Consider the following 56,658-nt stretch of genomic DNA (forward strand, 5'->3'; position numbering starts at 1 on the left):
ACCAACTCGGCATAGCCGTCCGGGTCCGTGTTCACCGTGACCCGTGCCAGCACCCCGCCGGTGCGGGTGTCGAGCAGCGCGGCGGTGTGGGTGTCTTTGTGCGTGTCGACGCCGATGACGACCTCGACCAGATCTGCCAGCATGGACATGCGTTCTCTCCTCACCGTGGGGACGCAAGGGTCCGGTCCGGTGCGGAGATGGCAGGACTGTGATGAGACACGCCAGCCGCTAACTGGCGGTCAAGCTCCTGATCAGGCCAAACGTCTCCCGCCGGGCCGGCGCCGGCAGCAACAGACGGACAAGTCCGGCCAAAGGCACGAAGCCAGTCAGAACAAGAGTCACGTCCGCTGCCGCCGACCATCAGCCCACCACCTGCGGGACCGACCCCGCCAGCCTCACAGTCAGTACAGCCGGCCGTCTCGCACCCACGGTCGCAGCTTCTCCGGATTGCGGACCGCCCAGATCCGGATGACGCGGCCGTCGACCACGTCGAGCGAGGCCACGGTCATCACGACGCCGGCACGCTGGGCCACCAGGCCCGGCACACCGTTCACCGACCGCACCAGGAGTTCGAGTCCCGGAGCCTTGTCGGCGATGGCGACCAGGTACTGGGCGATGCGCGTGCGGCCCTCGATCGGGCGCAGGGCGGTGCCGACCAAGCCCCCGCCGTCGGCGGTCATCACGGCGGACGGGTCGAGAAGCTCGACGAGGGCCGCGATGTCCCTTGCCTCCCAGGCCTGTTTGACCTGCCGCACCGCGTCGACCCGCCCGGCCGCCGCCGGCAGTGGCGCCCGCGCGAGGCGCACCCGCCGCCGGGCGGAGGCCGCGAGCTGCTTGCAGGCCGCAGGGGTCCGGCCGACGATGTCCGCGATCTCGGCGAACGGGTACCGGAAGACGTCGTGCAGCACGAACGCCACCCGCTCGGCAGGTGTCACCGACTCCAGCACGACAAGCAGGGCCATGGCCACCGATTCGTCCAGGACTATCTGGTCGGCGGGGTCGGCGCCCCGGACCTGGTCCCACTCGGCCTGATCGGGCAGCGGATCGGGCAACCACGCGCCGACATAGCGTTCACGCCGGACCCGCGCCGAGCCGAGCACGTCCAGGCAGATGCGACAGGTCACCGTCGTCAGCCAGGCCCCGGTGTTCACGATCTCGTCCTGCCGGCTTCGTGGCAGCGCGTACCAGCGCGCGTAGGCCTCGTGCACGGCGTCCTCGGACTCGGCAAGTGAACCGAGTAACCGGTAGGCGACATTGATCAGTTGACGCCGCTCGCCAGCTATCTCATCGGTGCTCGTCCCGGCCGCCCCCATCTTCCCGACCGCCTCCTCGCCCTTACCTTTCGCAGTCCCGTCTCGTCGGATCGGTGAGACCTTATCGATCCGGCGCCTTCGGGCGGAAAAGAGGACTGTGGCATGGCAACTCAGGCGACGGCAGCGCACCGCCTCTCATTTCTGCAGATCGCGGTCGTCGTGCAGACCCTGACCATCTTCGCGCAGGCGGTCTCCGCGGGCCTGCTGCTGACCTCGTCCTACGGGGAGACGCTGCACAGTGCCGGAGCCCGGGTGATGTACGGCGCGTCCATGCTGTACCTGCTGGCGGCGGTGCTGGCCTGGAAGCCGGGTGGCGGCTCACCGCGGCCCGTCTGGCAGGCGTCCGGCTTCCTCGCCCTCGCCTCGGCCCAGGTCGTGCTCGGCATCGCGCACGTACCGTCGGTCCATCTTCCCCTGGGCGTCCTGATGTTCGGGCTGAGCATCCTGGCGTTGGTGCGGAGCTGAGTCCCGGCAGAAGCGGGCGCGGAAGCTCACTGGGGCAGTTCGGTGCCCGCCTGCTCGCTCACCATGTACTGCGCGTACCAGCCGGGCCAGTCCGGGTCCGTCGTGCCGGTGCGCTTCTCGTGCTCGCCGTGGGCGGCCTCCGCGCGACGAAGCGCGCTCGCCAGGTCGCTCGCGGAGGCGAACGACGTCTCCTCGGCCTCGACCCGCCCCGGAAGCCGGGTCGTGATCTCCTGCACCAGCCAGGTGTTGCCGTCGGGATCCTTGAAGGTGGCGCGTGAGAAGTAGCTACGGCCTTCGGGATCCGGACCGCTGACCGGGCCCTGCGGGGTCATGTGGACGATCTCGCCAACGTCCACACCGGCGCCGACCAGGGCGCTCCGGGCCGCTTCGAGGTCGGAGACGACCAGGTAGTTCATGGCGGAACCGGGTGCCGCCGGGTTGAGGTCCGGGCCGAACTGGACCGAGCACCCGGAGCCGTGTGGCGTCAACTGGACGATGCCGGGCGGGGTCTGGTCGAGCCGCCACCCGAGGCGGCCGTAGAACTCCTTCGCGCGGTCCACATCCGTGACCGGCAGGATCATGACCTCGAGCTTCATGTCCATGTTCTCGATGCTCGCCGCGCTGTTCCGGGCACCCGGCATCGTGGCCTCCCTGGCTCGGTCACCGCACCTTGCGCACACCTGCGGCGTCATTTCAGTGGGACGTCCCGATCGGTTGCCTGGCCCTCGTGGACCACGCGCCGGGATCCGCACGCCGGGTGTCGCCGCGACAGCCACCGACGAGGCGGGGACTGGTTACAACCTACTGCGTCCGCAGGTGCGGGAGGTCCCGTTCCCCGCATCGCAGCCCGCCGGCCGGAACGCGCCCGATCAGCACGGGCACCGGTCGGAGAGGGCGTAGCGGACCAGCACCACGTCCCCGATCTGGCGGACCTCCGCCACGGCGGCACGACGACCCGGGTGCCAGGGGTACCGGCCGTCGGACACGAACCGCGGCGCCCGGCAGTCGCCGACGAAGAACGGCGCGACGACCAGGTGCAGCTCGTCCACGAGCCCGGCCGCGAGGAACTGCGCGTGCACGCTTCCACCGCCTTCGACCATCAACCGGCGTACGCCCCGGGCGGCCAGGTCGGTGAGCATCGCCGCGAGGTCCAGCGGCTCGCCACCGTCGAGCACGAGGGCCAGCCGACCGATCCGTTCCCGGGTCTTCTCCAGCGCGCCCGAGGCGCAGAAGACGAACCGCTCGGTCTCCCCCGTCGTGAAGAAGCGGGCGGTCGGGTCCAGGTCCCCACTGGCCGTGATGGTCACCTTGACTGGTGTGGCGGGCTGCCCGGCCGCCACCCGTTCGTCCCGTCGTCTCGCCGAGCGGACCAGCAGCCGCGGGTCGTCGCGCCGGACCGTGCCCGCCCCGACGAGGATGGCGTCGCAGCCGGCCCGTACCTCGTCGATCCGGTCGAAGTCGTCCTCGTTGGAGAGCAGCAGTCGCTGGTCGGTGGCGTCGTCGATGTAGCCGTCGATGGAGGCCGCGCAGCTCAGCAGCACGTACGGCCGGACCGGCCCGGCGGTCACCGGACGGCCGGGAGGTCGGGGGTGCGCGCCGCGCGGCTGGCCTTCGCCGCGAGGTAGTCGGCGTTGGCCGGGGAGAGGTACAGCCCGGTCGGCACCCGCTCGGTCACCGTCACGCCCAGCCGGTCGAGTTGGAGGGCCTTCTCCGGGTTGCTGCTCAGCAGCACGATGGCCGGCACCCCGAGGGTGGCGAGCATCTGCGCGGCGGCGCTGTAGTCACGCTCGTCCTCGCCGTGGCCCAGCGCCACATTCGCCTCGTACGTGTCCAGCCCGGCGTCCTGCAACGCGTACGCGTCGAGCTTCGCGTACAGCCCGATCCCCCGGCCCTCCTGACGCAGGTAGAGCAGGAAACCGCCGGCCTCGGCGATCCGCTCGACCGCCTCGCGCAGCTGCGGGCCACAGTCACAGCGCTGGCTGCCGAACACGTCCCCGGTCAGGCACTCGCTGTGCGGGCGCACCAGCGGCGCCGGCCCGCCGGCGGCGTACCGGTCCAGCGCTCCCGCCCAGTCGCCCAGCCCGAACGCCAGGTGCTCCCGACCGTCGACCAGCCCCTTGAAGGTGAAGACGCGGGCGCTGGTGGCGTACCCGTCCGGAAACCGCAGCGGAACGGTGACCTGGGTGCGGATCGTCGCGACAGGGAGTGCTTCCGACATGTGGCTCCTTACGTCCGGCGCGGCCCGCCCGGCCGCGCCTACCGGCACCCTTTCAACACTCAACCACGCTGCGCAGCTTCCCGCCGTCCCAAGAGCGGCGGGATCCGCCGGCCGAGCGCGAGCGGCTTACGCATCCGCCGATGCAGCAGCACCGCGGCGCCCGGCAGGCTCGCAACCAGTACCAGGGCCCCGTACACCGTCGCGGTCGCCACCCCCTGGGCGGCGGTCAGGCCGGCCGCGCCGAAGGCCCAGGCGGCGACTCCCTCCCGGGGGCCGAAGCCGGCGACGTTCAACGGCAACCCCATCGCCAGCAGCGCGAGCAGCGTCAGCGGCAGCAGCCGGGACAGCGGCGCGGTGGCCCCGGCGGTACGCGCCGCGAGCAGGAACGTCCCCAGGTGTCCCGCGACCATGACCGCGGAGGAGAGCAGCACGCCCAGCCGGGTGCGTCGGGCGAGCAGTACCGCCCGAAGATCGCCGGCCACCGCGCCCACCGCCCTCGCCCAGCGGGACCGTCCGGCGCGGGGCACCACCCGGGCCGCCAGCGCCACGACGAGCGCGCCCGCCACCAGCAGCCCGACCACCACCGGCAGGTACGGCCGCACCGGCGACGGGAAGGCGGCGAGCAGCACCACCGCGAGGACCACCTGGACGACCTGACCGGCGGTGCGCTCCCACACCACGGCGCGTACGCCGCGCCCGACGTCCCCCGCGTCCCGTCCGTGCCGCACCGCCCGGTGCACGTCACCGAGCACCCCGCCGGGCAGCGTCGCATTGAGGAACACCGCCCGGTAGCAGTGGGCCACGGCGGTGCGCAGCGGAAGCCGTACGCCCAGCCCGTCGGCGACCAGGGTCCAACGCCACGCGCCGCAGACCGTGGTGACCGCGCCGATCGCGAGAGCCAGCGCCAGCGCCGGGCCGTCGATCAGGGCCAGGCCGTCGAGGAACGGGCCGCTGCCCACCTGCCACACCAGTACGCCGAGCAGCCCGATCCCGCCGAGCGCCCGCACCCACGACCAGAACATCCGCGCCGACCTCCCATCGAAAGATCGTCCTCTCTGACAGGCACGGGCGGCGGGCCCGGACGGTTCAGCCGGCGAGCACGTCCTCGTGCTCGACCACCACGCCGAGCCGGCCGGCGGCAGCCTCGGCGAGCCGGCGTCGGGCGTACCCGGCCGACCGGTCCGCCAGGTCGGGGCGCTGCTCGCAGGCCGCCGCGAGCCAGCCACGGAACCACTCGGCGGTCAGCTCCGCCTGCTCCGCGCCGAGCCGCCATGGGCTGGGCCGGGTCCGGACGGGTACGCCGTGCCGGGTGAACGCCTCGATGGTGGCGGTGACCGCGTCCGGCCCGAGCAGCCGCCGGTCGCCGACCCGGCGGCGCTGGTGCTCGTTGAACGCCTCGGCGATCTCCGCGTCGAGCGGGTCCGGCGGGGTGAGCCGCACCTGGCCGACGACCGAGATCATGAAGAGGGTCGGGCGACCGGCGCAGGCGGCCACCACCTTTTCGATCTCGTCGGCGGTGAGCATGTCGAGCAGCGCGGAGGCGGTGACCAGGTCGGCTCCGGCGAGGTCGGCGGCGGTGAGCCGGGTCAGGTCGGCACACCGGGTCGTCACGGTGACCGGGCTGCCGTCGGCGGCCGTGACCGGGACCGGGACGGCTGCCGTCAGGGCACCCGCGCCGTTGGCGGCCGGGTCGACGGTCGGAGCGGCGGTGGCCGTCCGCACGGCCGGGGCGGCTCCGGCGGCCGCACCGGCGACGGCCAGGGACAGCAGATCCGGGTCGCGGTCGTACAGGGTCCAGTGCTGCGGGCCGGGCAGGCGCGGGGCGAGCCAGCGCAGCATCGAGCCGGTGCCGCTGCCCAGGTCGTGAATCATCAGGGGCCGGGCGGGCATCCGCTCGCGGACCGCGTCGACCAGCTCGGTGGCACGGGCCACCGAGTCGGCGGCCTCCCGCAGCCCGAGCCACGCCGGGAAGGGCAGCAGCACGTCGGTGCTCACCCGGTCACCCCCGTCAACACCGTCGCGAGCTTCGACGCCGTCACCGGCCAGCCGGTGAGCGTGTTCCGCCGGTCCCGTGCCGCGCGGCCGAGCCGGCCCCGCAGATCGGCGTCGCTCAGCCAGCGCCGCAGCGCGGCCGCCAGCGCCGCCGGGTCGTCCGGCGGGACCAGCAGGCCCGGCAGCTCACCGCCGGGCGCCCGGCCCAGCGTGGCGGGCAGACCGCCCACCGCGGTGCCCAGTACCGGGACACCGCGGGCCAGCGCCTCCGTGACCACCATGCCGTACGTCTCCGCGCGGGACGGAAGAACGAGCAGATCCGCGGCGGCGTACGCGGCGTCGAGCCGGGTCCCCGTCCACGGGCCGGCCAGCTCGACCCGGTCGGTGAGCCCGGTGGCGGTCAGCTGCGCCCGCAGGTCGGCGACGAACCCGGGATCCCGGGTCAGCGCGCCCACGCAGACGCACGTCCACGGCAGGTCGTCGACCTGCGCCAGCGCCCGGGCCAGCACGTCGTGCCCCTTCGTGGCGGTGACCGCGGCCACGCAGAGCAGCGCACCACCGCTGCCACTGCCGGTGGCCGGCGTCGCCGGATCCACCCCGGGCTCGGCCACGTGCACCCGGCCGGCGGGCAGGTCGTACCGGTCGAGCAGCCGGTCCCGCGTCCAGCCGCTGGTCGCCACCACCGCCCGCGCAGAGGCGAGGGCCCGCGCCTCGGTCTCGTCGTCCAGCGGCATGTGCACCAGGACGACGAGACGCAGCCGATCGGCGTACGGCGCCAGCACGTCGGGCGTCGCCGAGGCGACCAGGCCGTCGATCAGGACGACCGCGCCGTCCGGCAGCGCCGCGAGCACCCCGGCGAGCACCGCCCGGGCGGACCGGTCCGGCCGGGGCCACTGCCCCGCCACCGCGTGTTCGCGTACCGTCCAGCCCTGCTCGGCCAGGCCCCGGCAGACCCGCCGGTCGTAGTGGTTCCCACCGCTCGGCGAGCCCGGATCGTCGATATCGTTCGGCAGCACGACATGCACCTCACCGCCGCCCCTGGTGCCCCCCTCGGCGGTGACCTGCCAGGTCCTCACACAGCCAGCCTTCCGTTCGCGACTGCGGGGCTCGCAAGCTCACTCCTCGCGCTCACAGAGCCGGCCTTCCGTTCGCGACTGCGGGGCTCGCAAGCTCACTCCTCGCGCTCACAGAGCCCGCTCGTAGCTGGCCCACGCCACGTGCGACTCGTGCAGGGTGACGGTGATGCCGGCCAGGTGGCGCGCGCCCGCACCGAGCTGGCCGGCGTGCACCCGCTCGACGAGCCGGTCGGCGATCGTCCGGGCGAGCACCTCGGTGGTCGTGTTCACCCCGGCGAAGGCGGGCTCGTCGTCCAGGTTCCGGTAGGTGAGCTCGCCGAGGACCGCCTTGAGCTGGTCGGTGGCCAGGCCGATGTCCACCACGATGCCGTCCCCGTCCAGCTCGGCGCGGCGGAACGTCGCATCCACCACGAACGTCGCGCCGTGCAGGCGCTGCGCGGGACCGAAGACCTCCCCGCGGAAGCTGTGGGCGATCATCATGTGATCACGCACGGTCACACTGAACACGGAATCACTCCTCGTCGTAGGTGATCAGATGGCAGAGGGCGGGCAACTCGCCCGAGGTCAGGCGGCCCAGCACGTCCGGTAGCTCCGCGAAACGGGAGGTGCCGGTGATCAGGGCGTCGAACACGGGGTCGGCCAGCAGGTCCAGGGCGAGCGCCAGCCGGTCGGCGTACGAGCGACTCCCCCGCCGGGCCGGCGCGACCATGCCCACCTGACTGCCCCGGACGGTCAACCGTCCGCTGTGAAAGACCCCGCCGAGCGACACCTCGACGGGACGGTCGCCGTACCAGCTCAGCTCCACGACCGTGCCTTCAGTCCGGAGCAGCTCCAGCGAACGTTGCAGCCCGGCCGCGGTGGCGCTGGCATGGACCACGAGATCGCGTCCGCCGCTCGCCCGCTGCGGCGACACGAAGTCCACGCCGAGCGCTTCGGCGACGCCGGCCCGGCCGGGATCGGTGTCGACGAGTTCGACCCGGACGCCGGGGAAGCGGGCGAGCAGGGCCGCCACGCAGCAACCGACCATGCCGGCGCCCACCACGGTGACCCGGTCACCGACCAGCGGCGGGGCATCCCAGAGCGCGTTCACCGCAGTCTCCACCGTGCCGGCCAGCACCGCCCGCCCGGGCGGCACCCCGTCAGGCACCGGGACCACCGCCGAGGCCGGCACCACGTACGCGGTCTGGTGCGGGTACAGGCAGAACACCGTGCGGCCCCGAAGGTCGGCCGGGCCCTCCTCGACGACGCCGACGTTGAGGTAGCCGTACTTCACCGGCGCCGGGAATTCGCCCTCCTGGAACGGGGCACGCATCACGGCGTACTGGTCGGCCGGCACCCGACCGGCGAAGACCAGTGTCTCGGTGCCCCGGCTCACCCCGGAGCAACGCGTACGCACAAACACCTCGTCCGGGCCGGGATCGGGCAGCCGCACCGGGCGGATCTCGCCGTGCCCGGGCGTACCGAGCCAGAATGCGTGGGCCTCACGGGTCATCGGCTGCTCCTCACTGCGCGGCCGGTCGAACCGAACGGCCACCAATTCCGTGTCCCCTGGCAGGGGCGTCGATCATAAACACGGAGGCACGGTGCGAACGGTTCGAACTGGCCCCATGGCCGGCCTGATCGCCCAGATCGTCCTGCTCACCACGCTGGCCGCGACGGTCGGGCTGGGCAGCCTCGGCTGGCTGGCCGGTGCCGGCCACGGGGTCCTGAGCTTTGTCGTGCTCACCCGGGCGATGCGCCGCGCCGGGACCGACCGGCTGGGCCCGGCCGACCGGGTCACGCTCAGCCGGTCGGTGCTGGTCGGCGCGGTGACCGCGCTGGTCGCGGACACGATCGGCCGGCCCGCGCCGGTCGGGCTGCTGGCGACCCTCACCGCGGTGGCGCTGCTGCTGGACGCCGTGGACGGGCGGGTGGCCCGCCGCACCGGTACCGCCAGCGCGCTCGGGGCACGCTTCGACATGGAGGTCGACTCGTTCCTGCTGCTCGTGCTCAGCGTGCACGTCGCCCCGTACGCCGGGCTGTGGGTGCTCGCCGTCGGCGGGATGCGGTACGCGTTCGTCGCCGCCGGCTGGGCGCTGCCGTGGCTGCGGGGGACGCTGCCGCCGCGGCACTGGCGCAAGGTGGTCGCGGCCACCCAGGGCGTCGTGCTGACCGCGGCCGGCGTGCTGCCGGGAAGGCCGGCCACGCTGCTGATCGTGTTGGCGCTGGCCCTGCTCGTCGAGTCGTTCGGCCGGGACGTGATCTGGTTGTGGCGGCACCGCCCGCTGCGTCCCGGCCCGCGCCCGCCGCTGCCCGCGCAGCCTCGCCCGGACGACCCGTCGGCCCGAACGCCGGCGCTGGCCGGGTCCCGCGCCGGCGGGTGGACGCGGTGACGCCGTCGCGGGCGGCCGCGGAACGTACCCCCGCCGGAGTGGACCCGCACGACGGCGCCGGCACCCGGCCGCGATGGCGGCGGCTCGCCTCCGGCGCGCTCACCGCGCTCGCCGGCCTGCTGCTCTTCGCGGTGCTGGTCGCGCCGGACCCCGCCGACCGGGTCACCGCCGGCTCGGTCCTGCGCATTCCGCTGGAAGGGCTGCTCGGCCTCGCCCTGCTGCTCGCCCTGCCGCCGCGCGGGCGGCGGGTGGCCGCGCTGGTGGCCGGCCCGCTGCTGGGCGTGCTGGCCGTGCTGAAGGTCGCCGACCTCGGCTTCTACGCGACGCTGGCCCGGCCGTTCGACCTGGTGCTGGACTGGGCGCTGCTGGACGACGCGTTCGGGTTCGTGCGGGACGCGGCGGGCCGGGCGGGCGCGGTCGGCGCCGCGGTCGGTGTGGCGCTGCTCGCCGCCGCCCTGCTGCTGTCCATGACGTTCGCGGTGCGACGGGTGGCCCGCGCGGTGGTGAGGCACGACCGAGCCGCTACCCGCACGGTCGCCGCGCTGACCGTGGCGTGGGTGGCGTGCGCCGCGTTCGGCGTGCCGGTGGCCGACTCGGGCACGAGCACGGTGGTGGGGGCGCACGCGGCGCAGGTACGGGAGCGGTTGCGCGACCGGGGCGCCTTCGCCGGCGAGATCACCGCCGACCGGTTCCGGGACGTCCCCGGCGACCAGCTGCTCACCGGGCTGCGGGGCAAGGACGTGGTCTTCACGTTCGTGGAGAGCTACGGGCGCAGCGCGATCGAGGATCCGGGGCTCGCGTCGGAGGTCGATCCGGTGCTCGACGCCGGGTACGGCCGGCTGCGGGCGCAGGGGTACGCGGCGCGCAGCGGCTTCCTCACCTCCCCCACCGCGGGCGGCGGCAGCTGGCTGGCGCACGACACGCTGCTGTCCGGTCTCTGGACCGACAACGAGCAACGCCACCGGGCGCTGCTCGCCAGCGACCGGCTCACCCTCAACGGCGCGTTCCGGCGGGCCGGCTGGCGGACGGTCGGGGTGATGCCCGCCACCACCCAGCCCTGGCCGGAGGGGGCGTTCTTCGGCTACGACGGCTACTACGACTCGGCCGCGCTCGGCTACCGCGGCACGAAGTTCGCGTACGCCCCCATGCCCGACCAGTACACGCTGGCGCAGTTCCAGCGCGTCGAGCGCGCCGGGGCGGACCGGCCACCGGTGATGGCGGAGATCCCGCTGATCTCCAGCCACTCGCCCTGGACGGCGGTGCCCCGGCTCATCGGCTGGGACGACGTCGGCGACGGCTCGGTCTTCGCGCAGGCCTCGAACCGCGTGCAGAGCCCACCGGATGCGGCCCGGGCCGGCTACCGGCGGGCGATCGCGTACTCGCTGGACACGCTGATCTCGTACGTCGAGACGTACGGCGACGACAACCTGGTGCTGGTCTTCCTCGGTGATCACCAGCCGGCGCCGGTGGTGACCGGGCCGGACGCGAGCCGGGACGTGCCGATCACCATCGTCGCCCGGGATCCGGCCGTGTTCAACCGGATCTCGGACTGGGGCTGGCAGGAGGGCCTGCGCCCCGGTCCGGCAGCCCCGGTCTGGCGGATGGACGCCTTCCGTGACCGTTTCCTCACCGCGTTCGGGCCCGCGGCGGGCACCCCCGCCGCCCACTCCGCCGGCTGACGGGTCCGCTGTTCCACGCCTCACAGTCTTCAGCCTGAACTGTTCAGTCGCAGCTGATGGTTCTACGGTTGACCGGTGACCACCAGGCCGGAGATCTCCACCGAAGCGGTGCGCGCCGCGCACGAGCTACGAGTGGTGTTCGGCCGGCTCCGTCGCCAACTGCGCGAGGTCGCCGACCGCAACGGGCTGACCCCTTCCCAGGTCTCCGTGCTCAGTCGCCTCGCGACGAGCGGACCGGCGTCCGCGAGCGAACTGGCCGCCGCCGAGCGCGTCCGGCCGCAGTCGATGGCGGCGATCCTCGCCCCGCTGACCGAGCAGGGGCTGGTGGACCGTACGCCCGATCCCACCGACGGCCGGCGACAACTCGTGTCGCTGACCCCCGCCGGCCAGGCCCGCGTGGCGGGCGACCGGCAGGCCCGCGAGGAGTGGCTGGCACGCGCCCTCCAGGAGCGGTACACCGACGCCGAGCGCCACACCCTCGTCGAGGCGCTGGCCCTGCTCGACCGCCTGACCGGATCGTGACCGCTCGCGCCATCAGCCCGGAGCCGGCGAAGGCCACCGACCGCCGCCCCGCCGGCTTCGACCGCCGCCTCATCGCGCCGATGATCCTCGGCGCGGTGCTGAACCCGATCAACTCGTCGATGATCGCCGTGGCGCTGATCCCGATCGGGGCCGCGTTCGGCGCGCCCCCGTCGCGCACCGCCTGGCTGGTCTCGGCGCTCTACCTCGCCACCGCAGTCGGGCAGCCCGTCGTCGGGCGGCTCGTCGACAGGTACGGACCGCGCCGGCTCTACCTCGTCGGCACGGCGCTCACCGGCATCGCCGGAGTGCTCGGCACCGTCGCGCCGTCGTTGGGGGTCCTGGTGGCCGCCCGGGTGCTGCTCGGGATCGGCACCTGTGCCGGCTACCCGGCCGCCATGTCCCTGCTGCGGCACGAGTCGCGGCGCACCGGGCAGGACAACCCGGGTGGCGTACTCACCGCGCTGGCTATCTCCGCGCAGACCGTCTCCGCGGTCGGGCCCACCCTCGGTGGGCTGCTGATCGGGCTCGGCGGTTGGCACACCATCTTCGCGGTCAACATCCCGCTCTCGGCGGCCTGCCTGATCCTCGGCGCCCTGCGGATGCCGCGGACCGCCCCGACCACGCCGGGCGGCGGGCTCGACCTGCCGGGCATGACGCTCTTCGCCGGACTGCTGAGCGCGGTGCTGCTGCTCCTGATGAACCCCCGGGCGGGGTACCTCTGGCTGCTCCCGGTCGCCGTGGCCGCCGGTGCCGGGCTGGTCGTACGAGAACTGCGCACCGCCGACCCGTTCCTCGACCTGCGGGTACTCGGCGGGAACCTGCCGCTGATCGCCACGTACGCCCGCAACCTGCTCACCTTCACCGTGTCGTACGCCTGGCTCTACGGCTACACCCAGTGGCTCGAGGAGGGACGGGGGCTGTCCGCCTCGACGGCCGGGCTCATCCTGCTGCCGCTCTTCCTGACCGCGATCGCGGTCTCGGCGTTGACCGGCCGCCGGCGCGGCGTACGTGGGAAGCTGCTGGTCGGCGCCGGCACGCAGCTCGCCGCCTGTGGCCTGCTGCTCGTGGTGGGTCCCGCCAGCGGCACCTGGCTGCTGGTCGTCGTCGCGATGCTGGCCGGTGTACCGCAGGGGCTGCTCGGGCTGGCCAACCAGAACGCCCTCTACCACCAGGCCGACCCGGCCCGCATCGGATCCTCGGCCGGGCTGCTGCGCACCTTCACCTACCTCGGCGCGATGGTGGCGGCCGCCGCCAGCGCGGCGACCTTCGGCCCCGGCGCCGACACCGCCGGGCTGCACGCGCTGGCGCTCGTGATGCTCACCAGCGCCGTGCTGCTGCTGCTCGTGGTCCTGGTGGACCGCTCGCTGCGCCGGATCGGCACGCCCACCGATTCGACGGCACCCGCCTGATCCACGCCGGCCCGGATCCGTGGGAAGCCCGGCCGCCGCACCGGCCGAGTCACCGAACCGAAAGGAACACCTGATGGCAATCACCACACTCGACCCGCGTACCGCGCTCGTCCTCATCGACCTCCAGCGCGGCATCGTCGCCGCGCCCACCGCCCCCTACCCGGCGGCGGAGATCGTCGCCCGCGGGGTGCAGCTGGCCGACGCCTTCCGCGCGCACGGCGCTCCCGTGGTGCTGGTCCGCGTCACGACCGCTCCCGACGGGGCGGACGCCGCCCCGGGCCGCACCGACGGCGGGCCGGCCGGCGGCACCCGCCCCGAGGGTTGGGACGTGCTCGTCGACGAGCTCGGCGGCCACCCGGGCGACATCGTGGTCACCAAGCGGAACTGGGGCGCCTTCTACGGCACCGACCTCGACCTGCAGCTGCGCCGGCGGGGCGTGACCCAGATCGTGCTCGGCGGCATCGCCACCAGCATCGGCGTGGAGTCGACGGCCCGGGCCGCGCACGAACACGGCTACCACGTCACCCTCGCCACCGACGCGATGACCGACCTCGACGCCGAGGGGCACCGCAACAGCGTCGAACGGATCTTCCCCCGGCTCGGCGAGACCGGCACCACCACCGAGATCATCGAGCTGCTGGGGCGTACCCACGGCTGACCGTCGAGAAATCTTCTTCCGGGCGTTGTCCGGAACGGGCCGGCCCGTTCGTCACCCTGGTGAAGGCAACCCACCGAGGAGTGAGCGATGAAGTACCTGATGTTCGTCTGCACCGACACCGAGCCGGACGCCGACCCGACCGCGGCGCCCGACGTCGAGAAGTGGGTGGCCGAGCGCGACGCGAACGGCCAACGGCTGATGGGCGACCGGCTCGCACCGCCGACCGCGGCCACCACGGTCCGCGTCCGCGGAGGTGAGCTGCTGCTCAGCGACGGCCCGTTCGCCGAGACCAGGGAGGTGATCGTGGGATTCGACCTGCTGGAGTGCGCCGACCTGGACGAGGCGATCGACGTGGCCCGTAGCCACCCGATGGCGTACGAGGGCCGGATCGAGCTGCGACCGTTCTTCGACTCGAACGCCTGATCCGTGTCGGACACGTCCCGGGCGGTCGCCACGGCGGGCCAGGAGTCGTTCGCGCGGATCGTGGCCGCGCTGATCCGGGTCACCGGCGACTGGACGCTCGCCGAGGACTGTGCCCAGGATGCGCTGGCGCTGGCGGTCGAGCGCTGGCCCCGGGACGGTGTGCCCGCGAATCCGGGCGGCTGGCTCATGACAGTCGCCCGGAACCGGGCCGTCGACGTGCTGCGGCGCGCCGACGTCGAACGTCGCAAGCTGAGCGAACTGGCGCGGCTCGCCGAGCGGGGAACCACGCCACCGGGCAACGGTGCGGAGGATGTGGTGGACGACCGGCTGCGGCTCATCTTCACCTGCTGCCATCCGGCACTGGCGATGGAGGCGCGGGTCGCACTCACCCTGCGGACCGTCTGCGGGGTGGCCACCGCCGACATCGCGCGAGCCTTCCTGGTCACCGAGTCGACGATGACCCGCAGGCTGACCCGGGCCAAGGCGAAGATCGCCCAGGCCGGCATCCCATACCGGGTGCCGGCCGGGCGAGCGCTGGTCGAGCGGCTACCCGGCGTGCTGGCCGTGCTCTACCTGCTCTTCACCCGGGGCTACGACGCCGACGGCGAGCCGGCGTTCGCCGACGAGGCGATCCGACTGGCTCGGCTGGTCGAGCGGTTGCTGCCCGGCCAGCCGGAGGTCTCCGGGCTGCTCGCGCTGTTCCTGTTCCAGCACTCCCGCCGCGACGCCCGTCGCGGCGCCGCGGGTACTTTGCTCACCCTCGACCGGCAGGACCGCTCCCGCTGGGACCACGCTGCCGTGGCCGAGGGTCTCGACGCGCTGTCCCGAGCCGGGCATGACGGCCCGTACGCCGTCCAGGCGCACATCGCGGCCTGCCACGCCACGGTCCGCAGCAGCGCGGAGACGGACTGGACGGCCATCGCCGGCTGGTACGACCGGCTCGCCGAGAGGCAACCCACGCCGGTCGTACGGCTCAACCGCGCCGTGGCGCACGGCTACGCGTACGGACCGGCGGCCGGTCTGGCCCTGCTGTCGGAGGCACAGGCCGGCGGCGCGCTGGACGGCTACCCGCCGGCGCTCGCCGTCGAGGCGGAGCTGACGGCCCGCCAGGGCGATCGAGCGCGGGCGGTGGCCCTCTTCCGCGCCGCCGCCGCGATGAGCGAGGGGCCGGCGGAGCGCCGGGCGCTCACCGATCGGGCCGACGAGCTGGCACTCGGCCGGCCATGACCACCGGCTACGCGAACCGCAGGTGCCGGCGCTGGCGCAGCCGGACAGCGGCGGCGACCGTCACCAGCAGGGTGAGGACGACCGCGAACGCGATCCCCTGGGTCAGCCCGCGCGTCAGGTAACCACCGTCGGTGTGGTCGATGGCGTACGTGCCGATCTCCCGGCTGAACCAGAACGGCAGTGCCCGGGTGACGCTGTCCGCCGGGTCCATCACCATCTGCAGGCCGACCACCGTGAGCAGCACCAGCGTGCCCTCCAGTTCGCGCGGCAGCACGGCGCTCAGCAGCAGCCCGAACGGTGCGGCCACGACCACGGTCAACGCCATGATCAGGGCGATGGCGCCGTACCGGACGTCGTGCTGGTCGACGAGGATGAGCACGTAGTACGGCATGGAGAGCAGCACCCCGACCGTCCAGAGCGCGAGCAGCCGCCCGAACACCAGGTGGGCGCTGCGGTAGCCGGAGAGCCGCAACCTGGGTTCGATGCCGCGCGCCGCGCTGCCGGCGAACAGGGCCGCGGTGCTCAGCGCCCAACCGAGGCCGAGGCAGACGAAGCGGATCGACTGGCCGAGATGGTCGCCCCGGCGGCTGAGGTAGAAGGCCAGCGGCAACAGCAGCAGGATGACCAGCACCGATCGGCGGCGCAGCAGCTCACGCAACGCGGACTCGGCAACCACCAGAACCTTGGTCATGCGACGCGCTCCCGGGAGGCGGTCAGGTCGAGCACGATGTCGACCCGGTCGAGCTGGTTGAGCAGGTGGGTGACGACCACGATCGCCTTGCCCGCGTCGCGCCAGCGCCACACCTCGTGCCAGAAGTCGAGGTAGGTACCCCGGTCGAAGCCCTGGTACGGCTCGTCGAGCAGCAGCACGTCGGGCTCACCCAGGCCGGCCAGCACCAGGTTCAGTTTCTGGCGGGTGCCACCGGAGAGGTGCCGTGCCTGCGTACCGGCCGGTGGCGTCCAGTCCAGGGCGGCGGCTTTCACCCGGCCGTCCCGGCGGGCCGTGCGGCGGCTCAGTCCCCGCCCCGCGCCGACCAGCACGAAGTGCTCGTCCGGGTCGAGGAACTCGGCGGTACCGCCGTCCTGGGGGCAGTACCCGAGCGTCCCGTCGATGCGCACGGTGCCCGAGTCCGGGCTCAGCAGGCCGGCACAGATCCGCAGGAAGGTGCTCTTACCGGCCCCGTTGGCGCCGACGACCGCGGCGATCTCCCCCGCCCGTACGGTGAGGTCCACCCGGTCGAGGACGGTCCGGCCCCGGTAGCGCTTGGTCACGCCTTGCGCGGCGAGCCGCACCGGGCCGGGCCGCCGCCGGGGCGGACGCTGGTCGGGCCCGCCGAGGCTGTCGGCGACCGCCCGCGCGTACGCCTCCGGCGGGCCGAACACCCGCAGCGGAGGCTCCCCGCTCTCGGCCAGGTGAGTGGCCGCCTCGGCGACCACGTGTCCGGTCAGGTCGGGCCCCACCCCGTGCCGGCGCAGTTCGCCGGTGAGGGCGGCGAGCCAGTCGTCGTGGTTCACCGCTTCGGCTCCTCGCTCAGTATCGCGCCGACGCTCAGGGCGAAGGCGTTCCAGTCGGTGGTGGCCGCGCGCAGCGCGGCGCTGCCGGCCGGGCTGATCCGGTAGTACTTGCGGGCCGGGCCGGTCCGCCCCTCCCGCCAGTGCGCGCTGAGCAGGCCGGAACGCTGCAACCGCAGCAGCACCGGATAGAGGGTGCCGCCCTGCACGGTGCCGAGCCCGTGGGTCCGCAACGCCTGGGACAGCTCGTAGCCGTAGGACTCCCCCCGGCTGACCAGCGCGAGCACACAGAGGTCGAGCACCCCGCGCAACCACTGCGCCCGTCTCTCCTGGTCCATCCCGGCCGCTACCGCCGCGCCGTGCGGACGACGGCGGACGCCGCTCCTGAGATCACGTTCCGGACGATAGCGGTGCAAGCTAGCTTGCGCAACCAGCTAGCTTCCGGCGCCGCGTAGGTGTTCGGCACGGCGGAGCGGTCGGCTCCCGCTCGCCGAGGCCGACACGACGACGGTGTGCGAGGCGGGATCGTCACCGGCGAGAATCCGGTGCGGCCGCCGAGGTCAGCCCGGCGGCGCGGCCGGCTGGTCGACCGGGCAGGCGTACGCGGTGCGAGCGCCCAACTCCCAGCGACGCACCGGGGAGCCGCACCGGCGGCAGGCCGCACGCTTGTAGACCCACCGCTCGTCCGGCGCGGTCGGGTCACTGACCACCTGACCGGCGTCCCGCCCGAGCGCCAGGTACTCCGCCGCGAGTTCCCAGAGCCGCCGGGCGGCCGGCGCGCCGATCCGACGGGCGTCGGGGTCGAGACCGGCGAGGAAGAGCAGCTCGGCGCGCCAGGCGTTGCCGATGCCCGCCCAGAGCGACTGGTCGAGCACGGCCGCGCCGACCGCGCCCCCGGCCGTGGCCAGCCGGCGCACCGCCTCGTCGGCGTCGGCGTCGGCCCGCAGCGGGTCCGGGCCGAGCGAGGCCCGCAGGGCCCGCTCACCGTCGCCCGGTAACGGCTCGCACCGGATCGGCGCGATCAGGTCGTACGCGACCGCGTCGGTGGCGATCCGCAGCCGCACCCCCTTGCGGGGCGTGACGGTGGGGTCGTCGTAACGCAGCCACAGTCCACGCATGCCGAGGTGCACGTGCAGGGCCAGGCTGTCGTCGAAGTGGTACAGCAGGTGCTTGCCGTACGCCTCGACCGCCTGGAGCGTGCACCCCACGTACGGTCCCGGGTCGAAGCGGCCCTGCGGGCTGGTGAGGGTCGGCACGGTTCCGGCGAGGGCCGCGTGCTGCTCCCGCGCGTACCGGTGGATCAGGTGACCCTCGGGCATGGCCGGCGCGTACCCGGCTCCGGTTCCGTTTCACCCCCGGTGCCCGGGTTTCCGGCGCGCGATCGGGGAACTAAGGGAGAGAAGGCCCGGCTGGAGGGGATACGAGATGACCGTCAACGCGGACGACCCGCTGAGCGAAGCACCCGAGGCGGACGCCTTGGAGCAGCGGCAGACGGTGGTGGACGACTCGGAGCAGGACGTCACCCCCACCACGCCACCGCTCGAGGTCACCGAGGCCGACGTCGCCGAGCAGGGCGCGCCGCCGGCCGGCGAGCAGGATTCGCTCAGCTACCTACCCGAGGACGCCAACCCGGCGGACGTACTGGAGCAACGGGAGTCGATCATCCCGGCCGACGAGGACCACCGCTAGCCGCGAGCCGCCCGGCCGGGCCGGGACCGACCCACTGGGCGCTGGTGCGCTCCACGGCGCGCCGACCGGCTTCCCGTGCGTGATCTCTATCGCGTGATCTCTATCGTGGGCGGATGCTGATTGAGGACGGAGAGCTCGCGATAGCGGCGGCGGAAGCAGGGGCCGCCGTCGTACGGGCGAAGTACGGCGCGTCGCTGGCGCGCGTCGACAAATCCGGCGGTGACTTCGCCACGGCTGCGGACATCGAAGCCGAACGCGCGATCATCGCCGTTCTTCGCGACGCCAGGCCGGACGACGCCGTGACCGGGGAGGAGAGTGGACGGACGGGGTCCGACGGCGCGGAGCGCCGGTGGCTCGTCGACCCGTTGTGCGGGACGCTGAACTACGCCGTGCGCAACATGCTGGTGGCGGTGAACGTCGCCCTGCGCACGCGCGTCGGCGTCACGGTGGCGGCCTCGGCCGATCCGTTCGCCGCTGAGGTGTTCTGGACCGACGGCACGGGCGCGTACGTTCGTCGCGACGGCGTCGACGAGAAGTTGACGCCCACGGCCGAGTCACGGCTGGTCGACGTGAATCTCGACCCGCCGTTTCCGAACGATCCCGCGTTCCGGGCGGTCCGGCTGCTGGCCGACCGAGGCTTCGTGGCGCGGTTCCGCCCGCGCGTGGTCTCCACCACCCTGGCGGTGGCCTGGGTGGCAGCGGGCCGCCGGGCCGCCTACGTCACCGACGGCCAGCTGCGCGACAGCGTCCACTTCGCCGGTGGGATCGCCCTGTGCGAGGCCGCCGGCTGCGTGGTGACCGGCCTGCGGGGCGAGCCCCTGCACACCGGGGTCGGCGGGCTCGTCGTCGCGGCGGATCGGGAGACGCACGACGCCCTGCTGGCGCTCATCGGCAGCCAGTTCGCGGCGGAGCCCGCCCGGCAGTAGCGACAAGGACGCGTGGCGCGGGACGGCGGAGCCGGGGCCGACCGTCTCCACCGTCACGCCATCGACCGCAGGTCAGTCGACCGACTCCGGCGTCATCGTCCGCCGCAGTTCGCGCTTGAGCACCTTGTGGCTCGGGCCGATCGGCAGGGCGTCGACGTAGCGCACCTGGCGGGGGTACTTGTGCCGGCCGAGGTGCTCCCGCGCCCAGTCGATCAGCTCCTGTTCGCTCGGCACGTCCGCCGCCGGGCGGGGTACCACCACCGCGCAGACCTCCTCCCCGTGGCGCGGGTCGGGCAGGCCGATCACCGCGACCTGGCCGACGGCCGGGTGCCGGGCCAGGGCCTCCTCGACCTCCCTGGGGTACACGTTGAAGCCACCCCGGATGATCATGTCCTTCTTCCGGTCGACGATCGTGACGAACCCGTCGGCGTCCTTGTGGCCCAGGTCGCCGCTGCGGAACCAGCCGTCGACCACGGCCTCCGCGGTCGCCTCGGGTCGCCCGAGGTAGCCGGCGAAGACGTTGTGGCCACGGATGACGATCTCGCCGAGTTCGCCGGCGGGGAGCAGCTCGATCCGGTCGTCGAGCTCGGCGCGGGCGATCTCCACCTCCACGCCCCAGACCGGGTGGCCGACTGTGCCGGCGCGGGTGCCGAAGTGCGGTTGGTTGGTGGTGGCCGTGGGCGAGGTCTCCGACAGGCCGTACCCCTCGAAGACGGTCGTGTCGAACGCGGCGTGGAAGCGTTCCAGGACGGCGACCGGCAGCGACGCCCCGCCGGAGACGCAGAGCCGCAGCCGGGGCAGGTCGTCCCGGTCCCGGGCCGCCTCCAGCAGCGCCACGTACATGGTCGGTACGCCGTGGAAGACGTTCACCCCCTCGCGCAGCATCAGGTCGATCGCCTCCGGCCCGGTGAAGCGGGCGAGCAGCACCAGGGTCGCCCCGATGCGGAACGTGCCGTTCATCGCCACCGTCTGGCCGAAGCTGTGGAACAGCGGCAGGCAGCCGAGCACCACGTCGTCGCCGCGCGCGTCGTTGGCGTCGAACACGTTGACCGTGGCGTTGAGGACGAGGTTGAGGTGGGTGAGCAGGGCACCCTTCGGCACGCCGGTCGTGCCGCTGGTGTAGAGCACCACCGCCGGATCCTCGGCCTCGCGGCCCAGGTACGTCGGCAGTGGCGGCACCGCCTCGCTCACGTCCTCCAGGCGGGTCGCCTCGGCACCGGGCGCGGCCGGGCCGACGGTCACCAGCCGTACGCCGGCAGCCGCCGCGGCGGCCGCGCCCAGCGCGAGCTGGGAGGTGTGGCAGACCAGCACCTTCGACCCGCTGTCCCGCAGCACGTGCGTGGCCTCGTCCGGAGTGAGCAGCAGGTGCACCGGCACCAGCACCGCGCCCGCGGCGAGCGCGCCGTAGTAGACGCGCGGGAAGTCGACCACGTTCGGGGCGAGCAGGGCCACCGGGTCGCCGGGGGCGACGCCCAGTTCCCGCAGCCCGGCGGCGTAGCTGCGCGCCTCCAGCCACAGCTCGGCGTACGTCACCCGCGCCTCGCCGTCGACCACGGCGACGGTGTCGGCGTGCCGGCGGGCCGACTCGGCGAGCACCATGGCGAGCGAGAGGGCGGTCACCGGGCCACCGCCCGGTAGAGGCGGCTGACCGTCTCGGCGACGCAGACCGGCTTGCCGCCCGCGTCGGTCTCGACGGTGACCACGTTGACCATCTGCACGCCACCGTCCACCACCGACACCTCGGCGATGGTGGCGCTGGCCCGCACGGAGCTGCCGACCCGCAGCGGGGCGGGGAACCGCACCCGGTTCAGCCCGTAGTTGACACCCATCCCGACGCCCCGCACCCGGTAGAGCGCGCCGGCCAGCGCGGGCAGCAGCGACAGGGTGAGGTAGCCGTGCGCGACGGTACCGCCGAACGGGCCGGTCGCGGCCCGCTCCGGGTCGACGTGGATCCACTGGTGGTCGTCGGTGGCGTCGGCGAACAGGTCGACGCGCTTCTGGTCGATCGGCTGCCACGGGCCGGGACCGAGGGTCTCGCCGACCGCCGCGGCCAGGTCGTCGATGGAGTCGAAGGTCCTCATGCCAGCTGCCCTCCCAGCTTCGTGTAGCCGCGCAGCAGGTCACGGGAGATGATCAGCCGCTGCATCTCGTCGGTGCCCTCGAAGATCCGGTACAGCCGGACCTGCCGGTACCACCGCTCGATGGGCAGCTCGCGGGTGTAGCCCATGCCGCCGTGGATCTGCATGACGCGATCCACCACCCGGTTGACCATGCCGGCGCCGTAGAGCTTCGCCATCGAGGAGGCGTGCCGCGGGTCCAGGCCCTGGTCGACGGTCCACGCGGCCCGCAGGATGAGCAGGCGGGCCGCCTCAAGCTCCGTCTCCGAGTCGGCGATCATCCACTGGATCGCCTGGTTCTCGCCGATCGGGCGGCCGAACGTCTCGCGCGTGTTGGCGTACGCGATCGCCATCCCCAGCGCCCGCTCGGCGATGCCCACCGCGTGCGAAGGGATCGTGTAGCGACCCTTGCCGATCCACTCCATGCCGAGCGTGAAGCCCTGCCCCGGCTCACCGAGGATGTTGCGATCGGGCACCCGCACGTCGTCGAAGACCAGTGATGCCGGGCCGCCCTCCCCCATCGTCTGGATGAACTCGGAACGCCAGCTCATCTCCCGGTCGACCAGGAACGCGGTGGCGCCACCACGCCGGGCGCCCCTCTCCGGGTCGGTGACCGCGATGACGATGGCGAAGTCGGCCTCGTTTCCGCCGGTGATGAACGTCTTCTCGCCGTTGAGCACCCAGTCGCCACCGTCGCGCCGGGCGCTGAGCTTGATGTTGGCCGCGTCGGAGCCGGCACCGGGTTCGGTGATGGCGAAGCAGCTGAACCGCTCCCCCTCGATGGTGGGCAGCAGGTACTCCCGCTTCTGCTCCTCGTTGCAGTAGAACAGGATGTTGTCCGCCTCGCCGCCGAAGCGGAACGGCACGAACGAGCGGCCGATCTCGGTCCAGATCAGCGACTGGGTGACCGCCGGCAGGTCCATCCCGCCGTACTCCTCCGGCGTGGCGAGGCCCCAGAAGCCGAACTTGCGCGCCTTCAGCTGCAGCTCGCGCAGCTCGCCGCGCTCGAGCCCGGGCCGGTGCGCCCGTTCCCGCCGCAATAGCTCCTGCTCCAGCGGCACGACCTCCCGGGTGATGAAGTCGCGGGCCGTGTCACGGATGGCCCGCTGCTCGTCGGATAGCGCGAAGTCCATGGTTCCTCCGGGGTGGTGGGATGGGTGTACGCGTGCCTGCGCGCGATCAGAAGGCGTTCACACCGGTGAGCGCGCGGCCGATGAGCAGTTGCTGGATCTGGCTGGTGCCCTCGTAGAGGGTGGCGACGCGGGCGTCGCGCAGGTACTTGCCGACCGGGTACTCGTCGATGTAGCCGTACCCGCCGAACACCTGCACGGCGTTGTTGGCGGCGCGTACGGCGGCCTCGCTGGCGAAGAGCTTGGCCATGGACACCTCGGTGGCGAACGGCTGCCCGCGGTCGATGAGGTCGGCCACCTGCCAGACGAGCAGCCGGGCCGCGGCGGTGTCGACCGCGATGGCGGCGAGCAGTTGCTGCACCAGTTGGTGGCCGGCGATCGACTTGCCGAACTGGGTGCGTTGCCCGGCGTAGCTGACCGCCGCGTCCAGGCACCCCTGGGCGATGCCGACGCAGCCGGCGGCGACCGACATCCGTCCCTTGGCGAGCGTGCCGAGCGCGAGGCGGAATCCGGTGCCCTCGTCGCCGAGGCGGGCCGCGTCGGGTACGCGTACCCCGTCGAGGCGCAGCTCCCCGGTGGCCTGCCCGCGCAGGCCCAGCTTGCCGTGGATCTCGCGGCGGTCCAGGCCGGGGCTGTCGGTGGGCACCAGGAACGCGGTGATGCCGCGGTGGCCCGGGCCACCGGTGCGGGCGAAGACCAGCGCGACGTCTGCGGTGGTGCCGTTGGTGATGAACGTCTTCGTGCCGGTGAGCAGCCAGTCGTCCCCGTCGCGTACGGCCCGGGTGGCGAGCGCGGCGGCGTCGGACCCGCTGTCCGGTTCGGTCAGGGCGAAACAGCCGAGGGCGGCGCCGGAGCAGAGCTCGGGCAGCCAGCGTGCCCGCTGCTCGGCGGTGCCGTGCGCGGCGATCGACTTGGCCACCAGGCCGAGCGACACGGAGACGATGCCCCGCACGGCGGAGTCGCCACGCCCCAGTTCCTCCAGCACCAGGCAGTACGAGAGATGGTCGCCGCCGGAGCCCCCGTCGGCCTCGGGGATGGTCAGGCCGAGGAAGCCGAGTTCGCCGAGGAGCGCCACGATCGCGGGGTCGACCGCCTCGCTCCGGTCCCACTCCGCCGCGTGTGGTCGCACCTCGCGGTCGACGAACTCGGCGGCGAGCCGGCGGACCGCCGCCTGCTCGGCGGAGAGACGCAGGTCCATGAGGCTTAAACTAGCGCTGCAAGTTAAATTCCGTCCAGACCCGGTTGTGGCAGAGTCTCCGGCGGACCGCCGGAGAGCCGGCGACCCGCACCCGGCCGGCGACCCACCCGGTGAACCGAGCGAAGGAGGAGGGCACGCGATGCCCCGGCCGCGGCAGGCGCTGCTCAGCCGGCAGCGGATCATCGAGGCCGCCGCCGCGCTGGTCGACGCCGAGGGATTGGAGGCCTTCTCCACCCGGCGGCTCGCCGCCGAACTCGGCGTACGCGGGCCGTCGCTCTACAACCACTTCGCCACCAAGGACGAGATCCTGGACGCGGTCGCGGACAGCGTCACGTCGCAGGTGGACGTGTCGTTCTTCGGGAAGGTCGACTGGCGGGAGGCGTTGCGCCGCTGGGGTCTGTCCTACCGGGCCGCGCTGGCCGCGCACCCGAACATCGTCCCGTACCTGGCCCGCGGGCCGGGACGCCGCCCGGCCGCGCTCGCCATGGCCGACGCGGTGTACGGCGGGCTCGTCGACGCCGGCTGGCCGCCGGCCCGGGCCACCCACATCGGCGCGCTGATGCGGTACTTCGTGGCGGGCTCGGCGCTGGGCTCGTTCGCCCGTGGCTTCGTCGAGGATCCGGGCCTGTACGCCGAGCAGTACCCGCACCTCACCCAGGCGCACCGGCTCCCCGAGCACCAGCAGCAGGTGGACGAGGGCGCGTTCGCGCTCGGCCTGGATGCGCTCATCGACGGCCTGTCGCATACGTACGAGCGGCAGGTCGGTCCGCTACCGCCCGCCGCCGGCGCGTACTAGGGTCCAAACTTGCACCGCTAGTGCGGTGTCCAGGAACGTTGGCGGTGTCGCGGCGAGGTCCAGGCGGCGGTCCGGCAAGGCGGAGTCGGGCCTGGATACCGGTGTTGTATCCAGGCCCGACTCCAACGCCGCCGGTCGTCGTCTGGGCCCGGCACGGCCCGGTGAACGTTTCTGGACACCGCACTAGTTTTGGCGACGCACGTGAGGGGCGCGATGGAACTCGCACGGACCGACTTCTATCTCGATGGCCGTTGGGTCACCTCCCCCGACGGGGAGACCCTTCCGGTGCACAACCCCGCCACCGAGGAGGTCATCGCGACCGTGCCGGCCGGCAGGGCCGCCGACGTGGACCGGGCCGTGGCCGCCGCCCGGGCCGCCTTCGACAGATGGGCCGCGACTCCGCCGGCGCAGCGCGCGGCGCACCTGGACCGGCTGCACGCCGTGCTCTCCGCCAAGGCCGACGAGATCGCCCGCACCGTGGCGCTGGAGCTGGGCACGCCGCTGAAGGTGGCCTCCCGGATCCAGGCCGGCCTGCCCCTCACCGTGCTGCACAGCTACGTCGAGCTGGCCGCCCACTTCCCGGCCGACGAGACGGTAGGCAACTCGACGGTGGTCCGGGAGCCGGTCGGCGTGGTCGGCGCGATCACCCCGTGGAACTACCCGCTGCACCAGGTGATGGCGAAGCTCGCCCCGGCGCTCGCGGCCGGCTGCACGGTCGTGCTCAAGCCGTCCGAGCTGACCCCGCTCGTGACGTACCTGCTCTTCGACGCGATCCACGAGGCCGGCCTACCGCCGGGCGTGGTCAACCTCGTCACCGGCACCGGCCGGCTGGTCGGTGAGGCCATCGCCGCGCACCCGGACGTGGACATGGTCTCCTTCACCGGCTCCACCGCCACCGGCCGCCGGATCTCGCACCTCGCCGCGGACCGGATCGCGCGGGTGGCACTCGAACTCGGCGGCAAGTCGGCGAACGTGATCCTCGACGACGCCGACCTGGTGGCCGCCGTGAAGGTCGGCGTGGGCAACGCGTTCCTCAACTCCGGGCAGACCTGCACCGCCTGGACCCGGATGCTCGTGCACCGGTCCCGCTACGACGAAGCGGTGGAGCTGGCCGGCAAGGCCGCCGCCGCCTACCGCATCGGCGACCCGTTCGATCCGGCCACCCGGTTGGGCCCACTCGTCTCGGCGACGCAGCGGGAGCGGGTGCTCGGCCACGTCACCCGCGGTCTCGCCGACGGCGGCCGACTCGTCGCCGGCGGCCCGGACGCGGTGGTGCCCGAACGCGGTTGGTTCGTGGCGCCCACCGTCATCGCCGACGTCGACCCGGACAGCGCGCTGGCCCAGGAGGAGGTCTTCGGTCCGGTCCTCGCGGTCATCCCGGTCGACGACGAGGACCACGCCGTGGCGGTGGCGAACAACTCCCGCTACGGCCTGGCCGGCGCGGTCTGGTCCACCGACGAGGAACGGGCCTTCCGGGTGGCCCGGCGGATGCGGACCGGCGCGGTGGATGTCAACGGCGCGCCGTTCAACCCGCTCGCCCCGTTCGGCGGCTACAAACAGTCCGGCCTCGGCCGGGAGCTGGGCCGCCACGGGTTGGCCGAGTTCCTGCAGACGAAGGCGATCCAGCGATGAGGGCGCTCGTCGTACGGGGCGTCGGCGAGCCGCCCCGGGTCGAGGAGGTCGAGCTGCCCGCCCCGGCACCCGGCGAGGTACGTGTGACCGTCCGGGCGGCCGGGGTCTGCCACTCGGACCTGTCCATGGTGAACGGCACGGTGGCCGCGCCGTACCCGCTCGCTCTCGGTCACGAGGCGGCCGGGGTGGTGACCGAGGTCGGCGCGGGGGTCACCCGGGTGGCGTCCGGCGAGCACGTGGTGCTCAACTGGGCGCCGCCGTGCCGGCGGTGCTGGTACTGCGGGCGTGACGAACCCTGGCTCTGCGAGCAGGGTGGGGTGCCCGCGGTGCCCCGGGGCCGCACGGCGGCCGGAGAGCCGCTGCACGTCACGCTCGGCCTCGGCGCGCTCGCCGAGGAGGTGGTGGTGCCCGAGGCCGCGGTGATCCCGGTCCCCGCCGAGCTGCCGTTCGAGGCGGCCGCACTGCTCGGTTGCGCCGTGCTCACCGGGGTCGGAGCGGTCCGCCGTACCGCCGGGGTGGCACGCGGGGAATCGGTCGTCGTGGTCGGTCTCGGCGGGGTGGGGCTGTCGGTCGTCGGCGCCGCCCGGGCCGCCGGAGCCGACCCGGTGCTCGCCGTCGACGTGTCGTCGACCAAGGCGAAGCTCGCGCTCGCCGCCGGGGCGACCGAGTTCCTGCTCTCCGACGACACGCTGAGCCGGGCGGTACGCGAACGCACCGGCCGGCGGGGCGTCGACCACGCTTTCGAGTGCGTCGGGCGGGGCGACACCATCCGTGCCGCGTGGCGGGCCACCCGCCGGGGCGGCACCGTGACGGTGGTGGGCATGGGCGCGAAGGACGACGTGGTGCCGCTCAGCGCGCTGGAGATCTTCCATTCGGCCCGCACGCTGCGCTCGTCCGTCTACGGTTCGTCCGATCCGGACCGGGACGTGCCCGCGCTGGCCCGGTCGGTGCTCGACGGCACCCTGGACCTCGCTCCGCTGATCACCGACCGGACCGACCTGGACGGTGCCGCTGCCGCCTTCGACCGGATGGCCCGGGGCGAGGGTGCCCGCACGGTGGTCGTCCCCTGAGTCCGGCCCCTAGAACCCGTAGCTGCCGTTGAGGAACGGGCCGGTGCATTGACTCTTGATCGCTACCGAGTCTGCTGATTCACTGGCCGCCGTGACCGACCTCGGACCCGTCGCCTGGCCGCCTGAACCCATCCGGACCGAGCGGCTCGTGCTCCGTGAGTCCGAGGCCCGGGACCGTCCGGCGTTCATCGAGCTGCTGGCGTCGCCGGAAGTGAACACCTACCTCGGCGGCCCCCGGCCCCGTCAGGAGCTTGAACGCGAGATGCCCGGGACGCCCGAGCGGTGGCCCGGGAGCTTCGTCGTCGATCTCGACGGGGCGATGATCGGTCAGATCCTGCTCAGGAGAGCGACGGAACACCGTCGCCCGGCCGCCGTGGGGAAGGCCGATTTCGGTTACCTGTTCCTGCCGCGAGCGTGGGGATTCGGGTACGCAGCCGAGGCGTGCGCGGCGGCACTCGACTGGTTCGACGGCGTCCTTCCCGGCGAGCCGGTGGTGCTCACCACCCAAACCGCGAACGTCGGCTCGATGCGCCTCGCGGCGAAGCTGGGGTTCACCGAGGTAGAGCGGTTCCGTGCCTGGGACGCCGAGCAGTGGCTCGGCCTGCGGTCCCCGGTCACGCCGTCTGCCTGAACCCGCGCCCGGCGGCGCTGCTCTATGGGAGTGCCCGGGCCAGCTCGGTACGCGAACGGATGCCGAGCCGGTGGAAGATGTTGCGCAGGTGATGGTCGACCGTCCGGGTGGAGAGGAACAGCCGGGCGGCGATCTCCCGGTTGGTGGCGCCCTCGGCGACCAGTTGTGCGATCCGCAGTTGCTGACCGGTCAGCAACCGCGCCGCGGCCGGGTCCGGCACGCCGACGGACTCGCCGGCCGCGCGTAGTTCGGCGGTGGCCTGATCGGCCCAGGGCCCCGCGCCGAGCATCGTGAACGTCTGCCACGCGTCGTGCAGGTGCGTACGCGCGTCGCGGGGCCGCCGGGCCCGGCGCAGCTCCTGGCCGAGGAGCAGTTCGGTGCGGGCCCGCTCGAATGCGCCGGCGTCCACCGGGTGCAGCCGCAGCGCGGCACGGAACCGCTCCTCCGCCTCGGCGCTGCCGCGCGGGGCGAGCAGCGCGTGGCAGCGGGCCGACAGCGCACGGCGGGACGGGCTGGCCGTGCTGCTGGCCCACCTGTCGAAGAGCGCGAGGGCGGCGGTCGCGGTCGGCCGGTGCGCCAGCTGAGCGGCCTCCACCAGGTAGGGGGTGGCCATCACCTGAACGAGGACCTGACCGCGGCCGGTGCCGGGCCGGGCCAGCGCGGCGAGTCGGGAGGCGGCCGCAGCGGGCCGGCCGTCGATCAGGTCGAGCACCGCGATCGCCCACTGTGCCAGCGCCCACGGCCGGCTGTGCGGGGCCGGCCCGTCGCCGATCTCGCGCAGCCGGCGCAGGCAGCTCTCCCGGTCGGCGCGTACGGCGGCGAGCACCGCCAGCATTCCCCGGTGGACCGCTGCCGCGTTGACCTGGCCCGTGGCGCGTGCGGTCCGCAGTCCCTCCCGGGAGCTTTCCGCCGCCGCCTCGTGCCGGCCCAGCCAGTACTCGGCGATCGCTCGCAGCTCCAGGGCGCGTGGCAGCGCGGAGAGTTCGTTCTGTTCGCGGGCCAGCTCGACGGCGCGCTCGGCGAGGCGGTGCGCCGCGCCGTCCACCGCCACCAGCAGGCCCGCGGACGCCGCCCAGCACAGGGCGGCAGGGGTACGTGCCGACCCGGTGAGCCGGCCGCCGAGCACGACGACGCGGCGCAGCGCGGGTCCGGCCTGCTCCAGGTCGCCACGGAGCGTGGCGGCCACCCCGGCTAGGTAGGTGCTGGTCAGCTCGACCTCGGGTGGTTCGTCGGGCCGAGCGAGATCGCGGCCTCGCCGGGCGAGATCGGCGTACCGGTACTGCTCGCCGGAGAAGCAGAGCGCCTCACCCGCCCGGGCGAGCGCCACCAGCGCCAGCGACCGCTCGGTGCGGGCGAGCCGGTCCGCCGCGGCCAGCAGTGCGCGCACGGCGGCGGGCGTCCGGCCGCAGCGCAGCTCGACCTCGCCGCGCAGCAGGTCGGCCCGGCCGGTGACAGTGGGTGGGACCGGGCCCGCCGCAAGCCCGGCTCCGAGCGGCTCGGCCGGAGCGGTACCGGCCGGCGCGACCGGGTCGGCCGGGAGGCCGCTCAGCAGCAGCCGCGCCCGCCGGGTATCGCCGGCGGCCCAGGCGTACCGTGCCGCGTGCACCCGCCGCTCGGCGACACGGGCGGGGTCCTCGCCGAGTTCGGCGGCCCGCTCCAGCGCCACAGACGCCCGAGCGCCACCGACGGTCAGCGCCGCCGCCTCCAGCTCCCCGGCGAGCGCCGGGTCGGGGCCCGCCGCGGCGGCCGCGAGGTGCAGCGCCCGGTCCAGCCGATGCGCCGGGTCGTCGAGCACACCGGCGAGGCGCAGGTGCGCCGCCCGGCGTTCGGCGATCGGCGCCACGGCCGCGATCACCGCCCGGGCGACCGGGTGAGGGAACGTGACGCGGTGTGCCTCCACCCGGACCAGTCCGGCCCGCTCGGCCGGGGCGAGCACGGCGATCGAGGCGCCACCGACCCGGGCCGCGCGGACCAGTGCGTCCGGCGCGCCGTCCTCGTCGAGCGCGGCGAGCAGCAGCATCCGACGGGTGTCGTGCGGCAGCTGGTCCAGCCGGGCTCGGTAGGCGCGGCCCAGCGCGCCGTCGGCCGGTGGGGCAGCCGGCGGTGGCTCCTCGCCCCGGCAGTGCGCCGTGGTGAGTACCCCGGCCAGGTCGACCAGGGCCTGCGGGTTGCCTCGGGAGGCCGCGGCGAGCGCCGCGGTCACCGGCGCGACAGGCGGCTCGGGCAGCCGGTCGGCGAGGAGAGCGGCGCTGTCTCGCTCGTCGAGGGGGCGCAGCCGATAGGTCGGCAGCCCGGCGGGGGGCGTGGACGTCGCGGTGAGCACGACGGCGACCGGCATCCGCCGCAGCCGCCGGGCGACGAAGGCGAGGATCTCGGCGGTCGCCCGGTCACCGCGGTCGACGTCGTCCATCGTGCAGAGCAGTGGGCGATCTCGCGCGGCGACGGCGAGCAGCCGCAGCGCGGCCAGACCGAGCGCGAGCTGACGCTCGGGCGGGCAACCGGCGCCGGACAGCACCCGCCGCAGCAGGCGCGACTGTGCGGTGGGCAGCTCGCCGGCCCGGTCGAGCACCGGGTCGAGGAGGCGTTGCAACCCGGCGTACGGCAGCGTCGCCTCCTCGGCGAGGCCGGCGGAGGCGAGGACGGCGCACGCCGCGGCGTGGTGGTGGGCGTAGTCGACGAGGGCGCTACGCCCGGAGCCCGGCTCGCCCTGAAACACGACGGCCGCCCCGCCGCCGGTCAGTCCGTCGAGCAGCCGCCGGATCGCCCGGCGTTCCTCGTCCCGGCCACGCAGCACAGTTATTTGCACTGCTGATGCAGCAACCATGCATCGAGTGTCACCTATCGATAGGCACTTGGAAAGGGGCGGGCGACCCGACGGGCGCCATCGGTGTCAACCCTCGACGACCTGCGCCAGCAGCGCCCGCACCGTGCGGGTCATGACCGCCCGCGCCTGGTCCACGCCGAGCCCCAGACCGTCGCGCAGCATGGACCAGGCCGGCCACATGCTCGCCGCCACGATCGCGTCGACCAGCTGCCCGCGCCCCCGGCCGACCTTCGCCAGCTCGGTCGCGAAGAGCTGCTCGACCTCGTCGCGTACGCGCTCGATGTGCTTGAGCCGGTTGCGGTGCAGCTGCTCGGAGACCGGCTCGCGCATCTGGGCGGCCCGGGCCGACGGCGCGATGAGCTGGAGCAGCCGGGCCCGCTGCCGGCAGTACGCGTCGACCCGCTTGGCCAGGGGCAGCGCCGGCGAGATCGCCCGGTACGCGGCATCCTGCCGACGGAGCACCTCGGCGCCGCTGGCCTCGAAGAGCGTCTCCATGTCCTTGAAGTTGGTCCAGAGCGTACGCAGCGAGATGCCGGCGCGCTCGGCGATCCGCTCACCGGTCGGCCGCAGGTCGCCTTCGGAGATGAGGTCGAGGTGCGCCTCGACGATGGCCGCACGGGTGCGCTCGGAGCGCAGCGTCCGCCCGTCGACGCGGCCCGGAGCCGCCGCCCCGCTCATCCGCTCACGCCCTCTCACCACCGTCGCGGCCCATCCGACGGCGAGTCTAGACAGACGGTGATCAGCGCCGCCGCCATGGGCCGCGACGGCGGCGCGACGCGGTGCGGGACGAGCACCGGCCACCGCGGCGGCGCTCCGCGACGCCAGGCGCCCCGGAGTGCGACGGGCTCGCCCGCCACCGGCCGGCCCGAGGTCGCGGCGGCGAGCGCCGCTCTCGCCGGCCCCGGGCGAGCCGACGGGGCCGCTCGCGGGGCATTCACTTGCGCCGTCGCCTGACCATCGACGGAAGGCTCCGCCCGCAGAGTCGATCAGAATATGCAGTCACAGTGCAGATACTAGGAGCACTGTCGCGCCCTGGTCAACGACCCGACCGGCCCAGTGGCACCCCGGGAGGCGGGAGCGGTGGGCGGCAGGTGGAAGCGGCGAGGGTGAAGGTCCCGCCCCGACCTCAGGGCAGGGTCGAGCCCGGCCACGGCGGAGGGTCGTGCCGTGACCGGGCTCGGCGGCCATCGGTGCCGGGGTCAGGAGCCGGTCGGCACCCCGTTCGCCGGAGGCTGGACGGGCGTCGCGCTGTACTCGTTCACCGGCCCGTCCGCCTCGTCGGTCTCGTACGCCGGGCCGAAGTAGCTCTGCACTCCCCCGCTGACCCGGGTCAGCCGCTCCCCGCCGTAGCCGGAGTGGTCGCTCGCCGAGAAGCGCAACGGGACCAGGCCCGGGCCCTGGAAGCCGCCCTTGCCCACCGCCTCGAGCAGGCTCTCCCGGGTGAGGTCCTTGCCGGCGGCGAGCAACGCCTGCACGAAGAGGTAGCCGACGGACATGCCGTAGACGACGTTGCCGTCGAACTCCGCGTTCCCGTTGTGCTCCTTGTTGATTCGGGTGAAGAGCTGGATCCACGGGTTGGCGGCGTCGTTCTGCATCGGCAGGTAGTTGCCGCCGATCATTCCCTCGAGCAGCGGTGCGGCCTCGCCGAGCTGCTTGGCCAGGGTCGGGTGGTCCCCGCCGACGTTGGAGACCACCCACTGCGGCTTGAAGCCGAGGCGGGCCGCGGTGCCGATGGACAACGCCGTGAAGCCGGGCACGGTGGCGAGGACGACCACCTGGCAACCGGCGGCCTTGAACGCGCCGATCTGCGGTGCCACGTTCGTGTTGCTGGTGACGTACGTCTGCTTGACCGCCACCGAGTCGGCGCCGAGGATCTTCTCCACCCCGGCGAGGCTGTCCCGGCCGAAGTCGTCGTCCTGGCCGAGGAAGCAGACCTTGCGTCCCGGCATGGTGGTCTTCACGTGCTGGGCCAGGATCTTGCCCTCCACCGTGTAGTCCGGGTTGAAGCCGAACGTGCCGGGATACTTGTCCGGCTGGTCCCAGCTACGGCTGCCGGAGGCGACGAAGAGGTCGGGCACCCGGTTGGTCTTGAGGAAGTCGAGCACGCCGGTGTGCGTGGGCGTGCCGAGCCCGTTGAGGATCGCGAAGACCTTGTCCTGGAGGACCAGCTGGCGCACCACCTGCTGGGTGTTCGCCGGGTTGTACCCGTCATCCATGATCTTGTAATTGATCTTGCGACCGTGCACTCCGCCGTTGGCGTTGACGTAGTCGAAGTACGCCTTCGTCGCCGGAGCGATCTTCGAGTACCCGGCAGCGGCCGGGCCGGTGAGCGGCATGTGGGTGCCGACCAGGATCTCGGTGTCGGTGACACCGGGCACGTTCCCGCGGCTGGACCCGGAACCGCCGTCGCCGCCGCAGGCGGCCGTGGCGATGAGCAGAGCGATGGTGCTGGCGATCGCGAGACCGCGTCGCGCCGTACGGTGCATGGGGAACACCGACCTTTCCTCGGTGGGGGTTTCGTGGTGGGGTGGGGCGCCCGGCCCGGGGGCAGGCCGGACCGGTGGCTCAGGACCGGCCGACCCGCCAGCGGGCGAGCAGCGCACGGCCGAACCGGGACAGCAGTCCCTGCACGCCGCCCGGCGCGGCGAGCATGACCACGACCAGGGTGATACCGAAGATCGCCAGCGGGAGGTTGCCCTCCAGCCGCTGCGCCGCCGCGGCCGGGAGCGTGAGCTGCTCGGTCACCGAGTGGCTGAGGTCCGGCAGGGCGACGAGCATCACCGCACCCCACACCGCGCCGGTGAGGCGCCCCAGGCCACCGATCACCACGGCCATGAGCAGGAAAAGCGACAGGGTCAGCCCGAAGGCCCCCGGGGACACGCTCTGCGCGAGCACCGCGAGCAGCGCACCGCCGAGCCCGGCGGTCGCGGCGCTGACCACGAAGGCGAGCACCTGGGTGCGGGCGACGTGGATCCCGGCGAGGCGGGCGGCCACCTCGTCGTCCCGCACCGCCCGGAACGTACGGCCGTACCGGCTACGCACCAGGTTCGCCAGCAACAGCAACGCGAGCAGGGTGGCCGCGCCCGCGATCCAGAGCTGCCACCGCTCGTAGGGGAAGTACACGCCGAGCGCCAGCGGCGGCGGTTCGACGGGCACCGACAGACCCTGCTCGCCGTTGAAGACGCCGTCGAACGTGACGGTCAGCGCCGGCACCACGACCGCGACGGCGAGGGTGACGCCGGCCAGGTACGGGCCGCGCAACCGGGCCGCGGCCACCCCCACCACGGCACCGACCGCGACCGTGGCGACGACCGCCGCGGCCAACGAGACGAGCAGCAGCAGACCGCCGGTGACACCGCGGTCGTAGAACGCGTTCTGGCACAACGCGACGGTGTACGCGCCGGTGGCCATCAGCGCCCCGTGCCCGAGCGAGAGCTGGCCGTTGAGCCCGGTGAGCACGGTGAGCCCGGCGGTGGCGCAGAGATACGCCGCCACGGTGGCGAGCTGGAAGTTGCGGAACGGCTCGACGGCGTAGCTCACCCCGACCAGCAGCAGCCCGGCCACCGCCACGACGGCGAGATGACGCAGCAGGGTGCTGCCCCGCCGGCGCGGGCCACCCGGCCCGCCGGCCACACCGGTCGTACGCTCCCGCGGCGGCGTCGCCGCCGACGTGGCGCTCACACCCGCCTCGCCGCGACCGGGGCGAACAGACCACCGGGACGGACCAGCAGCACCGCCAGCAGCAGCACCAGCACCGCCAGCGGGGTGAGGTCGCTACCGGCGTAGCCGCTCACATAGGAGAGCAGCAGGCCGACGACGAGACCACCCACCACCGCCCCTGGTGGACTGTCCAGCCCGCCGACCACCGCCGCGGTGAACGCCGAGACGAAGACCAGGTCCATCGCGTGCGGATGCAGGCCGAGCTCGGTCGGGATGACCAGCATGGCCGCCAGCGCGCCGACCCCGGACGCGAGCGCCCAGCCGAGGGTGAGCATGCCGCCGACGTTCACCCCGAGCAGGCGGGACACCTCCGGAGCGAACGCCGCGGCCCGCATCCGCAGGCCGACCGCGGTCCGGGCGAAGATCCAGGCGAGCGCACAGACCACCACCGCGACCGCGCCGAAGACGAACAGGTCGTACGGGGAGAGCACGGCCAGCCCGCCCACGGTGAACGCGCCCCGCGAGAAGGGCGCCTCGGCGGGCCGGAACTCGCTGCCGTAGATCATCCCGAGGACAGCCTGGATCAGCAGCACCAGCCCCAGCGCGACGATCACCGGGTTCAGTGGCGAGGTGTGGTCGACGTACCGCATCACGGCCCGGTCGACGATCGCGCCGAGCAGCAGCCCGGTCGCGAGTGCGACCACGAAGCCCAGCCAGTACGAGCCGGTGGCCGAGGCGACGCTGTAGGCGACGTACGCGGCGGCGACTGCCATCGCACCCTGGGCGAAGTTGACGACCCGTGCGGCCCGCCAGATCAGCACCAGCGCGAGCGCGAACGCGGCGTAGACCGCTCCCCGGGACAGGCCGTCCAGGGTGAGGAAGACGAAGCGGTCCAAAGTTGTCCCTCCCGGTGGTCAGAAACCGAGGTAGGCGTGACGGAGGTCGACGTCGTCGCGCAGGGCGGTGGCCGGTGCGGTGGTGACCACCCGCCCCAGCGACATCACCACGCCCTGGTCGGCCACGGAGAGCGCGCTGCGGACGTTCTGCTCGACCAGCAACACGGTGAGCCCGGTGCCGTCGCGCAGCTGCCGCAGCAGAGCCATGGTGCGGGCCACCACCCGCGGCGCGAGGCCGAGTGACGGCTCGTCGAGCAGCAGCAGGCGGGGCCGACCGACGAGTGCCCGGCCGAGCGCGAGCATCTGCCGCTCGCCCCCGGACAGCTGGTGGCCGAGGTGGCGCCGGCGCCGGGCCAGCGGCTCGAAGAGCTGATAGACCTCGTCGAGCGCACGGGCGGCGTCGGCCCGGTCGCGCCGCCACAGCCCGCCGAGGCGCAGATTCTCGTCGACGCTGAGCTCGCCGATCACGCCGCGCCCCTCCGGCACGTGCGCCATGCCGCGGTGCACCAGCCGCTCGACCGGGACGCCCCGCAGGTCCTCCCCGGCGAGTTCGATCCGGCCGGCCTGCGGGCGCAGCACGCCGGAGATCGTGCGGAGCAGGGTGGTCTTGCCGGCGCCGTTGGCACCGACCACGGCCGCGATGGTGCCGGCGGGAACGGTGAGGTCGACGGCGTGCAGCACCGGCGCGGCACCGTAGCCCGCCACGAGATCACGCACCACCAGCAGGTCGCCGCGTTCACTCATGCCGCCGCCTCGTCGACGGCGGCGCCGAGGTAGGCGTCGGTGACCGCGGGATCGTCGCGGACCTCGTCCGGGGTGCCGGCGGCGATCACCCGACCGAAGTCGAGCACCACCAGCTCGTCGCAGACCGACATCACCAGGTCCATGTGGTGCTCGACCAGCAGCACCGCGCACGGGTCCGGGTCACGGTGCGGCAACTGCCGGATCAGCTCAGCCAGCTCGGCGATGTCCTCCGCGCCGAGGCCACCTGCGGGCTCGTCGAGCAGGAGCAGCCGGGGCCGGGCGGCGAGCGCCCGGGCCAGGGCGACCCGCTGGCGTACGGCGAAGGGCAGCGTGCCGGGCGCGGCGTCGGCATGTGCCGCGATGCCCAGCTGGTCGAGAACGTCGAGTGCGTCCCGGCGAAGTCGGGCCTCGTCGCGGTCGCTGCGGGGCAGCCCGAGCAGCGCCGGGAGGAAGCCGGCCCGGGCGGTGTGCGAGGCGCCGGTCATCACGTTCTCCAGGACGGTCAACCCGGCGAAGAGCCCGGTGCCCTGCAACGTCCGGGCGACGCCGAGCCGGGTCAGCCGGTGCGGACGTGGCCGTAACGGCCGGCCGTCCAGTGCGATCGATCCCGACTCCGGGGCGACGAAGCCGCAGATCACGTTGAACAGCGTGGTCTTGCCGGCGCCGTTGGGGCCGATGACCCCGACCACCCGGCCGGGCGGCACCCGCAGCGAGACGTCGTCGAGGGCGGTGAGGCCGCCGAAGCGCACCCCGATGTGGTGCAGTGCGAGCCCCTCCTCCATCACCCATCCCCCGGGTCGCGGCAGGCGTTATTTACACTCGCAGTGTACTTTTCTCGGTTACCGCGTCAATACTTTCGATGTTTCGATCCAATCGCCCGACCGGCCGGCGCGCCAGCGGCCGGACGGACCGACACGACGAACCGTCCGACCAGACACCCGCGCATCGACGCCGCCCTCCGCGATCGCCCTGATGATCAGGGAGTTGCTGCCGCGACGCGCCCGGCCGCAACAACCTCGTGATCGACGCGCTGTGGCGGCGGACCTGCGGAGAGGGCGGGGCGGCCGTTACGACGGCCACCCCGCCCTGGTCGTCAGGCGCTGGGGCAGGTGTTGCGGTACTCCTCGATCGCCGACCCGCTCGGGCCGGGGCAGAGGAACTGCTCGTAGCGGGTGTCGTTGTCGACGAACCGCTTCAGCCAGGCCACCGCCTGCCGGGCGGTCGGCGTGTTCACCGTCTGCGGGAAGAAGTGGCTCGCGCCGTTGAGCTCCAGGTACGCCTTCTCCGCGGACGCCGGAATGCTGTTGTAGAACGGGATCGAGTGGGTGGCGACCGGGGCGACGGAATCGTTCTCGCCGCCGATGATCAGCGTGGGCACCTGGAGCGTGTTCCAGGTCTTGTCCAGGTTCCACGGGGCGAGTGGCACGGCCGCCTGCAGCGACGGCCGGGACGCCGCCGCCTCCAGGCTGCCGCCGCCGCCCATCGAGTGACCGGCCACGGCCAGCCGGGTGCCGTCGATCCGCGTCCGCACCGAGCTCCGCTCGACGAGGTAGTCGAGCGCGGCGAGCAACTGTCGGCCCCGACTGTCGGGCTGGTCGAGCCGGCTGTTGGTCTCGATGCCGATCACCACGAAGCCGTGCGAGGCGATCCGCGGGCCGAGCCAGCTGATGCTGGACCAGGCGGCGGTGTAGCCGGGCGAGATGGCGATCGCACCGAAGGTGCCCTGGCTGGTGTCGGTCGGGTAGTAGATGACGCCACCGCCGAAGCCGGTGACGCTCAGCGAGGAGACGTTCTGTGAGGCGGTGGTGAAGGGGCCGCGGCTGGCTTCCAGCAACGCGACGGTCGGGGCGGGACCCCGCTCGTAGGGGTTGTCGGCGGCCTGGGCCGGGCCGGACGACGCGGCCAGCGCGCCGCCCGCGACCAGGACGGCGGCCATCGCGGTCCGGCCGATGCGGGACAGGACGGAACGGGGACGGGTGGTGGTGGATACGGGCACGTCGGGCTCCCTAGCGGTGGGGGAAATATCGACGTGCATAAGTTTCGAGCGCGCCCACCCGTCGCCGCATCGGCGAAATCACCAGTCCCGCACGGGTGACGGGCCCGCCGCCGCGGGTCCGCCGTCCGAAGGAGGTGGATACGGTGTCGGTGGCTCTTACCGGTCGCGGCGTACACGGCGCGCGTCAGAGGAGGCAGGCGCGGTGACGTCCAGTCCGCTCCCCCGCATCCTGCGCCGGCGCGGCGAGCCCGGTTATCCGACGTTCCTGGAGCTCTTCTTCGACGTCACCTACATCTTCATGCTCTCCCGGATCGCCGCCGGGTTCGCCGATGACCTCACGGTGCGGGGCCTGGCCGAGGCGACCATCCTGCTGCTGGCGGCATGGTGGGTCTGGGTCCTGACGGCGTGGCTCACCGACCTGTTCAATCCACGGCTGCCGATCATCCAGGCGACCGTGCTGCTGGTCATGTTCGGGACCCTGGTGATGGCCATAGCGGTCCCCCAGGCCTTCGGTGACTACGGGTGGCTCCTCGTCGCGGCGTACTTCGGCATCCACGTGGTCCGCGACGCCGTGCTCATCCCGGGCACCCGGGCGAACCGCTCGATCCAGGCGCGCAGCGTCCGGGTCTTCTTCTGGTTCCTCGTCACCGCCGCGCCCTGGGCGGCCGGAGCGTTCGTCGCTGGATGGTCACGGCTGGCACTCTGGGGGTTCGCGGTGCTGGTCGACCTCGGCTCGGCCCGGATCGGCTGGCCGACTCCGCGGCTCGGGCGCACCGAGCTGTCCAGTCAGATCTTCACCGGCTCGCACCTGTCGGAGCGGTACCGGCAGATCTTCCTCATCGCGCTCGGCGAGCTCATCCTCACCGTCGGCGTGGGGCTCAGCGCGAACGACCTCGGGCCCGCCGCGTACGCGGCCTGCGCCGTCGCGTTCACCACCGGGATCCTGGTCCTCCAGCTCTACTACCAACGGGTGCGGCAGCTCCTCGCCCCGTCCGGCCTCACGACGGTGGAGCGGGTGCGGCCGGGCACCTCCACGTCGTACACCCATCTGGTGATGGTGGGCGGGGTGCTACTGACCTCGACGGGCCTCTCGCTGGTGATCGCCGAGCCGCTCGGCTCCACGCCGGCCGCGTGGACGGCCGTCGTCCTCGGCGGGCCGGCGCTCTTCCTGGTCGGCAGCTGCCTCTTCGACGCGGTGCTGACCGGCCGCCTGCTCTGGTCCCGGGCCCTGGGCGTGGTGGCGCTCGGCGCGCTCGCGCCGGCCCTGGCCCTGCTCCCACCGCTGGGCGTCCTCGTGGTGGCGAACCTGGTCCTGCTGCTCATCCTGGTCGGAGAGTCGGTGGCTCCCCACTCACGGCTGGTCGGCGTCCCGACCGGTTGAGCCGCCGCGCCGGCGCGACGTGTCCACCGGCGCGGCGACGACGGGGAGGGACGCTCAGCCGAGCGCCGGCGGCGCCGCCGTGCGCGGGTGCAGCCGGGTGGCTACCAGGTTCGCCGCGGCGATCAGGGCGAGGACGACCACGGCGAGCAGCGCGACGATGACCGGCGGCAACACCGACGAGGCCGGTGCCGCGCCGGCCAGCAGCACCAGCCCTACCACCCGGGAGCGGGAGACCCGCCCGAACACGGTGTAGTCGAGCAGCCCACGGCCGATCAGGAACAACGCCGGGCTGCCGAGCAGGACGGCGGCCCACGACGGTGGCGTGTCGCCGAGCGGCCGCACCACGACGAGGTCACTGGCCACCGCCACGCCGACGATGCCGGCCACCATCGCCAGGTGGCAGACCGCGGCGGCGCGGGTGAGCAGCGCCGGGTCCGACGACCGGGCGATCGCCTCGGTCAGCAGTTCACCCGCACGGTAGATGTAGATCCGCCACATCAGCACCACGATGGTGAACACCACCGCGAGGGCGAAGCCGCGGTTCAACGTGTACTCGTGCTGGCTGAAGGTCGTCCCGGTGGTGAGGATGGACACGCCGAGCGCGACGACCACGAACTGCCGGTACCGCTCGGGCACCCGCTCCCCGCCCAACTGCCATTCCATCGCTTGCGAGCGGCCGAGCTTGGGTACCGGCCAACCGAACACGGCGGCGGTGTACTCGACGGCCGTCGCCAGTGCCCAGAGGCCCAGCCGCGCCGGCCCCTCAAGCAGGGCCCCGGCGACCCAGCCGACTGCCGCGATGGCCTCCCAGAAGGCGATCCTGGCGGTGCGTCGTGGCCCGGCCGGGTCCCGAGAAAGGAATTGGTAGTAGGAGATCGAGCCCGCGTGGATGAGCAAGTAGGTGGCCGCGAAGAGCAGGCCGCGATCTCCGAACGCGTCGGGTGCGGCGGCGGCCATCAGTAGGCTCGCCGCCGCCACGCCGATGATGTGCGCTTCAACCGACGGACGATCCAGGCCCGAGGTACCACCCACCCACGTCGTCAGTGCCCAGATCAGGGCGAACGCGAAGAGGAGCACCAGCGTCCGGGCGACGCCCGTCCAGCTCAGGTCGCCGGCCAGGGTCTTCGTCAGGGAGACCAGCGCGAAGACGTAGACCAGGTCGAGGAAGAGTTCCACGAAGAGCGGGCGACCGGAATCGTCGGCCGATCCGGCGTCGCTCTCCGCCACCGTCGTCATCGCGCGTCACCCGGCCCCACCGCACCGACCCTGCATCCGACAGTACGGGACGGGGAAGGCTGCTCGCCCCGATCATCTATTTCTTACAGTTTGGTAGCCGTGATCTTTCATTCAGAAGTCGAACTATTGCGATGCAATGACGGCGGCTGGCATGATGGCCGTCAATTCCCCTGACCGGCGAAGGAGCCATACCCATGGCGCTCACCCGTCGCACCCTGATCGGCTCCGCGGCGGCGGGATCCGCGCTCGCCGCCCTTCCCGACCTGGCCTCACCCGCCCCGGCCGCCGCGGCCAGCCCACCTGGCGACGTGGTCGGCAAGATCACCGTCGGCTACCAGGGATGGTTCAGCTACCCGGGTGGCGCCCGACCCCGCCGGTCCCGGGAGGCGGCCAGCCGCCGGGCGGCAACCTGGCCGCCGGGCGACCGACCGCGCAGAGCAGCCAGACCCAGTCGTACGGGAGCGCGAACGTGGTCGACGGTGACCCGGACAGCTACTGGGAGAGCGCCAACAACGCCTTCGCCCAGTGGGTGCGGGTCGACCTCGGGGCGGCCACCACTGTCGGCCGGGTCGTGCTCCGGCTGCCTCCGGCGGCGACCTGGTCGGCCCGGACCCTCTCGGTGCAGGGCAGCACCGACGGCGACAGCTGGAGCGACATCGTCGCCTCCGCCGGCCGATGCTTCGACCCGGCCAGCGGAAACCAGGTGACCTTGAGCTCCCCCGCCACCGCGACCCGGTACGTGCGCGTCCACGTCACGGGCAACACCGGCGGGCCCGCCGGCCAGCTCTCCCAGCTGGAGGTCTACGCCGCCTGACGCCCGGCCGTCCGAGGCGACGACACGCGTCGCGCCACCCACCACGGAAGAGATGAGTCCGTCCATGAACCGGAGCACCCGCGCGGGCCTGCCGCGCACCCGACACCGGCAGCGGCGGGCGGCCGTCGCGGCCGTGACCGCGCTCGCCACGGCACTCGGCATCCTGCCCGCCGCGCCGGCCGGCGCCGCCCGGGACGCCGGCCGCCGCGCCGGCCCGGTGGTCACCCGGGCCGCGCTCGATCCGCAACTGGTCGCCGGCCGGGGCGCGCGGGTCTCCTTCCTCGAGCAGGAGGCGGAGAACGCGACCACCAACGGCGAGGTGATCGGGCCCGACCGGGACGCGTACACGCTACCCTCGGAGGCGTCCGGGCGGCGGGCGGTCCGGCTGACCCCCGGCCAGCACGTCGAGTTCACCCTGCCCGCCGCGGCCAACGCGATCACGGTCCGCTACAGCATCCCCGACGCGCCCACCGGCGGCGGCATCACCGCGCCGCTGGACGTCGCGGCCAACGGCAAGCGGGTCCGCACCATGACGCTGACCTCGCAGTACGCGTGGCTCTACAACCAGTACCCGTTCACCAACGACCCGAACGCGAACCTGCTGCACCCCGACTGGTGGATCACCGAGTGCTCCTGCGTACCGGCGGAGACCACCCCGTACCCGACGATCCAGAAGCCGTTCCGGCCGAGCCACTTCTACGACGAGCAGCGGTTGCTGCTCGGTCGCACGTACCGGGCCGGTGACCGGATCCGGCTCACCGCGCCGGCCGGCAGCAACGCTGCGTGGACGGTCATCGACCTGCTCGACTCGGAGTTGGTCGGTCCACCGAAGGTGCGCCCGCTCGCCGCGAACGTGTTGGCCTTCGGCGCCGACCCGACCGGCCGACGCGACGCCGCCCCCGCGATCGAACGCGCCATCGCCTTCGCCCGGCGCACCGGGCTGCCCGTCTACCTCCCACCGGGCACCTACCAGGTCAACCGGCACATCATCGTCGACGACGTGACCATCCAGGGCGCCGGCAACTGGTACACGATCATCAAGGGCCGCGAGGTGGCGCTGCCCACCCCGGCGCCGGACGGGTCGGTGCACACCGGCGTCGGCTTCTACGGCAGGGACGCGGCCGACGGCGGCAGCCGCAACGTGCACCTCGCCGACTTCGCCATCGAGGGCGACGTGCGGGAGCGGATCGACACCGACCAGGTGAACGGCATCGGCGGGGCGATGAGCGACTCGACCATCGACGGGCTGCACCTGCGCCACACCAAGGTGGGCCTGTGGTTCGACGGGCCGATGCGCAACGTACGCGTCACCGACAACATCATCGTCGACCAGATCGCCGACGCGCTGAACTTCCACACCGGCGTGACCGACTCGCTCGTCGCGAACAACTTCGTCCGGAACACCGGCGACGACGGCCTGGCGATGTGGTCGGAGCAGACGGCGAACGCGCGCAACACCTTCGCCCGCAACACCGTGCAGTCGCCGGTGCTCGCCAACGGCATCGCCGTCTACGGCGGCGGCGACAACACCGTCTCCGGCAACCTGATCGCCGACCCGGTGCGGGAGGGCAGCGCCATCCACGTCGGGTCCCGCTTCGCCGCGGAGCCCTTCACCGGGCACCTACGGATCACCGGCAACACGACTGTCCGGGCCGGCACCTGGGAACTGAACTGGAAGATCGGGCTCGGCGCGATCTGGTTCTACGCCCTGGACCGCAGCATCGACGCCCGCATCGAGGTGACCGGCGACGCGTACCTCGACAGCACCTACAACGCGATCATGCTGGTCAGTGAGTGGGCGGTGAAGGACCTCTACTCGATCAACGGCGTGCGCTTCCGGGACATCCGGGTCGACGGCACCGGCACGTCGGTGGTCAGTGCCCGTACCGCCGGCTCGGCGTCCTTCCAGAACGTGGACGCGCGGCACGTCGGGGCAGTGGGCGTGAACAACTGCGGCTCGTTCCACTTCACCCCGGCCGGTTCGGAGTTCGGCCTCACCGACCTCGGCGGCAACGACGGTGGCTGGCTGGCCGACTGGCAACTGCCGAACACCATCACCTGCGACGACCGCCCGCCCGTGATCCCGCCACCCCCACCAGCCCCCTGGTAACCCAGCGCATCCCCACCCCCCGGGGTCAGCTCGTGAAGTGGGCGCTGTCGCCGGCGGTGGCGGCGAACGTGGCGCCGCTGACCATCCGCGCGTCGTCCGAGGCGAAAAACACCACCAGCGGCGCGACGTCCTCCGGCGCGAGCCACGGAACGCCGAGCGGCGTACGCCCGCGCAACGCCTCCACCGCGGCCTGTTCGTCCCGGGTCACATCGCCGGACGGGGTACGCCCGGCCTCGGCGAGCGCCTGCGCGTACCGATCCTGATGCCGGGTCAGTGCCGTGTCGACCAGCCCCGGGATCACGGCGTCGACCGTGATGCCGTACGCGCCGAGCTCCAGCGCGGCCGACTTCATCAGGCCGATGATGCCCCACTTCGACGCCGAGTACGCCGCGCCGAACTTGGTGCCGTGCCGGCCCTGCGTGGAGGAGGTGACGAGGGTCCGGCCGGCGACCGCCCGCACCTGCCGGACGTCCCGCTGGTCGGCGGTCACGGCGAGCCGACGCCGTCCGTACGCCCCCACCTGCCGGCCTGTCTCGTCGAGGTCGGCGCTGGTGGCCGGCGGATAGTCCAGGATCGGACTCACCGGCCCGGCGATGTCCACACCTGCGACGTCGGCGCCGGCCCGGGCCAGCGCGACCGCGGGGCCCGCCCGATGCCGCGCGCCGCTCCGGTGACCACGGCGACGCGGCCGTGCAGCGGCGTTTCCGCTACCTCGTGCACCCTGCGCCCCTCTCCGCGGATCGCAGGCCCCCGGGGACCGCTACTCCGGCGCCTCCGGCCCGAGCAGCCGGACCTCCTCGATGTCCAGGGCGGCCTGGAGTTCTCGCAGCACGACGTCGTCGATCTCGTTGGCGTCGCGCATCCGGGTGATCTCCCGGCGTTTGTGCTCGATCAGGCCCAGCCGCAGCTGGCGCTCCCGCTCGCTGGCCCGTGGCGGACCCTCCTCGCGTTCGGCGCTGCTGAGGTCCTCGAGGAGTGCCTCGTAGTCGGTGCGGACCCGGTCCCGCACGTCGTCGTCCGCGCCGACCTGCTCGGCGATCTGCGGCAGCGCCGACAGCCCCGCCTGTCCGGCCCGTACGCGGGCCTGCCGCACCTCTTCGACGCGCCGCGGATCGCCCATCAGGCGCGCCCAACGCACGATCAGCGGCAGGGTGGTGCCCTGCACCAGCATGATCGCGACGATCGCCGTGGCCGTGCAGAAGATGATCAGATCTCGTTCCGAGACCTGATGCCCGTGCGTACTCAGTGGTACTGCCAGCGCCGCCGCGAGCGAGACCGCGCCCCGGTATCCGGTCCAGGCGGCGACGACGCGGATCCGGATGCCGGCGGGCTGCCGCTTCGCCCGAGGGTTGACCACCCGGATCGGGTACGACGACAGGAGAAGCCACGCGGCCCGGGTGAGTACCACCACCAGCGTCACGACCGTCGCGATGACCACGGCGCGCCCGAAGGAAACACTTGTGACACTGCGGATCGCGCGGGGGATCTGCATCCCGAGCAGCACGAAGAGCGCGCCGTTGATCAGGAAGGTCGAGAGATCCCAGAACGCGAACGCCACCAGTCGGGAGCGGGCCCGGATGACCCGTGGACCGGCGTAGGAGAGCACGAGTCCGGCCACCACCACCGCCAGCACACCGCTCGCGTGTATCTGTTCCGCCAGCGTGAACGCGGCGAACGGGGTCAGCACGCTGAGCGCCCCCTCGCGCATCGGGTCGTCGATGTGTCGCCGCACCAGCACGACCAGACCGCTGACCACCAGTCCGGCGGCGATGCCGCCGGCGAACGAGAGGCTGAACTCGCCGGCCAGTTTCAGCGCCCCCGGCACGGTGCCGCCGGCGAGCAGGCCGACCGTGACGGAGAAGAGCACCAGGGCCGTGCCGTCGTTGATCAGACTCTCCGCGCGCAGCGTGGTGAGCACCCGGCGCGGCATCCGCTTGGCCAGGCCGGACACCGCGGCGGCGTCCGTCGGGGCCAGCACGGCGCCGAGCACCCACGCCGCACCCGGGTGGACGCCGAGCGCCTGCGCGGCGAGCGACACGGTGACCGCCGTGAGCCCCACCAGCACCACCGCGAGCAGACCGATGACGAGCAGGTTGTTCCGGATCTCGCGGAGACTGGTCGTCAGGGCCTCGCGGTAGAGGATCGCCGGCAGGAAGAGCAGCAGCACCACCTCGGGATCGAGCACCACGTGCGACAGCGGTGGGATCAGGGCCAGCAGCGCGCCCATGCCGATGAGCAGGACCGGCGGCGCGACCCGGTAGCGGCCGCCGAGGGTGGTGCCGACGATCACCGTGACGGCCAGCACCACGAGCAGCAACAGCCCCTCCACCTAGCACCCCCCGCCGTCGCCGCGGTGACCGTTCCGACACCACTGTCGCCGCTGCGGTGGGGTCAGGGAGGCGGAACGGGCGCAGCACGCACCGGATCACCGGCGCGTGGGCGGAGGCGACGCGGAGCCACCATCGGCGTGGGTCCGGCCTGCGGGGCGGGTTCAGGTCGGCGGGCCGGGGCTGGCGGCGGTCAGCAGATCCAGCCGTCCTGGACCCAGCCGCGCCGGTCGATGTACCCGTAGGCGAAGCCGTACACGTAGCCGCCGCTGCGCGGTCCCTCGACGAGGAACGTCTGACCCTTGGTACAGGGTGCCCTCCCCGGAGCGGCAGGGACCCGCCGACGCCACCAAATGCATCAAGCTTCTTCTATGAATGTCGCCACGCGATGTTGGTCGATGCCACCACGCCGATCGCGCGAGCGGACATAGGGTCGCGGTAAGGGCAGGCCCGGAAGCGCCGGCTGGGGGGCACGTGACGGCTGCGGAACGACGACGCACACCGGCACAGCCGTGGCCGGACCTGGCCCCCGACGATCGGGTGACCAGCGGCGCCGGCCGCGACCTGCCGCCGGAGCTGGGACCGGACGCCGTGAGCGTGCTGGAGGGACGCACGTTCATGTTCTCCAACGCCTCCGGTGACGTGCCGAAGGGCACCATCGGCGGGCTGGTGCACGACGACACGCGCTTCCTCGACCGGTGGGAACTCACGCTCGACGGCGCGCCGCTGATGGTGCTGGGCGCCGGCACCGTCGACCCGTTCTCCGCCGCGTTCTTCCTCGCCAACACCGATCTGCCGCACCTGCCGCCGAACCGGGTGGGCGTCCGCCGGCAGCGGTTCGTCGGCGACGGCATGTACGAGCGCATCGAGCTGCGGTACTTCGGCCCGGAACCGGTCGAGCTGCGGCTACGGCTCGCCGTGGGTACCGACTTCGCCGACCTGTTCGAGATCAAGGAATCCGGCCGGGACCGTTCCGCGCAGATCGTCCGCAGCCACGAGCGGGACGGCTCCGCGCTCTGCTTCGCCTACCGCAACGGCACCTACTTCGCGATGGTGCGGGTCGAGGCCGATCCGGCGGCGACCGAGATCGACGGAGACGCACTCGTCTGGCACCTGCGACTGAATCGCGGCGAGGCCTGGCGGTGCGAGCTGCGGGTACCCCTGCACTGCGGCGAGGAGCGGTTCCAGCCGGTCGCCCGCAGCTTCGGCGACGTCTTCGAGCGGGACGCCGAGGACCCGTCGGCAAGTTGGCTCGCGTCCGTACCGCGGCTCGACTCCGGCTCGGACCGGCTGGTCGCGGTGTACCGCAAGTCCGCCGCCGACCTGGCCTCGATGCGCCTGGAGAAGCGTATCCGGGGCGAACCGGTGGTACTGCACGCCGCGGGGCTGCCCTGGTTCATGACCGTGTTCGGCCGGGACACGCTGATCACCGGGTACCAGACGATCGCCCTCGGCAACGCGATGGCGCGGGGCACGCTGCTGGTGCTCGCCAGCCACCAGGCCCAGGAGCACGACGACTTCACCGACCGGGAACCCGGGAAGATCTTCCATGAATTCCGCACCGGGGAGCTGACACAGCTGGGGCTGAAGCCTTACCAGCCCTACTACGGCGGCGCCGACACCACCGCGCTCTGGCTCATCGTGCTCTCCGAGTACTGGCGGTGGACCCGCGACGACACGCTGGTGCACGAGCTGTGGCCGAACGCCCGGGCGGCCCTGCGGTGGATCGACGAACACGGGGACCTGCACGGCTCCGGCTACGTCGGCTACGCGACCCGGTCCAGGGAGGGCCTGGGCAACCAGTGCTGGCGGGACTCGCCCGACGGGGTGCAGTTCGCCGACGGGACCATCCCGGTGCTGCCGATCGCCACCTGCGAGACGCAGGGCTACACGTACGACGCGAAGATCCGCACGGCGGAACTCGCCGACGGGCCGATGCGGGATCCGACGCTCGCGCAGCGGCTGCGCGCCGAGGCAGCGGCCCTGCAGGACCGGTTCAACCGCGACTTCTGGATACCGGAGCGCGGCGGCTACTACGCGATCGGCCTGGACGGCGACGGGCGGCCGATCGACTCGATGACGTCCAACATGGGCCATCTGCTCTGGAGCGGCATCGTGCCGCCGGAGCGGGCGCGGCTGGTGGCCGCCCAGCTGATGTCCGACGAGATGTTCTCCGGCTGGGGCGTGCGTACCCTCTCCACCGCCGACAGCGGCTACAACCCGATCGGCTACCACGTCGGCACCGTCTGGCCGCACGACAACTCGATAGTGGCGGCCGGCCTCGCCCGCTACGGCCAGCACGAGGCGGCCGATCGCATCATCGGGGCCATGATGGAGGCGTCCGCCTACTCCGAGCATCGGCTGCCCGAGGCTTTCTCCGGCTACGACCGCCGGTTCGGCCGGCGGCCGGTCCCCTACCCCACCGCGTGCAACCCGCAGGCCTGGGCCAGCGGAGCGCCGCTGCTGTTCCTACGTACGCTGCTCGGGCTCGACGCGGTCGACGGCCGGCTGGTCCTGGATCCGCACCTGCCGGAGTCCCTCGGTCCGGTCCGGCTGCTCGGCGTTCAGGCGTTCGGCCGCAGCTGGGACCTGCACGCCGAGGGCACCCACGGCGAGGTCCGCCCCGCCGCTTGACCCGGGCGCGCGGCCGGTGCGGGTGTGCCTCAGCGAGGTGTACGGGTGGTCCTGCTCGTCGCCGTGGGCGGTTCTTCGGGCTTCCCGGCCGTCGGTCGCGGTGGCGCCGGATCGGCCGGGCGGGGCGTCCGACCCGTGGTGGTCGAGGGATGATCCGTGGACACTGGTTCCCGGGGCGCCGGATCCGCCGGGCGTGGTGTTCGGTCGGCAGGAGCGGGCAGGTTCGGTGCTTCGGGTCCCAAGGTCGCCAGGCCCGTCTCGGCGGTGGCGGACGCGGGACTGCTCGGCTGGGCTTCCTGATCCGACGGCTCGTCCGACTCGGTGCTCTGCGGGACAGGCGCGACCGTCTCTGCCGGCGTGGGGGCCGGCAGTTGGCGTCCCAGGCCCTCGATCTCGTCGCGCAGCCGTGCGGCGGCCGCGTCGTCATCGACCCGGCCCAGCAGTTCGGCGGCCCGCTCCAGTTGACTGCGGGCCGCGTCGTGCCGGCCCTCGGCGAGGTCGCGCCTTGCCCGGTCGAGCGCCTGGCCGATCTCCCAACGGGTCTGCATCGACTCGGCCCGGTCGGCATGGACGAGCCGGGTTACCGGCCAGAGCGTCCCGCCGGGTTCGGCATGTGCGGCGCCCAGCCAGAGCCCGCAGGGAACACCGACCAGGGCCAGCGCGACGGCGGCGAACCCTCTGCGTCGCCGGCGGCCGGTTGCCGAGGGGCCGCCGCCCGCGGCCGGGCGACGCCGTGACCCGATCATCCGGGCCGGCGGGCGGCGAACCGTCACCTGGCCGCCGCTCGTGGTGGCGGTGAGGTGCGGGTTCGAGTCCGGGAGTGCGGTACCGGCGCGCGGTGTCGTCTCATCCGGCGGGCTGACGGCCGTGGGCCCGGCTGCGGCCGACACGGCTTCCATCTGCCGCGCCCGCGCCTCCACACCCGACTGCCAGCTGCCCAGCAGCCCGGGAAGTGGGTCGTCCACCGGGTGGTCAGCCGGAGGTGGCCCGCCCCGGCTCAGAGCATCGAGGAGCCGGTCGTCACGCAGAACCGGGTCCTCCGGCTGCGGCGGCGGCAGATGACCGGTCACCGGAGGACCTCGCTGAGGGTGTCGCCGGCGACGGCACGTAGCCGGGTCAGGGCGCGGTGCTGGGCCAGCCGGACGGCGCCTCCGGTCATGCCCAGCACCGTACCGACCTCGTCGGCGCTCAGGCCCACCGCCAGTCGCAGCACCAGGATCTCCCGGTGGGTCGCCGGGAGCTGGGCCAGCAGCCCGACGAGTCGGGTGCCCAGGTCGGCGTTGAGGGCGCGGTGTTCGGGGCCGGGGGCGGGGTCGGGAATGTCCGGCACCTCCGCGACGCTCTCCGCCCGGTCCCGCCCGGCAGCGCGGCACGCGTCGGCGACCTTGCGGGCGGCGATGCCGTAGACGAAGGCGAGGAAGGGCCGGCCCTGGTCGATGAAGCGCGGCAGCGCGCGCAGGACGGCGAGGCAGACCTCCTGCGCGACGTCCTCGGCCGTGGCGCCGCCGGCGCCCACGTGGCCGAGCCGGGCAAGGCTGTAGCGCACCGCGATCGGCCGGATCAGTGCCAGCAGCCGGGCGACCGCCGCCGAATCGCCCGCCGCAGCCTGCCGTACGACGTCGGGATCCGGTGTCTCCATGCGCTCGCGGGCCCTTCTTCCGGCTGGCTCGAACGGTAGTCGCCCACCGGCGCGGCACCAAGACGCCTCCGGTGAAACGCCCCGTCGCCGTTCGCCGATAACCGGTCAGGAGGCCGCAGGAACCCGACGTTCCAACGTCGGGTTCTGTGTTGTGCGGCTTTTCAACCACATTGATGTATTTATCGTAACGAATAGCTGACGCATCTGGTCGGGACCGCTCCCGTGCGGCCAACCTCGCCTTGGGCAACCAACCGCCCACCCACCGCAGTGGAGAGGAACGGAACCCCCATGCGCAGAACAGTGGGCGTCGCGATGCTGACCGGCATCGTCGTCGCCACCCTGGGGAGTGGCGCCACCGCCGCCACGGCGCAGACGACCAGCGACTACATCGTGGTCCTCCGCGCCGGCACCGACGCCCCGTCGGTCGCCGCCGAACACGCCCGGGCCGGTGGCGCGAGCGTCGGGTACGTGTACGAGCACGCCCTACGCGGCTACTCGGCCCGGATGAGCGACGCCGCCGCCGCTCGCCTCGCTCGCGACTCCCGGGTGCTCTTCGTCCAGCGCGACGGTCTGGTGACCGCCGACGCCCAGACGACGCCGACCGGCATCAACCGGGCCGACGCCGAGCTCAGCCCGACCGCGAAGATCAACGGCCTGGACGAGCGGGTCAACGTGGACGTCGCCGTCATCGACAGCGGGGTGGACCTGGACCACCCCGACCTGAACGTCTACACCGCCGGCGCCAAGAACTGCTCCACCGGCAACAGCGCCGACGACGGCAACGGTCACGGCACACACGTCGCTGGGACGATCGGTGCGCTGGACAACAGCGCCGGCGTGGTCGGCGTCGCACCAGGTGCCCGCATCTGGCCGGTCCGGGTGCTGAACAACGCGGGCAGCGGCTCGTTCTCCGCGATCATCTGCGGCATCGACTACGTGACGGCACACGCCAGCGAGATCGAGGTCGCGAACATGAGCCTTGGCGGCGCGGGCACCGACAGCGCCTGCGGCACCAACAAGGACGCCATGCACGAAGCGATCTGCCGGTCCGTCGCCGCCGGCGTCACCTACGTGGTCGCCGCCGGCAACGAGACCGACGACGCCGCCAACCACGTGCCCGCGGCCTACGACGAGGTGGTCACCGTGAGCGCCCTGGCTGACTTCAACGGCCTCCCCGGCGGCGGCGCGGCGGCGACCTGCCGCAGCGACGTGGACGACACCCTCGCCGACTTCTCCAACTACGGCGGTGACGTCGACATCATGGCGCCGGGCGTCTGCATCTACTCCACCTACAAGGGCGCCGGCTACGCCACCCTGTCCGGCACCTCGATGGCGAGCCCGCACGTCGCCGGAGGGGCGGCGCTCTACAAGGCCACTCACCCCACCGCTTCGCCGAGCACGGTCAAGTCGGCGCTCCAGGCCGCCGGCACCACCGCCTACAGCTGGCCGGCAGGGGACCCGGACGGCATCCAGGAGAAGCTGCTCAACGTCTCCACTCTCTGACCGCAGGCCGTCCCGGCTCTCCGACCACGGGAGCCGGGACGTTCCGCGCACCTCGTTCCACAGGCCGGGTGCCTGATCGCCGTCGCGCCTCGCGCCGCTGATGGCACCCGGCCGTCTGCTGAGCGACGCGCTTCGCCAGCCGGACGTGCCCACCTCGACCAGCGGTCGGACCCGACGGGTGACCGCCGACGGTCGCCGCCGTACGCAGGCCGGACATTGCGTGCACCGGTTGGGCCTCCCCGCCCGGAGTGAGCGTGGTCATAACGGCTGGACGACTGTCCGTACCGGGCTGCTAACCTCTTGCGCAGGTCATGAGCGCCAGCGTCAAGCCCCGGCTTGCTGGCCGGCAACCCTCCTCCGCGGTGGGGTGCCCCGGGTGAAGACCGGGCACCGGAGCGAATCCGGTGCAAGCGTGGCCTGGTCCCCAGGTCAGCAACGACCCGGGAGAGCCAATGTCGTTCCACCACACCATCTCGTCAGTCGGCCGCACCGTGCCCGACGCGTCCGTCCGGCGGTCCGATTCGCCGGCACTGACCCGGCGTCGGCACGTCGACATGATGTTGGTGTGCAGCGCCGGCTGTCCTGCCGGCGCGCGGCGCTGACCGCGCCCTCTCCCGCCAGCCCGAACCCTCCAGCGGCGTGCCCCTGCGGCGCGCCGTCGGCGGCACACGTCCGTGCTCCGCCGCTTCCCGACATCCGGAGACACCTGTGCGATTCCTTCCTTCCCTGACCCGGTTGGTCGCCGTCGGCGCGGCCGCGATCCTCGGTGCCACCGCCCTCACCGCCTGCGGCGACGACGCCTCGGCCGGCGCGGACAACCCGTACGACCTGCTCCAGCCGGGCGTCCTGCGCGCCGGCACGCTCACCGACGCTCCGCCGAACGTGTACCTGAAGGACGGCAAGTTCACCGGCTTCGACAACGACCTGCTCACCGCGGTCGCTGGGAAGATCGGCCTGAAGGTGGAGTTCGTCGGCACCGACTTCTCCGCGCTGCTCGCCCAGGTCAACAACCACAAGTTCGACGTCGGCAGCTCGTCGATCACCATCACCGAGGCCCGCAAGAAGACCGTGGACTTCGGCAACGGGTACGACTTCGGCTACTTCGGACTCGACGTACCAGCCGGCTCGCCGATCCACAGCTTCGACGAGCTCGCCGGTAAGCGGGTCGTCGTCGTGCAGGGCACCGTCCAGGACGACTACGCCAGCGGCAAGGGACTCGACCCGGTGCGCGTACCGGACTACAACGGCGCGATCAACCAGCTCAAGGCCGGTACCGCGGACGCCTGGATCGCCCCGGCCGAGATCGGTGAGAAGTCGGCGGCGGACAGCGGCGGGAAGATCGCCGTGGCCGCGAAGCTGCTCAGCCCCGCACCGACGGCGTACGCGGTGGCGAAGGGGAACGACGCCCTGCGCGAGGCGCTGGACAAGGGCCTCGACGAGGTGATCGCCGACGGCACGTGGAGCCGGCTGCAGGCCCAGTACTACCCGGGCCGGCCGATCCCGGCGGACTTCAAGCCGGGCAGCGGCACGGTGGCGGTCCCGGCGGCGCCGACCGCGTCCGCGTCGCCCGTGTCCTGACAGTACGGCGAGACGACCGAGCGGAGCGGTAGGAGAGGCGAGACATGGATCCGTTGCGGACCCTGTGGGAGACGTTCTTCGACTGGGATTCGATGCGCGAGGCGCTGCCCGAGATGCTCACCGTCGGGCTGCCCAACACCCTGATCCTCGCGGTCTCCGCCGCTCTGCTCGGCTCGGTGCTGGGCATGCTGCTGGCCGTAGCCGGCATCTCCCGTACCCGGTGGCTGCGCTGGCCGGCGCGGGTCTACACCGACGTGTTCCGGGGCCTGCCGGCCGCCGCGACGATCCTGCTGATCGGCGTCGGCCTGGCGCCGCTCGGCATGCAGGTGTGGGGGCCGAACCCTTACCCGTTGGGCATCCTGGCGCTCTCCCTGATCGCCGCCGCCTACATCGGAGAGATCTTCCGTTCCGGCATCCAGTCGGTGGAGGCGACCCAGTTGGAGGGTGCCCGTGCGTTGGGTTTCTCCTGGGCCGAGGCGATGCGGGTGGTGATCATTCCGCAGGGCGTACGCCGGGTCCTGCCGGCCTGGGTCAACCAGCTCATCGCGCTGATCAAGGACTCCAGCCTGGTCTACTTCCTCGGCCTGGTGGCCAGCCAGCGCGAGCTGTTCCGGATCGGGCAGGACTACGCGGCCACCACCGGTAACGAATCCGCCCTGCTGCTGGCCGGCCTGTTCTACCTGGCACTGACCGTGCCGCTGACCCATGTGGTCAACGCGATCGACGCCCGGCTGCGACACGGTCGGCCCGCCGCACGGCCGACCGACGAGATCGACGACGCCGACCCGGCACTGCCGGGCGCGGCGGGAGGGAGCGGGCGATGACCGCCGCCACCAGCACCTCGGTCAGCCTGGCCGTACGCGATGTCCACCTGGCCTTCGGGCCCAACCGGGTGCTGCGCGGCGCCGACCTGGATGTGGTCCGCGGCGGGACGGCCTGCGTCATCGGGCCGTCCGGCTCCGGCAAGTCGACGCTGCTGCGGACGATCAACCGGCTCATCGAGCCGGACCGCGGCGACGTGCTGCTCGACGGGCGCAGCGTGCTGGCCGACGATCCGGACGCCCTGCGCCAGCGGATCGGCATGGTCTTCCAGCAGTTCAACCTGTTTCCGCACATGAGCGTGCTGCGCAACGTCACCCTGGCGCTGCGCCGGATCAGGAAGCTGCCCGAGGAGGAGGCGGTGACGATCGCCCGCGCGCAGCTGGAACTCGTCGGCCTGGCCGCCAAGGCGGACGCGCGACCCGGCCACCTCTCGGGTGGGCAGCAGCAGCGGGTGGCGATCGCCCGCGCGCTGGCGTTGCAGCCGCAGGTGATGCTCTTCGACGAGGCGACCAGCGCCCTGGACCCGGAGCTGGTCAAGGGGGTGCTCGGGGTGATGGCGGACCTCGCGTCCGGTGGCATGACCATGGTGGTGGTGACCCACGAGATGGGCTTCGCCCGAGAGGTGGCCGACACGGTGGCCTTCATGGACCACGGCGTGGTGCTTGAGGCCGGTGAGCCGGCGGCCGTCTTCGAGGCGGCCGAGCACCCACGACTGCGCCGATTCCTGGCCCAGGTGCTCTGAGCCGCGCGGTCGCGCGCACCGTCGGCCGCCCTCGTCGACCACTCAGTCGGGCAGCACGTGCGTGACGTAGCGGCGGGCCAGCGTGGACACGACGTCGTCCGGATCGGCCGCCCAGACGTCGGCGTTGAAGATCTCCACCTCGACGTCGCCGGTGTAGCCGGCCCGCTCGACGGCGCGGCGCAGCAACGGGAAGTCGATGTGCCCGTCGCCCATCATGCCCCGGGAGAGCAGGGCGTCCGGAGGCAGCGGGGTGATCCAGTCGCAGACCTGGAAGCCGGCGATGCGGCCCCGCGCCCGATCGATCTGGCCGAGCACGTCCGGGTCCCACCAGACGTGGAACGTGTCGACCACCACCCCCACCCGCTCGGCGGGAAACCGCTCGGCCAGGTCGAGCGCCTGCCCGAGGGTGGAGAGCACCCCGCGGTCGGCGCAGAAGATCGGGTGCATCGGTTCCAGGGCCAGTCGTACGCCCCGCTCGGCCGCGTACGGCACCAGCTCGGCGATCCCCTCGGCCATCCGGTGGCGTGCCCCGGCCAGGTCACGCGAGCCCTCCGGCAGGCCGCCGACAACCATGACGAGACAGGCCGCGGCCAGCTCCGCGGCCTCGTCGACGGCGCGTCGGTTGTCGTCGAGCGCGCGCCGCCGCAACACCGGATCGGCGGCGGTGAGGAAGCCGCCCCGGCACAGCGAGGAGACCCGCAGGCCGGCGTCCGCCACGAGACGGGCGGCGGCGGGCACGCCGATCTGCCGGACGGGCTCGCGCCACAGCCCGATCGCCGGCAGGCCGGCCCGTACGCACCCGGCGACCGCCTCGGCGACCGACCACCGCTCGGTGGTCTTCTGGTTCAGCGACAGTCGGGTGAGCCGCGCGTCGCCGGGTGCCGGTGTCGGCACCTCGGCGGGCCGGCCGGAGGGCACGTCGACGGCGGGCACGGTGGACCGAGCCGGCCGGCCGGTCATCGCGGCACTCCGGCGACGTCGAGGAACGTCCGCAGACGGGCGGCGGCGAGGTCGGGATCGGGCAGCAGCCGGGCGTCGTCGGCGAGCCGGGCCAGCTCGGCGAGGTGGAGCACGGATCGGGCGCTCTGCAGTCCGCCCACCATGGTGAAGCCGGGCTGGTGACCGCAGAGCCAGGCGAGGAACGCGATGCCGGTCTTGTAGTACCAGGTCGGTGCGGTGAAGATGTGCCGGGCCAGCGGCAGCGTCGGCGCGAACGCCTCGTCGTAACGCGTCAGGTCGCCGGTGTCGAGGGCCTGGAGCGCGGCCGAGGCGGCCGGTGCGATGGCGGCGAAGACGCCGAGCAGGGCGTCGCTGTGGTGCGTCCCGTCGCCTCGGATCAGTTCCGGGTAGTTGAAGTCGTCGCCGGTGTACAGCCGGACGCCGCTCGGCAGGGCGGCCCGTAGAGCGCGTTCGTGCCCGGCGTCGAGCAGCGACACCTTGACCCCGTCGACCTTGCCCGCGTGCTGCCCGACGAGGTCGAGGAACGCGTCGGTGGCGGCCGGCACCTCCGGCGAGCCCCAGTAGCCGCGCAGCGCCGGGTCGAACATCGGCCCCAGCCAGTGCAGGATCACCGGGCCGGAGACCTGCTCGAGCAGGCGCCCGTAAACCTTGGCGTAGTCCTCGGGGCCGCGGGCCAGCCGGGCGAGCTGCCGACTCGCCATCAGGATGACCTGTGCACCGCTGGCCTCCACGACCTC

At 73.1% G+C, this 56,658-nt stretch carries 52 protein-coding genes, 1 pseudogene and 1 riboswitch (1 of these 54 only partly in view); of the genes and pseudogenes, 21 read left to right on the forward strand and 32 right to left on the reverse strand.

Features of this window, described 5'->3' with window-relative positions; translation table 11 throughout:
* Nucleotides 1–401: 401 nt before the first annotated feature.
* Complete coding sequence (gene sigJ, locus BXA10_RS08000; RefSeq protein ID WP_076469332.1) at nt 402–1,313, reverse strand: RNA polymerase sigma factor SigJ; 912 nt, start codon at nt 1,311–1,313, stop codon at nt 402–404.
* A 102-nt stretch (nt 1,314–1,415) separates the two neighbouring features.
* Between sigJ and BXA10_RS08005 the strand changes: the two genes are divergently transcribed.
* Nucleotides 1,416–1,778 carry a hypothetical protein gene (locus tag BXA10_RS08005; RefSeq protein ID WP_076469334.1) on the forward strand — a complete coding sequence of 121 codons (363 nt, stop codon included), beginning with the start codon at nt 1,416–1,418 and terminating at the stop codon, nt 1,776–1,778.
* A 26-nt stretch (nt 1,779–1,804) separates the two neighbouring features.
* Here BXA10_RS08005 and BXA10_RS08010 read toward each other — a convergent pair whose 3' ends face one another.
* The 8 genes from BXA10_RS08010 to BXA10_RS08045 form a co-directional block, all read right to left on the reverse strand.
* Complete coding sequence (locus BXA10_RS08010; protein ID WP_076469337.1) at nt 1,805–2,419, reverse strand: VOC family protein; 615 nt, start codon at nt 2,417–2,419, stop codon at nt 1,805–1,807.
* 228 nt (nt 2,420–2,647) lie between these two features.
* Nucleotides 2,648–3,346 (reverse strand): RibD family protein, encoded by a 699-nt coding sequence (locus BXA10_RS08015; protein WP_076469340.1) that lies wholly within the window; start codon nt 3,344–3,346, stop codon nt 2,648–2,650.
* On the reverse strand, nt 3,343–3,996 hold the full coding sequence (locus BXA10_RS08020) for a GTP cyclohydrolase II (RefSeq protein ID WP_076469342.1): 654 nt from the start codon (nt 3,994–3,996) through the stop codon (nt 3,343–3,345). The genes BXA10_RS08015 and BXA10_RS08020 overlap by 4 nt, the downstream gene beginning before the upstream one ends.
* A gap of 59 nt (nt 3,997–4,055) precedes the next feature.
* Complete coding sequence (locus tag BXA10_RS08025; protein ID WP_084752333.1) at nt 4,056–5,018, reverse strand: lysylphosphatidylglycerol synthase domain-containing protein; 963 nt, start codon at nt 5,016–5,018, stop codon at nt 4,056–4,058.
* 64 nt (nt 5,019–5,082) lie between these two features.
* Nucleotides 5,083–5,991 carry a class I SAM-dependent methyltransferase gene (locus BXA10_RS08030; protein ID WP_076469344.1) on the reverse strand — a complete coding sequence of 303 codons (909 nt, stop codon included), beginning with the start codon at nt 5,989–5,991 and terminating at the stop codon, nt 5,083–5,085.
* Entirely contained in the window at nt 5,988–7,064 is a 1,077-nt protein-coding gene (locus tag BXA10_RS08035) for a glycosyltransferase family 4 protein (protein ID WP_483869394.1), read from the reverse strand. The genes BXA10_RS08030 and BXA10_RS08035 overlap by 4 nt, the downstream gene beginning before the upstream one ends.
* Nucleotides 7,065–7,172: 108 nt before the next feature.
* Nucleotides 7,173–7,571 carry a 6-pyruvoyl trahydropterin synthase family protein gene (locus BXA10_RS08040; RefSeq protein ID WP_076469346.1) on the reverse strand — a complete coding sequence of 133 codons (399 nt, stop codon included), beginning with the start codon at nt 7,569–7,571 and terminating at the stop codon, nt 7,173–7,175.
* Between the two features lie 4 nt (nt 7,572–7,575).
* Entirely contained in the window at nt 7,576–8,556 is a 981-nt protein-coding gene (locus BXA10_RS08045; protein WP_076469926.1) for a zinc-dependent alcohol dehydrogenase, read from the reverse strand.
* A 115-nt stretch (nt 8,557–8,671) separates the two neighbouring features.
* Here BXA10_RS08045 and BXA10_RS08055 point away from each other — a divergent pair.
* From BXA10_RS08055 to BXA10_RS08080, 6 genes and pseudogenes are all read left to right on the forward strand, one after another.
* Nucleotides 8,672–11,110, forward strand: a pseudogene (locus BXA10_RS08055) (CDP-alcohol phosphatidyltransferase family protein); the annotation flags it as partial.
* An 80-nt stretch (nt 11,111–11,190) separates the two neighbouring features.
* Nucleotides 11,191–11,637, forward strand: coding sequence for a MarR family winged helix-turn-helix transcriptional regulator (locus BXA10_RS08060; protein ID WP_245828168.1), 447 nt, complete (start codon nt 11,191–11,193; stop codon nt 11,635–11,637).
* Nucleotides 11,634–13,046, forward strand: a complete 1,413-nt coding sequence (locus BXA10_RS08065) for an MFS transporter (protein ID WP_076469352.1) — start codon at nt 11,634–11,636, stop codon at nt 13,044–13,046. Before BXA10_RS08060 ends, BXA10_RS08065 begins: the two co-directional genes overlap by 4 nt.
* A 73-nt stretch (nt 13,047–13,119) precedes the next feature.
* The gene (locus BXA10_RS08070; protein WP_076469354.1) at nt 13,120–13,704 is read left to right on the forward strand and encodes a hydrolase; all 585 of its coding nucleotides are present in this window, start codon (nt 13,120–13,122) and stop codon (nt 13,702–13,704) included.
* An 87-nt stretch (nt 13,705–13,791) separates the two neighbouring features.
* Nucleotides 13,792–14,127 (forward strand): YciI family protein, encoded by a 336-nt coding sequence (locus tag BXA10_RS08075; protein ID WP_076469357.1) that lies wholly within the window; start codon nt 13,792–13,794, stop codon nt 14,125–14,127.
* Nucleotides 14,128–14,130: 3 nt separating this feature from the next.
* Complete coding sequence (locus tag BXA10_RS08080; RefSeq protein ID WP_076469360.1) at nt 14,131–15,354, forward strand: RNA polymerase sigma factor; 1,224 nt, start codon at nt 14,131–14,133, stop codon at nt 15,352–15,354.
* Nucleotides 15,355–15,361: 7 nt separating this feature from the next.
* Here BXA10_RS08080 and BXA10_RS08085 read toward each other — a convergent pair whose 3' ends face one another.
* The 4 genes from BXA10_RS08085 to BXA10_RS08100 all read right to left on the reverse strand — a co-directional run bounded on the left by BXA10_RS08085 (nt 15,362) and on the right by BXA10_RS08100 (nt 18,185).
* Complete coding sequence (locus BXA10_RS08085; RefSeq protein WP_076469363.1) at nt 15,362–16,045, reverse strand: ABC transporter permease; 684 nt, start codon at nt 16,043–16,045, stop codon at nt 15,362–15,364.
* Nucleotides 16,042–16,869 (reverse strand): ATP-binding cassette domain-containing protein, encoded by an 828-nt coding sequence (locus BXA10_RS08090; RefSeq protein WP_076469365.1) that lies wholly within the window; start codon nt 16,867–16,869, stop codon nt 16,042–16,044. The genes BXA10_RS08085 and BXA10_RS08090 overlap by 4 nt, the downstream gene beginning before the upstream one ends.
* Complete coding sequence (locus BXA10_RS08095; RefSeq protein WP_076469367.1) at nt 16,866–17,204, reverse strand: PadR family transcriptional regulator; 339 nt, start codon at nt 17,202–17,204, stop codon at nt 16,866–16,868. Before BXA10_RS08095 ends, BXA10_RS08090 begins: the two co-directional genes overlap by 4 nt.
* A 222-nt stretch (nt 17,205–17,426) precedes the next feature.
* Nucleotides 17,427–18,185 (reverse strand): DNA-formamidopyrimidine glycosylase family protein, encoded by a 759-nt coding sequence (locus tag BXA10_RS08100; protein WP_076469369.1) that lies wholly within the window; start codon nt 18,183–18,185, stop codon nt 17,427–17,429.
* Nucleotides 18,186–18,291: 106 nt separating this feature from the next.
* Between BXA10_RS08100 and BXA10_RS08105 the strand changes: the two genes are divergently transcribed.
* Both BXA10_RS08105 and BXA10_RS08110 read left to right on the forward strand, forming a co-directional pair.
* Nucleotides 18,292–18,555, forward strand: coding sequence for a hypothetical protein (locus tag BXA10_RS08105; protein ID WP_076469370.1), 264 nt, complete (start codon nt 18,292–18,294; stop codon nt 18,553–18,555).
* Between the two features lie 113 nt (nt 18,556–18,668).
* Complete coding sequence (locus tag BXA10_RS08110; protein WP_076469371.1) at nt 18,669–19,481, forward strand: inositol monophosphatase family protein; 813 nt, start codon at nt 18,669–18,671, stop codon at nt 19,479–19,481.
* Nucleotides 19,482–19,553: 72 nt separating this feature from the next.
* Here BXA10_RS08110 and BXA10_RS08115 read toward each other — a convergent pair whose 3' ends face one another.
* Genes BXA10_RS08115 through BXA10_RS08130 form a run of 4 tightly spaced genes read right to left on the reverse strand, consistent with a single transcriptional unit; the run spans nt 19,554 to nt 23,926 of the window.
* Entirely contained in the window at nt 19,554–21,101 is a 1,548-nt protein-coding gene (locus BXA10_RS08115) for a long-chain-fatty-acid--CoA ligase (protein WP_076469373.1), read from the reverse strand.
* On the reverse strand, nt 21,098–21,562 hold the full coding sequence (locus BXA10_RS08120; protein ID WP_076469375.1) for a MaoC family dehydratase: 465 nt from the start codon (nt 21,560–21,562) through the stop codon (nt 21,098–21,100). The genes BXA10_RS08115 and BXA10_RS08120 overlap by 4 nt, the downstream gene beginning before the upstream one ends.
* On the reverse strand, nt 21,559–22,731 hold the full coding sequence (locus tag BXA10_RS08125; protein ID WP_076469378.1) for an acyl-CoA dehydrogenase family protein: 1,173 nt from the start codon (nt 22,729–22,731) through the stop codon (nt 21,559–21,561). Before BXA10_RS08125 ends, BXA10_RS08120 begins: the two co-directional genes overlap by 4 nt.
* A 46-nt stretch (nt 22,732–22,777) precedes the next feature.
* Nucleotides 22,778–23,926 carry an acyl-CoA dehydrogenase family protein gene (locus tag BXA10_RS08130; protein ID WP_076469380.1) on the reverse strand — a complete coding sequence of 383 codons (1,149 nt, stop codon included), beginning with the start codon at nt 23,924–23,926 and terminating at the stop codon, nt 22,778–22,780.
* Between the two features lie 139 nt (nt 23,927–24,065).
* On the opposite strand from BXA10_RS08130, the gene BXA10_RS08135 reads away from it, so the two are divergent.
* The 4 genes from BXA10_RS08135 (at nt 24,066) to BXA10_RS08150 (ending at nt 28,055) form a co-directional block, all read left to right on the forward strand.
* Nucleotides 24,066–24,722 (forward strand): TetR/AcrR family transcriptional regulator, encoded by a 657-nt coding sequence (locus BXA10_RS08135; protein ID WP_076469382.1) that lies wholly within the window; start codon nt 24,066–24,068, stop codon nt 24,720–24,722.
* A gap of 213 nt (nt 24,723–24,935) precedes the next feature.
* Nucleotides 24,936–26,354 (forward strand): aldehyde dehydrogenase family protein, encoded by a 1,419-nt coding sequence (locus BXA10_RS08140; protein ID WP_076469384.1) that lies wholly within the window; start codon nt 24,936–24,938, stop codon nt 26,352–26,354.
* The gene (locus BXA10_RS08145; RefSeq protein WP_076469386.1) at nt 26,351–27,424 is read left to right on the forward strand and encodes an alcohol dehydrogenase catalytic domain-containing protein; all 1,074 of its coding nucleotides are present in this window, start codon (nt 26,351–26,353) and stop codon (nt 27,422–27,424) included. The genes BXA10_RS08140 and BXA10_RS08145 overlap by 4 nt, the downstream gene beginning before the upstream one ends.
* Nucleotides 27,425–27,515: 91 nt before the next feature.
* The gene (locus BXA10_RS08150) at nt 27,516–28,055 is read left to right on the forward strand and encodes a GNAT family N-acetyltransferase (RefSeq protein ID WP_076469388.1); all 540 of its coding nucleotides are present in this window, start codon (nt 27,516–27,518) and stop codon (nt 28,053–28,055) included.
* A 22-nt stretch (nt 28,056–28,077) separates the two neighbouring features.
* Here the strand turns inward: BXA10_RS08150 and BXA10_RS32395 are convergent, their stop codons facing one another.
* From BXA10_RS32395 to BXA10_RS08190, 8 genes are all read right to left on the reverse strand, one after another.
* The gene (locus tag BXA10_RS32395; protein WP_076469390.1) at nt 28,078–30,879 is read right to left on the reverse strand and encodes a helix-turn-helix transcriptional regulator; all 2,802 of its coding nucleotides are present in this window, start codon (nt 30,877–30,879) and stop codon (nt 28,078–28,080) included.
* 66 nt (nt 30,880–30,945) lie between these two features.
* Entirely contained in the window at nt 30,946–31,557 is a 612-nt protein-coding gene (locus BXA10_RS08160) for a TetR/AcrR family transcriptional regulator (RefSeq protein ID WP_076469392.1), read from the reverse strand.
* A gap of 521 nt (nt 31,558–32,078) precedes the next feature.
* Nucleotides 32,079–33,365 (reverse strand): ABC transporter substrate-binding protein, encoded by a 1,287-nt coding sequence (locus tag BXA10_RS08165; RefSeq protein ID WP_076469394.1) that lies wholly within the window; start codon nt 33,363–33,365, stop codon nt 32,079–32,081.
* A 79-nt stretch (nt 33,366–33,444) separates the two neighbouring features.
* On the reverse strand, nt 33,445–34,560 hold the full coding sequence (locus tag BXA10_RS08170; protein ID WP_076469396.1) for a branched-chain amino acid ABC transporter permease: 1,116 nt from the start codon (nt 34,558–34,560) through the stop codon (nt 33,445–33,447).
* Nucleotides 34,557–35,435: a branched-chain amino acid ABC transporter permease gene (locus BXA10_RS08175; RefSeq protein ID WP_076469397.1), complete on the reverse strand. Its 879-nt coding sequence runs from the start codon at nt 35,433–35,435 to the stop codon at nt 34,557–34,559. The genes BXA10_RS08170 and BXA10_RS08175 overlap by 4 nt, the downstream gene beginning before the upstream one ends.
* A gap of 18 nt (nt 35,436–35,453) precedes the next feature.
* Entirely contained in the window at nt 35,454–36,179 is a 726-nt protein-coding gene (locus tag BXA10_RS08180) for an ABC transporter ATP-binding protein (RefSeq protein ID WP_076469399.1), read from the reverse strand.
* Complete coding sequence (locus BXA10_RS08185; protein WP_076469400.1) at nt 36,176–36,961, reverse strand: ABC transporter ATP-binding protein; 786 nt, start codon at nt 36,959–36,961, stop codon at nt 36,176–36,178. Before BXA10_RS08185 ends, BXA10_RS08180 begins: the two co-directional genes overlap by 4 nt.
* Nucleotides 36,962–37,272: 311 nt before the next feature.
* A complete protein-coding gene (locus tag BXA10_RS08190; RefSeq protein ID WP_245828194.1) occupies nt 37,273–38,115 on the reverse strand; it encodes an alpha/beta hydrolase family protein in 843 nt (280 codons plus the stop codon).
* A gap of 262 nt (nt 38,116–38,377) precedes the next feature.
* On the opposite strand from BXA10_RS08190, the gene BXA10_RS08195 reads away from it, so the two are divergent.
* Nucleotides 38,378–39,556, forward strand: a complete 1,179-nt coding sequence (locus BXA10_RS08195; RefSeq protein ID WP_076469404.1) for a low temperature requirement protein A — start codon at nt 38,378–38,380, stop codon at nt 39,554–39,556.
* A 54-nt stretch (nt 39,557–39,610) separates the two neighbouring features.
* Here BXA10_RS08195 and BXA10_RS08200 read toward each other — a convergent pair whose 3' ends face one another.
* A complete protein-coding gene (locus tag BXA10_RS08200) occupies nt 39,611–40,792 on the reverse strand; it encodes a low temperature requirement protein A (protein WP_076469406.1) in 1,182 nt (393 codons plus the stop codon).
* A gap of 340 nt (nt 40,793–41,132) precedes the next feature.
* On the opposite strand from BXA10_RS08200, the gene BXA10_RS08205 reads away from it, so the two are divergent.
* Both BXA10_RS08205 and BXA10_RS08210 read left to right on the forward strand, forming a co-directional pair.
* Entirely contained in the window at nt 41,133–41,606 is a 474-nt protein-coding gene (locus tag BXA10_RS08205) for a discoidin domain-containing protein (RefSeq protein WP_076469408.1), read from the forward strand.
* Nucleotides 41,607–41,670: 64 nt separating this feature from the next.
* A complete protein-coding gene (locus BXA10_RS08210) occupies nt 41,671–43,716 on the forward strand; it encodes a glycosyl hydrolase family 28-related protein (protein ID WP_076469410.1) in 2,046 nt (681 codons plus the stop codon).
* 25 nt (nt 43,717–43,741) lie between these two features.
* Here BXA10_RS08210 and BXA10_RS08215 read toward each other — a convergent pair whose 3' ends face one another.
* Nucleotides 43,742–44,299: an SDR family NAD(P)-dependent oxidoreductase gene (locus BXA10_RS08215; protein WP_245828169.1), complete on the reverse strand. Its 558-nt coding sequence runs from the start codon at nt 44,297–44,299 to the stop codon at nt 43,742–43,744.
* Nucleotides 44,300–44,476: 177 nt separating this feature from the next.
* Nucleotides 44,477–46,045: a Na+/H+ antiporter gene (locus BXA10_RS08220; RefSeq protein WP_076469412.1), complete on the reverse strand. Its 1,569-nt coding sequence runs from the start codon at nt 46,043–46,045 to the stop codon at nt 44,477–44,479.
* Nucleotides 46,046–46,517: 472 nt separating this feature from the next.
* Here BXA10_RS08220 and BXA10_RS08225 point away from each other — a divergent pair, with 472 nt between their 5' ends.
* Nucleotides 46,518–48,677 (forward strand): amylo-alpha-1,6-glucosidase, encoded by a 2,160-nt coding sequence (locus BXA10_RS08225; RefSeq protein WP_076469414.1) that lies wholly within the window; start codon nt 46,518–46,520, stop codon nt 48,675–48,677.
* Nucleotides 48,678–48,706: 29 nt separating this feature from the next.
* On the opposite strand, the gene BXA10_RS30760 is transcribed toward BXA10_RS08225, so the two are convergent.
* Both BXA10_RS30760 and shbA read right to left on the reverse strand, forming a co-directional pair.
* Nucleotides 48,707–49,747 (reverse strand): anti-sigma-D factor RsdA, encoded by a 1,041-nt coding sequence (locus tag BXA10_RS30760; RefSeq protein WP_076469416.1) that lies wholly within the window; start codon nt 49,745–49,747, stop codon nt 48,707–48,709.
* Nucleotides 49,744–50,316, reverse strand: a complete 573-nt coding sequence (shbA, locus tag BXA10_RS08235; protein ID WP_076469418.1) for an RNA polymerase sigma factor ShbA — start codon at nt 50,314–50,316, stop codon at nt 49,744–49,746. The genes BXA10_RS30760 and shbA overlap by 4 nt, the downstream gene beginning before the upstream one ends.
* Nucleotides 50,317–50,604: 288 nt before the next feature.
* Between shbA and BXA10_RS08240 the strand changes: the two genes are divergently transcribed.
* The 4 genes from BXA10_RS08240 to BXA10_RS08255 all read left to right on the forward strand — a co-directional run bounded on the left by BXA10_RS08240 (nt 50,605) and on the right by BXA10_RS08255 (nt 54,961).
* On the forward strand, nt 50,605–51,819 hold the full coding sequence (locus tag BXA10_RS08240) for a S8 family peptidase (protein WP_076469420.1): 1,215 nt from the start codon (nt 50,605–50,607) through the stop codon (nt 51,817–51,819).
* A gap of 307 nt (nt 51,820–52,126) precedes the next feature.
* A riboswitch (SAM riboswitch) is annotated at nt 52,127–52,238 on the forward strand.
* Nucleotides 52,239–52,527: 289 nt separating this feature from the next.
* Nucleotides 52,528–53,397 carry an ABC transporter substrate-binding protein gene (locus BXA10_RS08245; RefSeq protein ID WP_076469423.1) on the forward strand — a complete coding sequence of 290 codons (870 nt, stop codon included), beginning with the start codon at nt 52,528–52,530 and terminating at the stop codon, nt 53,395–53,397.
* A 44-nt stretch (nt 53,398–53,441) separates the two neighbouring features.
* Nucleotides 53,442–54,221, forward strand: coding sequence for an amino acid ABC transporter permease (locus BXA10_RS08250; RefSeq protein WP_076469424.1), 780 nt, complete (start codon nt 53,442–53,444; stop codon nt 54,219–54,221).
* Complete coding sequence (locus BXA10_RS08255) at nt 54,218–54,961, forward strand: amino acid ABC transporter ATP-binding protein (protein ID WP_076469426.1); 744 nt, start codon at nt 54,218–54,220, stop codon at nt 54,959–54,961. Before BXA10_RS08250 ends, BXA10_RS08255 begins: the two co-directional genes overlap by 4 nt.
* 42 nt (nt 54,962–55,003) lie before the next feature.
* Here BXA10_RS08255 and BXA10_RS08260 read toward each other — a convergent pair whose 3' ends face one another.
* Nucleotides 55,004–55,921, reverse strand: coding sequence for a sugar phosphate isomerase/epimerase family protein (locus BXA10_RS08260; RefSeq protein WP_076469427.1), 918 nt, complete (start codon nt 55,919–55,921; stop codon nt 55,004–55,006).
* Nucleotides 55,918–56,658 carry the 3' portion of a dihydrodipicolinate synthase family protein gene (locus BXA10_RS08265; protein ID WP_076469429.1) on the reverse strand. Its footprint extends 423 nt past the window's final position, so only the last 741 of its 1,164 coding nucleotides appear in the window; its start codon lies off the right edge, out of view; its stop codon occupies nt 55,918–55,920. Before BXA10_RS08265 ends, BXA10_RS08260 begins: the two co-directional genes overlap by 4 nt.

It is taken from the genome of Micromonospora avicenniae (genome assembly GCF_900156065.1).
Lineage (GTDB): Bacteria > Actinomycetota > Actinomycetes > Mycobacteriales > Micromonosporaceae > Micromonospora > Micromonospora avicenniae.

Coding starts and splice junctions, on each gene's coding strand:
- BXA10_RS08210 (WP_076469410.1), top strand. CDS start 41,671: ATGAACCGGAGCACCCGCGCGGGCCTGCCGCGCACCCGACACCGGCAG.
- BXA10_RS08185 (WP_076469400.1), bottom strand. CDS start 36,961: ATGGAGGAGGGGCTCGCACTGCACCACATCGGGGTGCGCTTCGGCGGC.
- BXA10_RS32395 (WP_076469390.1), bottom strand. CDS start 30,879: ATGGTTGCTGCATCAGCAGTGCAAATAACTGTGCTGCGTGGCCGGGAC.
- BXA10_RS08165 (WP_076469394.1), bottom strand. CDS start 33,365: ATGCACCGTACGGCGCGACGCGGTCTCGCGATCGCCAGCACCATCGCT.
- sigJ (WP_076469332.1), bottom strand. CDS start 1,313: ATGGGGGCGGCCGGGACGAGCACCGATGAGATAGCTGGCGAGCGGCGT.
- BXA10_RS08110 (WP_076469371.1), top strand. CDS start 18,669: ATGCTGATTGAGGACGGAGAGCTCGCGATAGCGGCGGCGGAAGCAGGG.
- BXA10_RS08255 (WP_076469426.1), top strand. CDS start 54,218: ATGACCGCCGCCACCAGCACCTCGGTCAGCCTGGCCGTACGCGATGTC.
- BXA10_RS08100 (WP_076469369.1), bottom strand. CDS start 18,185: ATGCCCGAGGGTCACCTGATCCACCGGTACGCGCGGGAGCAGCACGCG.
- BXA10_RS08140 (WP_076469384.1), top strand. CDS start 24,936: ATGGAACTCGCACGGACCGACTTCTATCTCGATGGCCGTTGGGTCACC.
- BXA10_RS08005 (WP_076469334.1), top strand. CDS start 1,416: ATGGCAACTCAGGCGACGGCAGCGCACCGCCTCTCATTTCTGCAGATC.
- BXA10_RS08120 (WP_076469375.1), bottom strand. CDS start 21,562: ATGAGGACCTTCGACTCCATCGACGACCTGGCCGCGGCGGTCGGCGAG.
- BXA10_RS08240 (WP_076469420.1), top strand. CDS start 50,605: ATGCGCAGAACAGTGGGCGTCGCGATGCTGACCGGCATCGTCGTCGCC.
- BXA10_RS08075 (WP_076469357.1), top strand. CDS start 13,792: ATGAAGTACCTGATGTTCGTCTGCACCGACACCGAGCCGGACGCCGAC.
- BXA10_RS08160 (WP_076469392.1), bottom strand. CDS start 31,557: ATGAGCGGGGCGGCGGCTCCGGGCCGCGTCGACGGGCGGACGCTGCGC.
- BXA10_RS08135 (WP_076469382.1), top strand. CDS start 24,066: ATGCCCCGGCCGCGGCAGGCGCTGCTCAGCCGGCAGCGGATCATCGAG.
- BXA10_RS08125 (WP_076469378.1), bottom strand. CDS start 22,731: ATGGACTTCGCGCTATCCGACGAGCAGCGGGCCATCCGTGACACGGCC.
- BXA10_RS08025 (WP_084752333.1), bottom strand. CDS start 5,018: ATGTTCTGGTCGTGGGTGCGGGCGCTCGGCGGGATCGGGCTGCTCGGC.
- BXA10_RS08070 (WP_076469354.1), top strand. CDS start 13,120: ATGGCAATCACCACACTCGACCCGCGTACCGCGCTCGTCCTCATCGAC.
- BXA10_RS08085 (WP_076469363.1), bottom strand. CDS start 16,045: ATGACCAAGGTTCTGGTGGTTGCCGAGTCCGCGTTGCGTGAGCTGCTG.
- BXA10_RS08200 (WP_076469406.1), bottom strand. CDS start 40,792: ATGACGACGGTGGCGGAGAGCGACGCCGGATCGGCCGACGATTCCGGT.
- BXA10_RS08205 (WP_076469408.1), top strand. CDS start 41,133: ATGGTTCAGCTACCCGGGTGGCGCCCGACCCCGCCGGTCCCGGGAGGC.
- BXA10_RS08045 (WP_076469926.1), bottom strand. CDS start 8,556: ATGACCCGTGAGGCCCACGCATTCTGGCTCGGTACGCCCGGGCACGGC.
- BXA10_RS08010 (WP_076469337.1), bottom strand. CDS start 2,419: ATGCCGGGTGCCCGGAACAGCGCGGCGAGCATCGAGAACATGGACATG.
- shbA (WP_076469418.1), bottom strand. CDS start 50,316: ATGGAGACACCGGATCCCGACGTCGTACGGCAGGCTGCGGCGGGCGAT.
- BXA10_RS08260 (WP_076469427.1), bottom strand. CDS start 55,921: ATGACCGGCCGGCCGGCTCGGTCCACCGTGCCCGCCGTCGACGTGCCC.
- BXA10_RS08250 (WP_076469424.1), top strand. CDS start 53,442: ATGGATCCGTTGCGGACCCTGTGGGAGACGTTCTTCGACTGGGATTCG.
- BXA10_RS08180 (WP_076469399.1), bottom strand. CDS start 36,179: ATGAGTGAACGCGGCGACCTGCTGGTGGTGCGTGATCTCGTGGCGGGC.
- BXA10_RS08145 (WP_076469386.1), top strand. CDS start 26,351: ATGAGGGCGCTCGTCGTACGGGGCGTCGGCGAGCCGCCCCGGGTCGAG.
- BXA10_RS08190 (WP_245828194.1), bottom strand. CDS start 38,115: ATGGCCGCCGTCCTGGTCGCGGGCGGCGCGCTGGCCGCGTCGTCCGGC.
- BXA10_RS08105 (WP_076469370.1), top strand. CDS start 18,292: ATGACCGTCAACGCGGACGACCCGCTGAGCGAAGCACCCGAGGCGGAC.
- BXA10_RS08130 (WP_076469380.1), bottom strand. CDS start 23,926: ATGGACCTGCGTCTCTCCGCCGAGCAGGCGGCGGTCCGCCGGCTCGCC.
- BXA10_RS08020 (WP_076469342.1), bottom strand. CDS start 3,996: ATGTCGGAAGCACTCCCTGTCGCGACGATCCGCACCCAGGTCACCGTT.
- BXA10_RS08095 (WP_076469367.1), bottom strand. CDS start 17,204: ATGGACCAGGAGAGACGGGCGCAGTGGTTGCGCGGGGTGCTCGACCTC.